This window comes from Asanoa sp. WMMD1127, from assembly GCF_029626225.1.
Classification (GTDB): Bacteria; Actinomycetota; Actinomycetes; order Mycobacteriales; family Micromonosporaceae; genus Asanoa.
Window position 1 is genome coordinate 1,531,348 of the sequence record NZ_JARUBP010000001.1, and the last position, 57,671, is coordinate 1,589,018.

The 57,671-nt window shown below is 70.3% G+C and carries 47 protein-coding genes and 1 pseudogene (2 of these 48 only partly in view); 25 read left to right on the forward strand and 23 right to left on the reverse strand.

The features are described 5' to 3' along the window. The 3 genes from O7635_RS07485 to O7635_RS07495 form a co-directional block, all read right to left on the reverse strand. Positions 1-333, reverse strand: partial view of a fasciclin domain-containing protein gene (locus tag O7635_RS07485; protein WP_278079676.1) — the 5' portion only. 321 nt of this gene lie to the left of the window's left edge; the window shows 333 of its 654 coding nt (coding positions 1-333); the start codon lies at positions 331-333; its stop codon lies beyond the left edge, outside the window. 72 nt (positions 334-405) lie between these two features. Further along, a complete protein-coding gene (locus O7635_RS07490) occupies positions 406-1,107 on the reverse strand; it encodes an anti-sigma factor (RefSeq protein ID WP_278079677.1) in 702 nt (233 codons plus the stop codon). Beyond that, positions 1,061-1,639 (reverse strand): sigma-70 family RNA polymerase sigma factor, encoded by a 579-nt coding sequence (locus tag O7635_RS07495; RefSeq protein ID WP_278079678.1) that lies wholly within the window; start codon positions 1,637-1,639, stop codon positions 1,061-1,063. The genes O7635_RS07490 and O7635_RS07495 overlap by 47 nt, the downstream gene beginning before the upstream one ends. Positions 1,640-1,935: 296 nt before the next feature. Here O7635_RS07495 and O7635_RS07500 point away from each other — a divergent pair, with 296 nt between their 5' ends. Then, positions 1,936-3,465 (forward strand): FAD-dependent oxidoreductase, encoded by a 1,530-nt coding sequence (locus O7635_RS07500; RefSeq protein ID WP_278079679.1) that lies wholly within the window; start codon positions 1,936-1,938, stop codon positions 3,463-3,465. 117 nt (positions 3,466-3,582) lie between these two features. Continuing rightward, on the forward strand, positions 3,583-4,947 hold the full coding sequence (locus O7635_RS07505) for a DEAD/DEAH box helicase (RefSeq protein WP_278079680.1): 1,365 nt from the start codon (positions 3,583-3,585) through the stop codon (positions 4,945-4,947). 211 nt (positions 4,948-5,158) lie between these two features. On the opposite strand, the gene O7635_RS07510 is transcribed toward O7635_RS07505, so the two are convergent. Further along, positions 5,159-5,848, reverse strand: coding sequence for a hypothetical protein (locus O7635_RS07510; RefSeq protein WP_278079681.1), 690 nt, complete (start codon positions 5,846-5,848; stop codon positions 5,159-5,161). Between the two features lie 198 nt (positions 5,849-6,046). Between O7635_RS07510 and O7635_RS07515 the strand changes: the two genes are divergently transcribed. From O7635_RS07515 to O7635_RS07525, 3 genes are all read left to right on the forward strand, one after another. Continuing rightward, positions 6,047-6,913 carry an alpha/beta fold hydrolase gene (locus O7635_RS07515; RefSeq protein ID WP_278079682.1) on the forward strand — a complete coding sequence of 289 codons (867 nt, stop codon included), beginning with the start codon at positions 6,047-6,049 and terminating at the stop codon, positions 6,911-6,913. A gap of 122 nt (positions 6,914-7,035) precedes the next feature. Further along, entirely contained in the window at positions 7,036-7,857 is an 822-nt protein-coding gene (locus O7635_RS07520) for a DUF4397 domain-containing protein (RefSeq protein WP_278079683.1), read from the forward strand. After that, a complete protein-coding gene (locus O7635_RS07525) occupies positions 7,854-8,507 on the forward strand; it encodes a class F sortase (RefSeq protein ID WP_278079684.1) in 654 nt (217 codons plus the stop codon). Before O7635_RS07520 ends, O7635_RS07525 begins: the two co-directional genes overlap by 4 nt. Here the strand turns inward: O7635_RS07525 and O7635_RS07530 are convergent. Beyond that, positions 8,504-9,401, reverse strand: a pseudogene (locus O7635_RS07530) (IS5 family transposase). The gene O7635_RS07525 and the pseudogene O7635_RS07530 overlap by 4 nt on opposite strands. A 74-nt stretch (positions 9,402-9,475) precedes the next feature. Then, complete coding sequence (locus O7635_RS07535) at positions 9,476-10,183, reverse strand: hypothetical protein (protein ID WP_278079685.1); 708 nt, start codon at positions 10,181-10,183, stop codon at positions 9,476-9,478. Between the two features lie 92 nt (positions 10,184-10,275). Here O7635_RS07535 and O7635_RS07540 point away from each other — a divergent pair, with 92 nt between their 5' ends. Continuing rightward, the gene (locus O7635_RS07540) at positions 10,276-10,695 is read left to right on the forward strand and encodes an ester cyclase (RefSeq protein ID WP_278079686.1); all 420 of its coding nucleotides are present in this window, start codon (positions 10,276-10,278) and stop codon (positions 10,693-10,695) included. Between the two features lie 3 nt (positions 10,696-10,698). Here the strand turns inward: O7635_RS07540 and O7635_RS07545 are convergent, their stop codons facing one another. Further along, positions 10,699-11,919 (reverse strand): PQQ-dependent sugar dehydrogenase, encoded by a 1,221-nt coding sequence (locus tag O7635_RS07545; RefSeq protein WP_278079687.1) that lies wholly within the window; start codon positions 11,917-11,919, stop codon positions 10,699-10,701. Positions 11,920-12,048: 129 nt separating this feature from the next. Here O7635_RS07545 and O7635_RS07550 point away from each other — a divergent pair, with 129 nt between their 5' ends. Further along, positions 12,049-12,507, forward strand: a complete 459-nt coding sequence (locus O7635_RS07550) for a DUF3592 domain-containing protein (protein WP_278079688.1) — start codon at positions 12,049-12,051, stop codon at positions 12,505-12,507. Between the two features lie 12 nt (positions 12,508-12,519). Here O7635_RS07550 and O7635_RS07555 read toward each other — a convergent pair whose 3' ends face one another. Further along, positions 12,520-13,176: a GntR family transcriptional regulator gene (locus tag O7635_RS07555; protein ID WP_278079689.1), complete on the reverse strand. Its 657-nt coding sequence runs from the start codon at positions 13,174-13,176 to the stop codon at positions 12,520-12,522. A 125-nt stretch (positions 13,177-13,301) separates the two neighbouring features. Between O7635_RS07555 and O7635_RS07560 the strand changes: the two genes are divergently transcribed. Beyond that, complete coding sequence (locus O7635_RS07560) at positions 13,302-13,997, forward strand: alpha/beta hydrolase (protein ID WP_278079690.1); 696 nt, start codon at positions 13,302-13,304, stop codon at positions 13,995-13,997. 67 nt (positions 13,998-14,064) lie between these two features. After that, the gene (locus O7635_RS07565) at positions 14,065-14,754 is read left to right on the forward strand and encodes a TRIC cation channel family protein (RefSeq protein WP_278079691.1); all 690 of its coding nucleotides are present in this window, start codon (positions 14,065-14,067) and stop codon (positions 14,752-14,754) included. A gap of 40 nt (positions 14,755-14,794) precedes the next feature. Here the strand turns inward: O7635_RS07565 and O7635_RS07570 are convergent, their stop codons facing one another. Together O7635_RS07570 and O7635_RS07575 are read right to left on the reverse strand one after the other, a co-directional pair. Next, positions 14,795-15,295, reverse strand: a complete 501-nt coding sequence (locus tag O7635_RS07570) for a hypothetical protein (RefSeq protein WP_278079692.1) — start codon at positions 15,293-15,295, stop codon at positions 14,795-14,797. A gap of 12 nt (positions 15,296-15,307) precedes the next feature. Continuing rightward, positions 15,308-15,808 (reverse strand): hypothetical protein, encoded by a 501-nt coding sequence (locus O7635_RS07575; RefSeq protein WP_278079693.1) that lies wholly within the window; start codon positions 15,806-15,808, stop codon positions 15,308-15,310. Positions 15,809-15,987: 179 nt separating this feature from the next. Here O7635_RS07575 and O7635_RS07580 point away from each other — a divergent pair, with 179 nt between their 5' ends. Next, on the forward strand, positions 15,988-18,741 hold the full coding sequence (locus O7635_RS07580; protein ID WP_278079694.1) for a tetratricopeptide repeat protein: 2,754 nt from the start codon (positions 15,988-15,990) through the stop codon (positions 18,739-18,741). Positions 18,742-19,006: 265 nt separating this feature from the next. Here O7635_RS07580 and O7635_RS07585 read toward each other — a convergent pair whose 3' ends face one another. Continuing rightward, positions 19,007-20,062 (reverse strand): substrate-binding domain-containing protein, encoded by a 1,056-nt coding sequence (locus O7635_RS07585; RefSeq protein WP_278079695.1) that lies wholly within the window; start codon positions 20,060-20,062, stop codon positions 19,007-19,009. 616 nt (positions 20,063-20,678) lie between these two features. Here O7635_RS07585 and O7635_RS07590 point away from each other — a divergent pair. The 4 genes from O7635_RS07590 (at position 20,679) to O7635_RS07605 (ending at position 27,439) form a co-directional block, all read left to right on the forward strand. Further along, complete coding sequence (locus tag O7635_RS07590; RefSeq protein WP_347405265.1) at positions 20,679-22,121, forward strand: arabinofuranosidase catalytic domain-containing protein; 1,443 nt, start codon at positions 20,679-20,681, stop codon at positions 22,119-22,121. A gap of 30 nt (positions 22,122-22,151) precedes the next feature. Next, positions 22,152-23,483: an RICIN domain-containing protein gene (locus tag O7635_RS07595; protein ID WP_278079697.1), complete on the forward strand. Its 1,332-nt coding sequence runs from the start codon at positions 22,152-22,154 to the stop codon at positions 23,481-23,483. 74 nt (positions 23,484-23,557) lie between these two features. Further along, positions 23,558-26,245, forward strand: coding sequence for a ricin-type beta-trefoil lectin domain protein (locus tag O7635_RS07600; protein ID WP_278079698.1), 2,688 nt, complete (start codon positions 23,558-23,560; stop codon positions 26,243-26,245). Positions 26,246-26,329: 84 nt separating this feature from the next. Next, a complete protein-coding gene (locus O7635_RS07605; protein ID WP_278079699.1) occupies positions 26,330-27,439 on the forward strand; it encodes a Gfo/Idh/MocA family oxidoreductase in 1,110 nt (369 codons plus the stop codon). A 545-nt stretch (positions 27,440-27,984) separates the two neighbouring features. Here O7635_RS07605 and O7635_RS07610 read toward each other — a convergent pair. After that, complete coding sequence (locus O7635_RS07610; RefSeq protein ID WP_278079700.1) at positions 27,985-28,707, reverse strand: hypothetical protein; 723 nt, start codon at positions 28,705-28,707, stop codon at positions 27,985-27,987. Between the two features lie 807 nt (positions 28,708-29,514). On the opposite strand from O7635_RS07610, the gene O7635_RS07615 reads away from it, so the two are divergent. After that, positions 29,515-30,288: a hypothetical protein gene (locus tag O7635_RS07615; protein ID WP_278079701.1), complete on the forward strand. Its 774-nt coding sequence runs from the start codon at positions 29,515-29,517 to the stop codon at positions 30,286-30,288. Positions 30,289-30,456: 168 nt separating this feature from the next. Here the strand turns inward: O7635_RS07615 and O7635_RS07620 are convergent, their stop codons facing one another. Next, entirely contained in the window at positions 30,457-31,491 is a 1,035-nt protein-coding gene (locus O7635_RS07620; RefSeq protein ID WP_278085401.1) for a MerR family transcriptional regulator, read from the reverse strand. An 89-nt stretch (positions 31,492-31,580) separates the two neighbouring features. Between O7635_RS07620 and O7635_RS07625 the strand changes: the two genes are divergently transcribed. Next, on the forward strand, positions 31,581-32,396 hold the full coding sequence (locus O7635_RS07625; protein WP_278079702.1) for an LLM class flavin-dependent oxidoreductase: 816 nt from the start codon (positions 31,581-31,583) through the stop codon (positions 32,394-32,396). Here the strand turns inward: O7635_RS07625 and ligD are convergent. The 3 genes from ligD to O7635_RS07640 all read right to left on the reverse strand — a co-directional run bounded on the left by ligD (position 32,393) and on the right by O7635_RS07640 (position 37,668). After that, positions 32,393-33,388: a non-homologous end-joining DNA ligase gene (gene ligD / locus O7635_RS07630; protein ID WP_278079703.1), complete on the reverse strand. Its 996-nt coding sequence runs from the start codon at positions 33,386-33,388 to the stop codon at positions 32,393-32,395. The two genes, O7635_RS07625 and ligD, sit on opposite strands and share 4 nt — an antisense overlap. Before the next feature lie 220 nt (positions 33,389-33,608). Beyond that, the gene (locus O7635_RS07635; protein ID WP_278079704.1) at positions 33,609-36,041 is read right to left on the reverse strand and encodes an MMPL family transporter; all 2,433 of its coding nucleotides are present in this window, start codon (positions 36,039-36,041) and stop codon (positions 33,609-33,611) included. After that, a complete protein-coding gene (locus O7635_RS07640; RefSeq protein ID WP_278079705.1) occupies positions 35,983-37,668 on the reverse strand; it encodes an AMP-binding protein in 1,686 nt (561 codons plus the stop codon). Before O7635_RS07640 ends, O7635_RS07635 begins: the two co-directional genes overlap by 59 nt. 48 nt (positions 37,669-37,716) lie before the next feature. Between O7635_RS07640 and O7635_RS07645 the strand changes: the two genes are divergently transcribed. From O7635_RS07645 to O7635_RS07660, 4 genes are all read left to right on the forward strand, one after another. Then, positions 37,717-38,088, forward strand: a complete 372-nt coding sequence (locus O7635_RS07645; protein ID WP_278079706.1) for a YciI family protein — start codon at positions 37,717-37,719, stop codon at positions 38,086-38,088. 81 nt (positions 38,089-38,169) lie between these two features. Then, a complete protein-coding gene (locus tag O7635_RS07650) occupies positions 38,170-39,015 on the forward strand; it encodes a hypothetical protein (protein ID WP_278079707.1) in 846 nt (281 codons plus the stop codon). Then, complete coding sequence (locus tag O7635_RS07655; protein ID WP_278079708.1) at positions 39,012-39,932, forward strand: hypothetical protein; 921 nt, start codon at positions 39,012-39,014, stop codon at positions 39,930-39,932. Before O7635_RS07650 ends, O7635_RS07655 begins: the two co-directional genes overlap by 4 nt. Continuing rightward, on the forward strand, positions 39,929-42,151 hold the full coding sequence (locus O7635_RS07660; RefSeq protein ID WP_278079709.1) for a hypothetical protein: 2,223 nt from the start codon (positions 39,929-39,931) through the stop codon (positions 42,149-42,151). Before O7635_RS07655 ends, O7635_RS07660 begins: the two co-directional genes overlap by 4 nt. Here O7635_RS07660 and O7635_RS07665 read toward each other — a convergent pair. Together O7635_RS07665 and fxsT are read right to left on the reverse strand one after the other, a co-directional pair. Then, positions 42,148-43,089 carry a hypothetical protein gene (locus tag O7635_RS07665; RefSeq protein WP_278079710.1) on the reverse strand — a complete coding sequence of 314 codons (942 nt, stop codon included), beginning with the start codon at positions 43,087-43,089 and terminating at the stop codon, positions 42,148-42,150. The two genes, O7635_RS07660 and O7635_RS07665, sit on opposite strands and share 4 nt — an antisense overlap. A 3-nt stretch (positions 43,090-43,092) precedes the next feature. Further along, a complete protein-coding gene (gene fxsT / locus O7635_RS07670; RefSeq protein WP_278079711.1) occupies positions 43,093-46,818 on the reverse strand; it encodes an FxSxx-COOH system tetratricopeptide repeat protein in 3,726 nt (1,241 codons plus the stop codon). 327 nt (positions 46,819-47,145) lie between these two features. Between fxsT and O7635_RS07675 the strand changes: the two genes are divergently transcribed. Both O7635_RS07675 and O7635_RS07680 read left to right on the forward strand, forming a co-directional pair. After that, complete coding sequence (locus O7635_RS07675; RefSeq protein ID WP_278079712.1) at positions 47,146-48,438, forward strand: HEXXH motif-containing putative peptide modification protein; 1,293 nt, start codon at positions 47,146-47,148, stop codon at positions 48,436-48,438. Between the two features lie 52 nt (positions 48,439-48,490). Beyond that, the gene (locus O7635_RS07680) at positions 48,491-49,198 is read left to right on the forward strand and encodes a class I SAM-dependent methyltransferase (RefSeq protein ID WP_278079713.1); all 708 of its coding nucleotides are present in this window, start codon (positions 48,491-48,493) and stop codon (positions 49,196-49,198) included. A 149-nt stretch (positions 49,199-49,347) separates the two neighbouring features. Here the strand turns inward: O7635_RS07680 and O7635_RS07685 are convergent, their stop codons facing one another. Both O7635_RS07685 and O7635_RS07690 read right to left on the reverse strand, forming a co-directional pair. Next, complete coding sequence (locus O7635_RS07685; protein WP_278079714.1) at positions 49,348-49,752, reverse strand: Lsr2 family protein; 405 nt, start codon at positions 49,750-49,752, stop codon at positions 49,348-49,350. Between the two features lie 151 nt (positions 49,753-49,903). Further along, entirely contained in the window at positions 49,904-51,418 is a 1,515-nt protein-coding gene (locus O7635_RS07690; protein WP_278079715.1) for a hypothetical protein, read from the reverse strand. 100 nt (positions 51,419-51,518) lie between these two features. On the opposite strand from O7635_RS07690, the gene O7635_RS07695 reads away from it, so the two are divergent. Continuing rightward, entirely contained in the window at positions 51,519-52,214 is a 696-nt protein-coding gene (locus tag O7635_RS07695; RefSeq protein ID WP_278079716.1) for a hypothetical protein, read from the forward strand. Here the strand turns inward: O7635_RS07695 and O7635_RS07700 are convergent. Beyond that, entirely contained in the window at positions 52,197-53,183 is a 987-nt protein-coding gene (locus O7635_RS07700; protein WP_278079717.1) for a hypothetical protein, read from the reverse strand. The two genes, O7635_RS07695 and O7635_RS07700, sit on opposite strands and share 18 nt — an antisense overlap. Before the next feature lie 67 nt (positions 53,184-53,250). On the opposite strand from O7635_RS07700, the gene O7635_RS07705 reads away from it, so the two are divergent. Continuing rightward, positions 53,251-53,889 (forward strand): alpha-ketoglutarate-dependent dioxygenase AlkB, encoded by a 639-nt coding sequence (locus tag O7635_RS07705; protein ID WP_278079718.1) that lies wholly within the window; start codon positions 53,251-53,253, stop codon positions 53,887-53,889. Here O7635_RS07705 and O7635_RS07710 read toward each other — a convergent pair. Both O7635_RS07710 and O7635_RS07715 read right to left on the reverse strand, forming a co-directional pair. After that, positions 53,886-54,689, reverse strand: a complete 804-nt coding sequence (locus O7635_RS07710) for a SigB/SigF/SigG family RNA polymerase sigma factor (protein WP_278079719.1) — start codon at positions 54,687-54,689, stop codon at positions 53,886-53,888. The genes O7635_RS07705 and O7635_RS07710 overlap by 4 nt on opposite strands. A gap of 152 nt (positions 54,690-54,841) precedes the next feature. Next, the gene (locus tag O7635_RS07715) at positions 54,842-55,327 is read right to left on the reverse strand and encodes a GNAT family N-acetyltransferase (protein WP_278079720.1); all 486 of its coding nucleotides are present in this window, start codon (positions 55,325-55,327) and stop codon (positions 54,842-54,844) included. Between the two features lie 140 nt (positions 55,328-55,467). On the opposite strand from O7635_RS07715, the gene O7635_RS07720 reads away from it, so the two are divergent. Continuing rightward, a protein-coding gene (locus O7635_RS07720; RefSeq protein WP_278079721.1) for a ThuA domain-containing protein crosses the window boundary here: on the forward strand, positions 55,468-57,671 show its start. It continues 2,575 nt past the right edge of the window; only the first 2,204 of its 4,779 coding nucleotides appear in the window; it begins with the start codon at positions 55,468-55,470; its stop codon lies beyond the right edge, outside the window.

A 57,671-nucleotide genomic window follows, 5' to 3' on the forward strand; every position in this document is an offset into this window, starting at 1 on the left:
CCGCTTGGTGTGCTGCAGGTCGGCGACCAGCGTCTGGAAGGCACGGTCGTTCGGGATGAACGCGGTCAGCGCGGTCCCGCCGTCGGCGAGCACGCCGACCGCGCTGGCCGGCTTGGCCGCGAGCACGGCCTGCACCGCGGCGGTCAGGATGTCGTAGTCGCTGCCGTTGCGGTCGAACCCGCTCTGGTCCGCGGTCAGCACCGCGGCGAGCGACCTGGTGCCCAACGGCTTCGTCCTGCCGTGTGCGTCGGCCGGTGCGGCGGCGAGAGCGGAGATGACGATCGCGGCGGACGCCACGGCCGCGGCTCGCCTGCCGAGTCGGATGAACCTCATCGTCGGGGTGTCCCTTCCGAGTACGGGGGTGGTCACCCCTTCCTTCGGGCGGGCCGCCCGCGCCGGATGCACCTAATAGGTCAGTGTTCCGCGCAGCAGGCTGCGGCCGGAGTGCGCGGCGTCGCCGTCGTGCGGCTCGTCGCTGACGTCGACCAGGCGGTAGCGGTTGAGGTCGACGCCGGGCGGGACGGTGAGCAACGCGTCCGGCCTGTCGGACAGGTTGCCGACCGCGACCATGCGGGTGGGTTCGTCGGGGTCGATCAGCCAGACCTCGTGGAAGCCGGTGGTCAGCGGCAGGTGCCGCACCTCGATGCGCATCTCGCCGGCGGACAGGACCTGCACGGTGCCGCCCGCGGTGGCCGGCACGGTCGGCAGCGGGGACAGGGTCGCCCGCGCCGTCACCCGCTCGGCCGGGGCGCGGGACACGAAGCGGTCAACGGCGACCGTGCCGGCGACCGCGAGGACGGCGGCCGCGGCCGCGGCGAGTGCCGGCATCAGCCAGCGCGGCCGCGAACGCCGCGACGGCTCGGCGACGTGGGTGATCGCCGGTGACGCGGGGGTCAGATCGGCCTCGATGCGCTGCCAGATGCGCTCGGGCGGCGGCGGCAGGTCGCGCAGGTCCTGGCTTTCCACGCCCAGTTCGGCGACCGTACGCAAGGACTCGAGCTCGTGCCGGCAGACCGCGCACGTCGTCAGGTGGTCGAGCTCGGACGGCGCCTCGGTCTGCTCAGCGAGCGCGAGTAGAACCAGCCGATCGGGATCCAGATGCTGCACCGTCCACCTCCCAACGGCGTCGCAGGTTGGCCAGGCCACGGCGGATGTGGCTCTTCACCGTACCGAGGGGAAGTCCGGTCACCGCCGCTATCTGCGGGTGGGTGAGGTCGTCGAAGAAGGCCAGCTCCAGCGTGCGCCGCTGCTCGGCGGGCAGCCGGCCCAGCTCGTCGGCCACGAGCAGCCGGTCGACGATGCGCTCCGGGAGCTCGGGCTGCTCCGGCGGGGCGAGCTGCGCGCGTACCGTTTCGGCGACCCGGTCGTCGCGCACCGCCGCCCGGATCCGGTCGATCGCTTTGCGCCGGGCGATCCCCAGCAACCAGCCCAGCAATGTGCCGCGCTGCGGGTCGAACGAGTCCCGCCCCGACCACGCCGCCACGAACGTCAGCTGGGTGACGTCCTCGGCGTCGGCCCGGTTCCGCAGGAGGCGCTGGGCGAGGTAGAGCACCGCGGCGCCATGCCGTTCGTACGCCGTGCGCAGCGCCTTCTCGTCGCCCGCACGCAGCCGCTCGGCGAGCTCGTCGTCGGTGAACATCGACCTCCTCCCGGGCCTGTCGCGGGGGCGTGAGGGGCCGGCGGCGCCTCGGCTCTGGGCCAGGACGCCGCCGGCTGAACAGTGGACCTACCTCGGTTGTGCCCACCGCCGGCCGTGGGGAGCCACGGTGTTCCCTACGACACTGACCGACCCACCGTCGAGAAGCAACGTGTTGCGTCGATTCTGGGACGGTGCCGAAGCGCGAATGGCGCATGATCTCCCAGCCTCGGCGAGGTTTGAAGTGGGAAGCCGCGTGAAGTGAGCGGATTGCGTCGATATCTTATACGGTTACGACGATGACGATGCGGCCGATGTTCCTCAGGCGGGTTACCGGCAACGTGCCCCGCCGGGTCGACGCGGTCCGCAGCGACCAGAAGCACACCCTCGACCCGGGCGCGACGGCGGTGGTCATCGGAGGCGGCATCGCCGGTGTCACCGCGGCGCTGACATTGGCCGAACGCGGCATGGCGGTGACCCTGCTCGAGCGCGGCAACCGACTGGGCGGCCGGCTGACGACGTGGCCGGTGCGGCTGAGCGACGGCACGTCGCAGGTGGTGGAACACGGCTTTCACGGTTTCTTCCGCCAGTACTACAACCTGCGGAACGTACTGCGTCGCATCGATCCGGAGTTGGGTTTCCTGCGGCCCCTCGGTCGCTATCCGGTCAACTCCCGGCAATGGCCCGAGGAGGACTTCGCCGGCCTGTTCGGCATGCCGCCGGCGAACCTGCTGGCGCTGCTGGTGCGGTCGCCCAGCCTGCGGTTGCGCGAGTTGCGGCGGATGGACAGCAAAGCCGCCCTGCCCATGCTGACGTACGCGAGGACGGAGACCTACCGCGACTTCGACGCGATCTCCGCGGCGGCGTACCTGGACGGCCTCGGCCTGCCACCCCGCGCTCGCGCCATGCTGTTCGACGTCTTCGCCCACTCCTTCTTCAACCTCGAGGCGGAGATGTCGGCCGCCGAAATGATCATGCAGTTCCATTTCTTCTTCCTCCGCAACCCCGAGGGCCTGGAAATGGACGCTCCGGACAGCGACTACGAAACCGCGATCTGGTCTCCGCTGTCGGAGCGGCTGGCCGCGTTGGGCGTCGACGTGCTGCTGGGCTCTCCGGTCGACCGGCTCGAGCCGGGCTGGAAGGTCAGCGTCGTCGGCGGCGCACGGATCTCGGCCGAGCACGTCGTGCTGGCCGTCGATCCCGCCGCCGCGCGGGACATCGTCGCCGCCTCGCCAGACGTCACGCGGACCAGCCCGCCGTTCGCCGAGCGCATCGCGGCGCTGCGCACCGCCCCGCCGTACGCCGTCGACCGCATCTGGTTGGACGGCGACGTCGCCGCGCACCGGGCGCCGTTCACGAGCATCTCGGGCGAGGCCACGCTCGACTCCGTCACGCTCTATCACCGGGCCGAGCGGGAAGCGGGGCAGTGGGCGGCCCGCACCGGTGGAAGCGTGCTCGAGCTGCACGCATATGCCGCGCCACGCCACGTCGACGCCGACACCCTGGCCCGGCGCATGCGCGCGGAGCTCAACGCCATCTGGCCGGAGACGCGGGACCTCGTGGTGCTCGACAGTGAGCACCGGGTCGGGCATGACGCTCCGGCGTTCGGGCTCGGAAGCGACGCCACGCGGCCGGCCGTCAGGACGGATCTGGACGGCCTCTACCTGGCCGGCGACTGGGTGCGGATGCCCTTCCCGTGCGCCCTCATGGAGCGGGCGGCCGCGTCGGGCCTGGTCGCCGCCAACGCGATTCTGGAGCAGCACGGCGTACGCCCCGCGCCCGTCCTGTCAGTTCCCCCGCTCGGATTTCTTGCCAAGCGACGCGGGTGATCAGGTAGTTTGTATGCGACGCCCCTCGTTCGGGGCCCTTGACCTTCGTCGGTCAGCGGCGCGCAGGCTTCTCGACCCGCGCTCAACCGACACCCCCTTGACGTTCGGAGATCCTTCATGGCGGTCCGCCGCCCGCACCACCAGACAACCTTCGCCGAGCTCGGCCTGTCGCCGGCACTCATCGCGCCGCTGGCCGACGCTGGCGTCGTCGCGCCGTTCCCCATCCAGGTCGCGACGATGCCGGACGCCCTGGCCGGCCGGGACGTGCTCGGCCGGGGCCGCACCGGTTCCGGCAAGACCTACGCGTTCGTCCTGCCGCTGCTCCACCGGCTGGCCCAAGCGCCGGTCGGGCGCCGCCCCGGACGACCGCGTGCGCTGATCCTGGCGCCGACCCGGGAGCTCGTCACCCAGATCGAAGCGAGCATCGCCCCGCTGGCCCGCGCGCTGTCGTTGCGCGTGATGACCGTTTTCGGCGGCGTCGGCGCCGGCCCGCAGATCGCCGCCCTGCGCAGGGGCGTCGACATCGTCGTCGCCTGCCCCGGGCGCCTCGACGACCACGTCCGCGGCGGACACGCCCACCTGGACGCGGTCGAGATCACCGTGCTGGACGAGGCCGACCACATGGCCGACCTCGGCTTCCTCCCGGTGGTCAAGCGGCTGCTCGACCGGACCCCCCGAGCCGGCCAGCGCCTGCTGTTCTCCGCGACCCTCGACGCGGCCGTGGACGCCCTGGTCCGTCGCTACCTGACCAACCCGGTGACGCACAGCGTCGACTCGCCGCTGTCGCCGGTCCGGAAGATGACCCACCACGTGCTGCACGTACGGACGGAAGATCGGTTGGCCGTGCTCACCGACCTCACCGCCGCGCCGGGCCGCACGCTGGTCTTCACCCGCACCAAGCGCGGCGCCAAGACCCTGACCCGCCGCCTGGTCGCGGGCGGCGTACCGGCCGTCGAACTGCACGGCGACCTGGGTCAGAACGCCCGGACCCGCAACCTGGCCGCGTTCGCGGACGGCAACGCGCGGACGCTGGTCGCCACCGACATCGCGGCCCGCGGCATCCACGTCGACGACGTGACGCTCGTCATCCACGCCGACCCGCCGGTGGAGCACAAGGCCTACCTGCACCGCTCGGGCCGCACCGCGCGAGCGGGTGCGGCGGGCACGGTGGTCACGCTGATGAACGACAGCCAGGTCAACGACGTGCGCAACCTCACCCGCGAGGCAGGCATCAAGCCGCGGACGACGCGGCTGGGGCCTGGGGATCCGTTGCTGAGCGAGTTGGCGCCGGGTGAGCGGACCTTCGTGGCGCCGTCGCAGTCGCCGGCGCCGGCTTCGGCGTCGGCGGCGGTGGAGCGGCCGGTGCCGCGCCAACGACGGGCATCGGGCCGACGCCCGACCGCCCGCCAGTCCGCGGCTCCTTCGGCGAGCACCTCGAGCGCGGCCAGCTTCTCCAGCCGCACCCGCGTCGGCCGCCGCTGACACCTGGCACCGGCCAACAGCGTCGTCCGGCGCGACCGGCGGTCCCTTCCGGATTCGCGGACATCATTCACCTGGACGGTGGCGACGCGGAAGCCTTCGTGAACTCCGTGATCCTCGAAGCGGAAGCCGAGCTCGAGCGAAAGGCGTGCCGCAAGCACGGCCCTCGGCCTGAACGGCAACGCAGCCACGGCGACGTCGAGCGCCGGCCGGGTCACGGCGAGCACAGGCCGGCTTGGGCTGGAGCGCCGCCGGCCAGGAGGTGGCGGCGGAGTCGGTCGTGTTCCGCGGGCGTTCCGATGGCGGCGCGGTGTTCAGGGTGGGCCGCGTAGTGGCGGATCGCGTCGGCGAGGAACCACGGATGGATGTCCAGGAGCTTGAGCGGGACGACGGCCAGGCCTCGGCTCCGCGTCGGCGACGAGGGCATGGTGGTGAGGTGCAGGACACGGTCGCGCGGGCCTGGCTGACGTGGGTGACCCGGTCGCAGCCCGTCCCAAGGCACGGCGAGAAACCCGATATGACAACGTAGCCGCACTTCTTGGGGTGTGAACACGACGGACGGCAGTCCTAGCCAGAGGATGGCCAGGTGAAAGCCCAGCAGCGCTAGCGCCATCAGCCCGATGAAGATCGTGAAGAAGATGTCGATGACCGTGACCTGCCACTCCGGATCGGTGCCGGATTCCCAAGTGACTCGGCCAATCGACCCGATGGCGGCCGTGTACGCCACCGCCACCACGGCAGGCCACCAGGCGGCCCCTGGCTTCAGCCGAGTCTTGAAGGTGCGATCGCTCTCGTTCACCACGAAAGCGACGGAGCTCGACCGACGTCGTTGCAGGACCGCGAGGCCAATCATCGCGGCCAGGAAAGGCAACCAAGGCAGCAGTCCGACAACCAGCCTGCTCAACGACCCTCGTTCGCCGGAGTAGGTGGCCTGGAACAAGCCCGCCGAGACGGCGACGACAGCCAGGCCAACGGCTGACACCCTACGCACTGCTACGCCTGAGAGCACACGACAATCATCGGGCCAGAGCCCGCCGCTTCCCGTCGTCGGATGATCGGATAAACAGCGGCGTTCGGCGGAGGCAACGGCTACCGTGCCGCCATGCAGGAGCGGTTCGTGGCATCCGGGTCACTGCGGATCTGGACCGAGCGGGTCGGCGATCCCGGGCTTCCGGCCGTCCTGATGGTGATGGGGTCGGCGGCCCAGGGTGTCAGTTGCCCTGATGCGCTGGTTGCCCGCCTGGTCGACCGTGGCGTCCAGGTGATCCGGTTCGATCATCGCGACACCGGCCGCTCCAGCGTCGTCGACTTCGACGCCCACCCGTACACGATCTCGGACCTGGCCCGCGACTGCCTGGCCGTGCTGGACGGTTACGGGCTGGATTCCGCTCACGTGGCGGGGACTTCCTTGGGCGGCATGATCGCGCAGTGGCTCGCGGTGCACGCTCCGGACCGGGTCCGCTCCTTGACGGTGATCTCCAGCTCGCCGATGAGTCATGATCCGAGCGCGGCGTGGGCGCGGGCGCGCGCCGGAGAGCCGGCCGACCCGGCTGACCTGCCGCCGCCGTCGCCAGCCTTCCTGGCGCATGTGTCCGCCGGCCACCCACCAGACGTGGAAGCCGACGTGGAGTTGTTCCGGATCTTCAACGGGCCGGTACGGCCGTTCGACGAACCCGCCGCCCGGACGATGCTGGAGCTGGCGTCGGCACGGGCGACCGACCCGGCGGCCGCGGCCAACCATCACCGGGCGGTGTGGATGGACGAACCCGACCTGCTCGCCCCGCTGTCGTCGATCACCGCGCCAACGTCCATCGTGCACGGAGACCAGGACCCGGTCTATCCGCTGGCCCACGGCGAGGCGCTAGCCGCCGCAATCCCAGGCGCCGTGCTGCACGTCGTACCCGGGATGGGCCATGTCATGACCTCACCCGGCCTCCCCGAGGAAGTGGCCGACCTGATCCGGCTCTGAAGGAACGCGATCTCAATCAGCGGGAGAAACCAGCCCGGGAATTCTTCGCGGTCCGTGCATCCGGACGGTCGTTCTCGATCGAAGGCCTTCACGACAGCTCGGCTATCGAGGAGGACCTCAGCATGACCATCATCCTGCCGCGGCGGGTCGCCGCCGGCGCCGCTGCGACCGTGTTGGCGTTCGGTGCCCTTGCCCTGGGCACCGCGACGCCCGCGTTCGCGGCGGACTCGTCGGTTTCCGTCGTGCACGGCATTCCGGGGCAGCCCGTCGACGTCTACGTCAACGGCGAGAAGACGTTGGAGAACTTCGAGCCCGGCAAGGTCGCGGGCCCGCTGAAGCTGCCGGAGGGCAGTTACGACCTCGCTCTGACGAAGCCGGGCGAGCCGGTGGGACAGGCGATCCTGACCGCCGACGACGCGCAGGTGCCCGGTGGGGCCAACATCAGCATCGTCGCGCACCTCAACGCCGAGGGGGAGCCGGCGATCACTCCGTTCGTCAACGACACGTCCAAGACCGCGGCCGGTCAGGCGCGGCTGATCGTCCGGCACACCGCCGCGGCGCCGGCCGTCGACGTGCGGGCCGGTGGCGAGCCGGTCTTCCGGAACCTGACCAACCCCAAGGAAGCCAAGGCCGACATCGCCGCCGGCACCGTCAACGCCGACGTCGTGCTCGCCGGCGAGTCGGACCCGGTGCTCGGTCCCGCCGATCTCGACCTCGCCGAAGGCACGGCGGCCATCGTCTACGCCATCGGATCGGCCGAACAGAACTCCCTGTCGCTGGTCTCGCAGACCATCGAAGGGCTGCACTCCGCGCCGGACGGCGTGCCCAGCGGCAGCGGCGGGCTCGCCGACACCAGCCTGCCTGGCTGGTGGTACCTGACCCTCGTCGCGGGCGTGCTGCTGCTCGGCGCCGGCGGGTTCCGTTACCTCACCGCCCGCCGGTGACCAACCGCTTCTCGTGGGCGCCGGCGGCGGTGGCCGTCGGCGTCGCACTGCTCGTGGTGGCCGCCGTCGTCGCGTGCGGCGCCCAGCCCGAACCCGACGAAGGCGCCGATCGGGCGAGGTCACTGGCCACCAGCGCGCCGGCGACCCGGGCGACGTCCGCGGTGCCTGTCACCGACGGCGGACTGACCCGCCGTGCGGCGCCTGTCGCGCCGGCCACCATCACCATCGACGCCATCGACGTGTCCGCCACCGTCGAGCCGACCGGGGTCGACCCTCGCACCGGCGACTTCGACGTCCCGCCCAGCGTGGACCAGGTCGGCTGGTACCGCTTCGGCCCCGGGCTGGACGCCACCGCCGGTTCGATCGTCATCGCCGGCCATGTCGACAGCGCCGATCAGGGCAAAGGCGCGTTCTTCCGCCTCGGCCGACTCACCGAGGGCGACACCGTCGTGGTCACCGGCAACGATCGAAAGCCCCGCGAATACACGGTGGTCGCGCGGGAGGAATACCGGAAGACCCGCATCCCACTCGACCGGTACTTCGCCCGGGACGGCGCACCCCGCCTGTCCCTCATCACGTGCGGCGGGCCCTTCGACGAGCGGACGAGACACTACCGCGACAACATCGTCGTCACCGCGGTGCCGGCCTAGGCCGTGTTTCGTAGGGCTCGGAGCCATTGGTTGATGGCCGCGATGGTCAGGGTGGCTTCGTAGCGCACGGCGAGTTTGTCGTACCTGGTCGCCATGGCGCGGTGGTGTTTGAGCTGGTTGATGCCGCACTCGACGGCGTGACGCGCCCGGTAGAGGTGGGGGTCGAAGGCGGGCGGACGCCCGCCTCGGGAGCCCTTGGCCTTACGGTGTTCGTCTTGGTCGGTCTTGCTCGGGATGCAGGCTCGGATGCCGCGGCGGCGCAGGTGGGCGCGGTTGGCTGCGGAGGTGTACGCCTTGTCTGCCAGGACCGTGTCCGGGCGGGTCCGGGGCCGGCCGCCATCGGCGCGCGTGACACGCACTTTGGCCAGCACGGGGATGAACTGAGGGCTGTCGCCGCGTTGGCCGGCGGTGACTATCGCGGCCATTAGTTTGCGGCCCTGCTCGCAGGCCAGATGGGTCTTGGTGGTCCAGCCGCCCCGGGACCGGCCGAGCGCGTGATCTGCCGGCTCGCTCTGCGTTCCGCCGGGCGGCTCCTTCTGCCCGTCACCGTCGCGGCGGGCGCCCGCGGCGTGCTGATGGGCGCGGCTGATGGTCGAGTCCACGCTCACCGTCCAGCCGATCAACCCGGCCGCGTCCGCCCGGGCCTGCAACACCGCCAGAATCTGCGCCCAGACCCCGTCGCGCTGCCAACGGCGGAACCATCGATACAGCGTCTGCCACGGCGGATACACCGCCGGAACGTCTCGCCACGGCGAGCCGGTCCGGACCCGCCACCGGATCCCGTCGATGATCATCCTCATGGTCCATCTGCGGGGCTGATCACGACCGGGTTCCCGCCGGCAGCAGCGGTTCGAGCACCGCCCACTGCACGTCGGTCAGGTCATGTCGCCTCACTGCCGCTACGCTCGGCACGAGGTCTCCGGTGTGAAGTTCTAGCTTGGTCGCTGAACCAACTACCGGAGACCTCTTCAGTTATCGATCACCGACACGCCGCAGCATCGACGCCCTACGAAACACGACCTAGAGCGCGAGACCACCACTTCGCTCCGCGGATCGTGAGGCAGGGACGAGGCGGTGCCGACGATGACGTGTGCCCGCTGCCACGGCTGGTCGTCCGCCAGGAACGGCACCTCCTCGGCCTCCCACTCGTCCCAGAGGCGCAGCGCCTCGTCCGGGTCGCGGTGCAGCTCGGCCATGTCGCGGCTCATGCCTCGCTGTTTGGCCTCGGCGAAGTCGGACTGCACCCAGACAGCGGCATCGACGAGGGGCGCGAGGATTCGGCGGCCGACTCCGACCCCTTCAATGAGCACTGTGGACATCTTGGCGGATACCTCGATGTGACCCGGACGCCGCTCCTTGTCCCATCCGGGCGGTCGATAGTGGACGCTGCGGCCGGCGCGGAGCGGCTCCAGGATCCCGGCGATCATCAGGTCGGCCCAGCCGAAGCGGGAGTGGGCCCAGGCGACGTCGTCGGAGTGCACGACGGCGGCCGGGGGCAGCTCTCGGGCGAGGCGCTCGGCCAGCGCGGTCTTGCCGCTTCCGCCCCTGCCATCCACGGCGATGAGCCGCGGGCGGCCGACGGGCGTGCCGGCCAGGTTCACCAACGACTGGGCGAACGCACTCAGCGGTTCGACCCGCCACGGACCGGCTGCCGGCTCACCCGGCCCGAGCTCCATCCAGCCCCAGTACCCCGCGCGGCATCGTCGACGCCCGCCGCCGTGTTACATTACAGTCGTAACGTAAAACTCCGGCGAAGGAGATGACGACGATGGCTGGATCCGTCGAGGCGAACGTGGCACTCATGCGCACCGCCTTCGAAACGCTCGAGCGTGGCGATGTGGACGCCTGCGCCAAAATGCTGACCGAAGACTTTCTCGCCAACCTTCCTGGGCTGCCCGAGCCGCTGCAGGGTCGGGAGATCTGGGAAGCGGGCACCCGGTCCATGCTCGAGGGCTTCCCCGATCTGCGGGTGGGCATCGAGGACATCTTCGGCGCCGGCGACAAGGTCGCGGTGCGCCTGCGGTTCAGTGGCACGCACACGGGACCGTTCCAGGGCGTACCCGCGACGCACCGCCGCGTCAGCTTCACCAGCATCGAGATGTACCGGATCGCGGGTGACAAGATCGCGGAGGAGTGGGTCTCGCCCGACATGATGGGCCTCATGCGGCAGCTGTCCGAACCGGCCTGAACCTCAGCGACCAGCGGCCGGCTGGACGTGCTCGAACCGCACACGATTCAGCCAGCCCGGTAGGTCGCTCAGGACGTACAGCTCGCCGTGCACGTCGGTGCCGATCGCGGTCGGCTGGGTGGGGAAGTTGCCGATGACGGCGGACTCGTAACCACCGGCCGGCTTGGGACGCACGGCGAACACCCGGGTCGAGCAGTAGTCGCTGGCCACGTAGGTGCCCCAGGCCTCGGGGGTCCGGAACCCTCGGTACACGACGCCGCCGGTCACGGAGCAGTTGTCGTTGTAGTGGTCGTACTCGAAGACGGGGTCGGTGTAGCGGCCGCCCGGCCGGCATTGCTGCGGGTCGAACACCGGGGTGCCCTCGCGGCAGGACCAGCCGAGGTTCGCCCCACGCTGCGACGGGCGGATGTGGTTGATCTCCTCGACCAGACCTTGGCCGACGTCACCGATCCACAGCGAGCCGTCGACCGGGTCGACGGAGAACCGCCACGGGTTGCGCAGGCCGTAAAGCCAGATCTCCGGCCGCGCGCCCGGCATGCGGACGAACGGATTGTCGAACGGCACGCAGTACGGCTTCGCCCCGCAGGCCCGGTTGACGTCGATCCGCACGATCTTGCCCAGCAGGGTGCCCAGGTCCTGGCCGGCCTTGAACGGGTCGTTCGCGTGGCCACCGTCCCCAAGGGACCAGTAGAGGTAGCCGTCGCGACCGAACGCCACCTGCCCGCCGTTGTGGTTGCCGTACTCGGCATGCTCCTGGGTCAGCAGCACCTGCAACCGCTCCGGAGCGCCGAGCCGCACCCGCGCGAGGGTCAGCGTGCCGGCCGGCAGGCTCGTGTAGGCAACGTAGAGGATGCCGGTCCGCGCGAAGTTCGGCGCGGGCGTGATGCCGAGCAGACCACGCTCGTTGTCGGAGGTGTCGATCCGCGCGGTCAAGTCGAGCACCGGCTCGACCGCCAGGCCGGTGTCGGGGTGGTAGGCGCGGACCCTGCCGTCCTTCTCCGCGATCAGCATCCGGCCATCCGGCAGCCCGGTGATCGCGATCGGCCGCTGCAGACCGAAGGCCACCTGCTCGGATACGACGGTGAGCTCGGTGAGTGGCACCGGCACGCGGGCCTGTGACGCGCCGGCCGCGGCGCTGCCGACGACGGGCACCGAGGCCAACAGGGACGCGGACAAAGCCAGAACGAGCAGGCGGGCCAGCATGCTGGCCGGACGACGCGACATGGTTCGGCTCCTCCAACAGAGTGGACGACGCGGATGGGAGCGTTCCCACCATACATCGATCCCCAGCGATCTCAAGCCCGCCGGAAATGTTTCGGCTGACGGTCCATAAGGGAATCGCACGGTATGGCTTTGACGGGGCGACGGCGGCCACTGCCGCCTCTGTGGCTGTTCGTCGGCGGCGGTGCGGCGGTCGTGGTTGCCTTCGCCGTCGCGACCTTCGGCGTGTGGCGCAACGACACCGCGTTGGAGGAGCGGGGAGTCGAGACGTCAGGACGGGTCGTGGCGGTGAGCGACGGCAAGATCAAGCGGGTACGCGTGGAGTTCAGCACCCCGGACGGACGCCGCGTCGAGGCGCTGGTCGGTCAGGGCGACGAGGCACGCGATCCGCGGCCGCGGGTGAACGACACCGTGCCGATCGTCTACGACCCGGACAACCCGACCGACGACGTACGCGACTCCCGTGTCGAGCCCAACCACCACATGGCGTACACGTTGCTCGGGGTGACGATCTTCGGTGCTGTCGGGGTGCCTCTGGCAGCTTGGCACCTTGCTCGGGAGCATCGGCGCCGGCGGGCGGCGAGCAGCTAGCCAGGCCGCGGTTCAGCTCTCGGCAGTGTCGTCGGCCGGCAGGGTGTGCCAGATGTCGAAGGCCACGGGCGCCGCTCCCTGCGCGTCGCCGGCCGCCATGAGCTCGATCAGTCGGGCGTGCAGTTCGACGGACGCGTGGCCGTCCGTGGTGAAGCGCAGCCGCTCCGCGCGGCGCACCAGGGGGTCGAACTGGTCGAGCACCGCCGCGAGGGCGTGATTGCCCAGCGCGGCGACCGGGATCCGGTGTATCTCCTCGTCGGCGTCGAGCGCCGCGCCGATGTCGCCCGCGGTCACCGCCTCGGCGAAGCGGCGGTTCGCTGCCCGCATGCGGTCGATGTCGTCGTCGCTGAGCCGGCCGGTGATCTGGCGTACGGCCAGTTCGTGCATGGCGGCGATGACGTCGCGGGCATCCCGCACCGCCTGCGGGTCGATGGTGCTGACCCGGGTCGAACGGCCCGGCAGGGCTACGACCAGTCCGCTGCCCCCGAGGCGCAGCAGGGCCTCGCGCACCGGAGTGCGGCTAACCCCGAGCCAGTCCGCGAGCTCGCCGTCCTTGAGCTGCTCCCCTGGCAGGAAGGTGCCGTCGACGATCGCGTCGCGAAGACGCCGGTAGACGTCGTCGCGAAGCAGTGAGCGGTCCACGGCGGCGGCACCCGAGGGAATCGGCATGCAACATATTGCACACATTGTTCGTCCTTGCACAAACCGGCCCGCGCCCTTGTCGGCGCCTCTGATATGCAATATATTGCGTATCAGAGAGCCGGCCGACGCCGGCAGACGGAAGGACGGTCCTCATGAGCACCACTGGTCACGAGATCAAGAACGTCGTGCTGGTGCACGGCGCGTTCGCCGACGGCTCTGGCTGGCGCGGCGTCTACGACAGGCTGACGGCCCGCGGCTACCGGGTCACGATCGTGCAGAACCCGCTCACCTCGCTGGAGGACGACGTCGCGGCGACCACGCGCGTGCTCGACCAGCAGGACGGCCCGACGATCCTCGTCGGCCACTCCTGGGGTGGCACGGTCATCACCGAAGCGGGCGTGCACCCGAAGGTCGCCGGCCTGGTCTACGTGTCGGCCCTGGCGCCCGACGCCGGTGAGACGACCGCCCAGCAGTACGAGGGATTCGCCTCGACGCCCGACTTCGTCATCGACGTCGAGGACGGGTACGGCTACCTCAACCACGACACGTTCAAGGCCGGCTTCGCCGCCGACGCCAGTGACGCCGATGCCGCCTTCCTCCGCGACGCGCAGGTGCCCATCAACATGGCCGTGTTCGCCACGGCGGTGAAGAACGCCGCCTGGCGCGACAAGCCGAGCTGGGCCGTCATCGCGACCGAGGACAAGGCGTTCGACCAGGCGATGCTGCAGCACATGGCCACGCGCATCGGCGCGCACATCACCAACGTCCCGGCCAGCCACGCCCTCTATGTGACTCAGCCCGGCGCCGTCTCCGACGTGATCGTGACCGCCGCCACCAGCGTCCGCTGAGCCACCGCCGGGCCGGCTCGCCCGCGTCACGTGAGCCGGCCCGAAACCTCCCCGGAGTGTGACCCCCATGTCCCCGTTCCAGGTGGCGCTGTGGATCGAGCTCCTCGCCGCGGGACTCGGCGGCCTGCAGGGTGCCCTGTTCGCGGCCGGAGAACGACATCGCCGCATCGACGTGCTCGGCGTCATCGTGATCGGGCTCGCCGTCTCGCTCGGGGGGAGCCTCCTGCGGGACATCGTGCTCAACCAGCCGCCCGTCGTGATCTGGCAGAACTGGTACCTGCTGGTGGCCGGCGCCAGCGCCATCCTCGGCATGCTGCTGCAGCGGGCGTTCGCCCGCACGGACCGGCTGATCACCGCGCTCGACGCGGTCGTCATGGGACTCTTCGGCGCGATCGGGGCCTCGAAAGCGCTGTCCCTCGGCGTCGGCGAAGCCGGGGCCCTGGTCGTCGGCGTCATCGCCGCCATCGGCGGCGGAATGCTGCGCGACGTCATTCTTAACCTGCCGATCTCCTTCCTCCACGTCGGCACGCTCTACGCCGTCGCCGCCGGAACCGGCGCCGGGACACTCATCCTGCTCGCCGAACTAGGCACACCAACCTCGATCGCGGGCCTGGCCGGGGTGGCCGTGACCACGTCCCTGCGGCTGGCGGCCGTCCACCTCGGCTGGACCTTCCCGGAACAGCGCGCGATACGTCGACCGTCAGCCCCGAACGGCACCGTCGACAAGGGCCGCCGCGCCGGGAACGGCAGACCGTGACGCCGGCCCCACCAGGCCGGCGTCACCCTGGTCCGTTCCCTCAGTCGATCATCGGTGACCCGGTCAGGCTCCAGGTCAGGTCGTTCTTGCCGTCGCCGACGATGTCGTACGAGACGTTGCCGTCAGCGGTCCAGCCACCGGTCACGGTGGTGTTCCGCTTCGTCGTGGGACAGGACAGCATGAAGCCCCACTGGCTCCCGCTGTTGGCGGCGTCCGAGGCGATGCAGGTGTTGGTCGCCAGGTCGCTGTCGTATCGCTCGAGCCGCACGTTGATGTGGAAGTGGTAGAACAGGTCGGCGCTGCCGCGCTTCGCCCCGGTCTCCAGCTCCGCGTACGCCCAGACGGTGTCCGAGTCGATCCGGTGCACGCACAGCCTCACCGTGATGTTCCGCTGCGCGGTGGCGTAGCCGTTGCTGAAGGCCTTGGTGTTGCCGCGGCACTGGGCCGGGGCCGCCTGGGCGGCCGGCGCGAAGACCAACAGGGTCGCCGCGGTCGCCAGCGTGCTGAGCACGACAAGCAGCTTCTTGCGCAAGGTGGGCATCGCAGTCCTCTCTCAGGAGATCGCCGGAGAGCCGGTCAGGCTCCAGTTGAGGTCGTTGAGGCCGTCGCCGACGATGTCGTAGGAGACGTTGCCGTCCGCGGTCCAGCCGCCGCGCACGCTCGAGTAGCGGTCCGGGGTGCGGCACTCGAACCGGTGGCCGCCACCGTCGTCGAAGTTCGCCCACGCCGCCGCGTCGCAGCTTGCGTAGGACATGTCGTCGTCGTTGTGCTCCATCCGGACGTTGACGACCATGTGATAGACGATGTCCGCGGAACCGGACTTCGCCCCCATGGAGACGTCGCCCCAGGCCCGCATCGTGACGCCGTCCTCGGCGCGTTGGATGCAGAGCCGCACGGTGACGCTGCGGGACGCCGCCGTCGAGCCGCCGCGGGCGAACACCTTGGAGTTGCTCCGGCACTGTGGGCCGGCGGCCTGCGCGGGCGACGCGACCACCGCGGTGCTGGCCACCATGGCCAGGGCCAGCGTCGCGACGCTGAGCCAACGTAGCTTCACGGTTCCTCCTCCTGTCGTGACCTCGTGCGCCCAGCGTGGCGGCGACACGCGCAAACGCCGTGCAACAGCTGTGGAAGCAGCGTGGAAACCCGCGGTTGACCAGCGATGTGGGACAACGCTGGACGAGATCGACCGCAGTGACTACACATGAGGGCGGCGGACTAGTCGCGGGGGGACTGTTGGCGGGACGCGTGGAGATCGGCGTGCTCGGGCCGATCCAGGTGCAGCGAGACGGGGTCCCCGTGCGGCTCGGCCCACAGCTGACCACCCTGCTCGCCGCGTTCGTGATCGAGGCCGGCCACGTGGTGCCCGCCGGGCGCCTGGTCGAGTTGCTCTGGCCGGCCGGCGCCCCACGGTCCGCCCGCACGACCCTGCGCAGTCACATCTCCCACCTGCGTCGGGCGCTGGCCGCGGACGGCGAGGTGTGGCTTCACCGGGTGTCGGTCGGCTACCGGCTTGACGTGCCGCCGGACCGCGTCGACAGCCGCCGCTTCGAGCAGGGTTGCCGCACCGCACACCACGACCCTGATGACGTGCGCCAACACGCGCACCAACTCGCCTCAGCACTGGCGCTGTGGCGTGGCCCCGCCTTCGCCGACATCGCGGACACCCCGTTCGTGCGGCCGGAGGCGCAGCGGCTCGCGGCGCTGCGCCGGTCAGCCCGGCGGTCCCACGCGGAGGCCCTCGTCCGGCTCGGCCGCAACGCCCACGCCGTCGGCGTCGTGTCGGCGTTGCTGGCCGAGGAACCGGCCGACGAGGCGGTGCACCGACTGCACGCGCTGGCGCTGCTGGGCGAAGGACGCGCCGAGGAGGCGGTCAGCGCCTGTCGAGCGGGCATCGACGCGCTGCGCGAACGCGGTCTCGACGCGCCCTCCCTGCAGGATCTGCAGGCCGCCCTGCTCCGCAACGAGGTGCCGGCGCGGACGGCGCCAGCCGGAGCGCCGCCGCCGCGGTTCCTTCCGCCGGACCCCGCGTGGTTCGCCGGGCGTCGCGCCGAGCTCAAGGCCGCCGCGGATCTCTTGGTCGACCGGTCCGGGGCGCCGCTTGTCGTCAGCGGCCCGGCCGGCGTCGGGAAGACCACGTTCGCGGTGCGACTCGGGCACCTGCTGGCCGACCAGTTCCCGGATGGGCAGCTCTACCTCAACTTACGTGGGTTCGGCCCCGAGGAGTCGGCCATGCCGACCGACGAGGCCGTCCGCCGGCTGCTCGACGCGCTCGGTGTGCCGGCCGACCAGCTGCCGTCCTCCGTGGATGGTCAGGTCGCCGTCTATCGCCGGCACCTCGCTCCGCGGCGGGTGTTGGTGCTGCTCGACAACGCCCGCGACCCCGACCAGGTGCGCCCGCTGCTGCCCGGGGCGGCCGGCAGCGCGGCCGTGGTGACCAGCCGCAACCAGCTGCCCGGCCTGCTCGTCGGCAGTGGGGCCAGCGCGATCGGCCTGGACCTTCCGGCGGCCGAGGAGTGTGTCGAGCTGCTGACCCGCCGACTCGGCACCGACCGGGTCACGCGGGCCGGTGCGGCGGTGGACCGACTGGTCACGTCGTGCGCCCGCCTGCCGTTGGCGCTGGCAATCGCGGCCGCCCGCGCTACCATCCGACCCGACTTCCCGTTGGCCACCCTGGTCGACGAGATCGGCGACAGCCTGGACGCCCTGGACACCGGCGAGGACGACGCCGACGCGCGTACCGTCTTCTCCTGGTCCTATCGGTTGTTGACCCCACCGGCCGCGCGGCTGTTCCGGCTCCTCGGCTCGCTGCCCGCGCCCGAATTCGGGCCGTCGGTCGCCGCCAGTCTGACCGCCAACGACCGGCGGACAACCCGGCGGCTCCTGACCGAGCTGACCCGGGCGCACCTGGTCGCGGAGCCACAACCGGGCCGGTTCACCACCCATGACCTGCTCCGGGCGTACGCGGCCGAGCTGGCCGAGGAGACCGACGCGCCGGCTGACCGCGCCGCCGCGCTGGAGAGGGTGACCAGCCACTACGCCGTGACGGCGCACCACGCCGCCGGCCACCTCGCCCCCCATCGCGACCCGTCGGCCGCCCCGGCGGTCGTCCCGGACACGGTGGTCGACGCGATCAGCGACCGGGAGTCGGCGCGCGCATGGTTCGCCGACAACCATGCCGGCCTCGTCGCCGCGGTGCACCGGGCGCATCTGGCCGGGCTCGACCAGCCGGCGTGGCAGCTGGCCTGGGCGCTGGAGACCCATCTCGACATCGGTGGGCATTGGGCTGACTGGTCGCGCGTCCAGGAGGTGGCACTGCGGTCGGCGCTGCGCCGCGGCGACGGGGCGGCAGCGGCCGCCGCCCACCGCAGCCTCGGCACCGTGCACACCCAGTCGGGGCGCTATGCCGAAGCCGAAACGCACTACCTAGCCGCCCGGGTGGCGTACGGGCAGGCTGGCGATCAGGTCGGCGAGGGTCACGCGCATCGCGGGCTCGGTTGGGTCCACATCCTCCGCGACAACCTCGACGGGTCGCTCCAACACAACCGGCGGGCACTGGCGCTCTATCGGTCCGCGGGCTACGTCGCGGGTCAGGCGCTCGCCCTCAACAACATCGGGTACGTGTTGACCCAGCTCGGCCGGCACCGGGCCGCGCTCCCGTACTGCCACGAAGCGGTGCGGCTCAACCAGCGGCTCGGCGATCCGCACGCCGAGGCCGGCGCCTGGGACAGCCTGGGCCACGCACACCTGGCGCTGGGTGAGCACGCGCGAGCCCTGACCCACCTGCGCCGCGCCCTGGACCTGTGCCGCGGCTTCGGCGACCGCTATCACGAGATCGACATCCTGGAGCACCTCGGCGAGGCCCAGCTGCGCAGCGACCGGCCGCACGAGGCACGGGACTCGTGGGCGCGAGCAGTCGAAATCGCCACCGACGTGGGCCACCCGGGAGTGCCTGAGCTGCTGGCCCGGCTGCGCTCACTACGCTCCTGAACGTCTCCTGTCATCGTGTTCTGTCGACGTATTGGCTGGTCAGCTCCGGTCCGCACAAGGGCGGTATCCGAGCATGATGGTCGGGCCTACGGGGGCTGGTCAGTTGCGCAGGCTCCATTGCTGGTTCGTGCCGCCGTTGCAGGACCAGAGGATGAGCTTCTGACCTGCGTGCGTTGTTGCGCCTGATCGCGGGCGCGCCGCTCGACGCGCACCCCGTGGAGCTGGCTACCACGCTGGTCATCCGCGAGTCGGCCGCCCCACCGAGCTAGCGGGCCGCGGTCGAGCCGCGGACGATCAGCTCGGTGGCCAGTTCCACGTGGTGCGAGTCCAGTTTCTCGCCGGCCGCCACCCGAAGTGCGGTGCGCAGGGCGACGCCGCCCATCTCGCGCAACGGTTGCCTCACCGTGGTCAACGGCGGCGAGAAGAGGCGGGCGACCTCGGTGTCGTCGAAGCCCACCACGCTCAGGTCGTCGGGCACTCGCAGCCCGCGGGCCCGGGCCGCCTCGATCACGCCCGCCGCCATCTCGTCGCTGCTCGCGAACACGGCGGTTGGCCGCTTGGGTAGGTCGAGCTGCGCGGCGCCGCCCGCGATCCCGTCCTGGTAGCGGAAGTCGCCCGTCTGCCGGTGGTCGTCGGGCACGGGCACGCCGGCCGCCTCGAGCGCCGCCCGATAGCCGTGCATCCGGGCCTGGTTGCACGCCGACCGGCTTGAGTCGCCGACGTAGCCGATCCGACGGTGGCCGAGGGCGAGCAGGTGCTGTGCCGCGGCCATGCCGCCCGCGAAGTTGGTGGAGCCTACGCTGGCCGCTCGCTGCCGCTGCAGGTTGAGCGGGTCGATGACGACCAGCGGCAGGTGCGCGCGGGAGAGCGCGGCCAGGTCGGTGGAGGTGAGGTCGTCGAGAACCGCGATCACCGCGCGGCGACCCGCGGCGGCCAGGTCGCGCGCCCAACCAATGGGATGGCTGGCGTCGGCGCCGGCCGCGGTGCGCGGCCGGGTGCTGATCGCCACCGCGATGCTGGCCGCGCCGCTGGCGTCGAGGACACCCTGGATGATCTCGGTGGAGTACGCGTTGAGGTCGCACGTGAGCACCAGCTCGATCTGGGCCGTGGCTGGGTTGCCCCTGGCCGCGCGCGACCGCCGGCCGATGTAGTCGTGCTGCTCCAGCAGCGACTCCACCAGCGCGCGGGTCTCGGCGCCGACGTCGCAGCGTCCGTTGACCACTTTGGATACGGTGGTCACCGAGACGCCGGCTAACCTGGCGACGGTGGCCAGCGTCGCGCGGCCGATGGCTATCTCCTTCGTGGAGTGTGGATCGGTCACAGGTACAGACGACCGAGTCGGCGATCGTCATCGGTGACCGATGACAAATTGGGGCTTCGCGGTCGTCAGTACGGTTGCGAGGACCACTGCGCCCCGGACGGCTGGCCGGCGGTAGACATCGCCGACTCCTCGGGCGGCATCAGCACCTCATTGCGTGGATACGAGCTCCCGGCAGCCGGCCGGTGGCCCGCCTCCCAGCGTCAAGCGAGCCCGTCGATCTGTTCGATGACTATTAGAAAATCGACGTGAGCAAATTGCTAACGGAAAATGTGTTATGGAAACGATCCCTTAAAGGTCGCATTGACATGCTGCGATTCCCCGCCGCATGCTGACCAAGCAGACCACGGGACGGCTCGCATCTGAAATGACGCTGCGACGCCTCCCGGCGGGACCTGACTGACCGTCACGGCGGACGGCATGACGATCTGACCGGCACGCATGCCTTGGATGCCCAGCCGCGGCTGGAGCGTCGCAGGGCCACCGACGGCGCGCCTCGTCTGCAGTGGAGCTGCCACGGCGGCACCAACCAGCAGTGGTGGTTCAGCCCATATAGGCCCGCAACCCCGTAAGGACTGTCATGGAAACTCCGAAAATCCGCCGTCGATGGTACGGGCGCTTGTCCGGGCTGGGCGCCATCGTCGCGCTGGTCCTCGTCGCCGGCAGCGCGACGGCGGCCCCCATCCAGCCGGGGCAGAGCGCCCCGATAGTGGGCAGTCAGTCCGGGCGCTGCTTGGCGGTCCCAAACTCCAGCACGAGCAACGGGACGCAGGCGCAGCTGTGGGACTGCACCGGTGCCGCGAACCAGACCTGGACCTACACGTCGACCAGACAGCTGACGGTGTACGGCAACAAGTGCCTCGACGCCAACGGGCAGGGCACTGGCAACGGCACCGCCGTCATCATCTGGGACTGCAACGGACAGGCCAACCAACAGTGGACGGTCAACGCCAACGGCACCGTCACCGGTGTGCAGTCCGGCCGGTGCCTCGACGCCAATGGGGCGGGCACAGCCAACGGAACGAACATCATCCTCTGGGACTGCCACGGCCGGAGCAACCAGCAGTGGAACTCCCCAACGACGCCGCCGCCGCCGGGCGCTGGTCCCTGTGACATCTACGCCTCTGGCGGCACGCCGTGCATCGCCGCACACAGCACAGTCCGCGCACTCTACGGCGCCTACAACGGCAACCTCTACCAGGTGCGGCGCTCGTCGGACAACAGCACCCGGAACATCGGCGTACGCAGCGCTGGTGGCACCGCCAACGCGGCGTCGCAGGACTCGTTCTGCGGCGGCACCACCTGCGTCGTCACCGTCGTCTACGACCAGTCCGGACGAGGTAACGACCTGTGGTACCAGGGATCGAGCGTGGTACCCGGTTCGACCCAGAGCCGTCCAGCGATCGCCACCTCCGAATCACTGACGATCGGGGGCAACGCGGCCTACTCGCTCTACATCAACCCCGGGAACAGCTACTGGCGGGACGGTCACCTGACCGGCGTGCCCACCGGCAGCGCGCCCGAAGGCATGTACATGGTGACCAGCGGCACCCATGTCAACAACGGCTGCTGCTTCGACTATGGCAACAGCGAGACAACCCGCTCGGCCGACGCCGCCGGCGCGATGGATGCCATCAACTTCAGCACGCAGTGCTGGTTCGGCGGCTGCTCCGGCACCGGTCCGTGGGTGCAGGCAGACCTCGAATGGGGCCTCTACCCCGGCGGCAGCCAGGCCTGGAACCCGAACCAGCGCGCCTTCACGAGCAAGTTCGTCACGGCGACGCTGAAGAACAACGGGACGTCCCGCTTCGCCATCAAGGGCAGCAACGCGCAGTCCGGCACCCTCTACACGCTGTGGGACGGCGCTCTCCCGCCCGGATACAGCCCGATGAAGAAGCAGGGAGCCATCATCCTCGGCAGCGGCGGGGACTGCTGCAAGCCCGGCGGCGGCGCCAACCTGAGCGCCGGCACCTTCTACGAAGGCGCGATGGTCGCCGGCTACCCGTCTGACGCCACCGAGAACGCCGTGCAGGCCAACGTCGTCGCGGCCGGCTACCGCTGACCACCCATCGCGAGAGAACGGAGCACACCCATGGGCACCAATCGGCATCGATGGCGCACACTGCTCGCGATCGCCGGGACAGTCGTTCTGGCCAGTGCCGGGGTCGCCGGCATCCGACTGGGCTCCGCGGCCGCGGACGCCGTCCCGCTCGCGGCGACGGCCGGATGTGGCAGAGCGCCGGCGTTGAACAGTGGCACGCATACGATCCAGAGCAGCGGACAGAGTCGCAGCTTCATCCTGCGGGTTCCCGCCAACTACAACAGCAGCAACCCGTACCGGTTGATTTTCGCGTTCCACTGGCGCGGTGGCACCATGAACGACGTCGCCTCGGGCGGAACCAGTGGAAGCGCCTGGTCCTACTACGGGATGCAGGAGCAGTCCAACAACAGCGCGATCCTCGTCGCGCCGCAGGGCCTAGGCAACGGCTGGGCCAACTCCGGCGGTCAGGACATCACCTTCGTCGACGACATGGTCCGCGCGATCGACAACGCGCTGTGTGTCGACACGACGCAGCGCTTCGCCCTTGGCTTCAGCTACGGCGGCGGCATGAGCTACGCGATCGCGTGCGCCCGCGCCAACGTCTTCCGAGCGGTCGCGGTCTACTCGGGCGCCCAGCTGAGCGGGTGCGGCGGCGGCACCCAGCCGATCGCCTACTTCGGCCTCCACGGCATCTCGGACAACGTCCTCAACATCTCTTCAGGGCGTTCGCTGCGTGACACGTTCGTCCGCGCCAACGGCTGCGCCGCCCAGAACCCGCGCGAACCCTCGCAGGGCAGCGGGCAACACGTCACCACCCTCTACTCCTGCCGGGCGGGATACCCGGTGCAGTGGGCCGCGTACGACAGCGGCCACGGGCCGGCTCCGGTGGACGGATGCTCCGGATGTGAAGACGGAGTCAGGACCTGGACCAAGGGCGAGGTGTGGAGATTCTTCGCGCAGTTCGGCGGCACCAGCCCGTCGCCGGATCCGACCACTCCGCCGCCGAACGGCAACCGGTTGCGTAACGAGGGCTCCGGACGCTGCCTGGACGTCAGCCAGGCGTCCACCGCCAACGGGGCACAGCTGCAGATCTGGGACTGCCACAACAACGCCAACCAGCAGTTCGCCCAGAACGGGGCGACCCTGCGGGTGACGGGCAAGTGCCTGGACGCCCCACCCAACGCGGCCGCCGGCAGCCGGCTGCAGATCTGGGACTGCAACGGCGGCGCCAACCAACAATGGCTCTTCAACGGCAACGGCACGATCAGCAGTGCCCAGACCGGGCTGTGCCTGGACGTCAACGGCGCCGCCACCGCCAACGGCTCCGCGGTCATCGTCTGGACCTGCCACGGCGCCACCAACCAACGCTGGACGCGGGCGTAGAGACCGCTTGACAAGGCCGGCCCGCGGCAACCGCAGCGGGCGTCTGTTCGGCGGCACGTGAAAGGAGCAAGCACGTGAAGGCAGCCGGTTCCACCATCGGAGGTTCGCTGCTGGCAAGCGTGGTGGTCGTCGCCGCCGCGTTGACGGCCGGTCTCGTAGACCAGACGCCGGCCGTGGCCGCGACCCAGGCGACCTACTACGTCGCCCCCGACGGCAACGACACCAACCCAGGAACGATCGGCTCGCCATTCCGCACCGTGCAGCGTGCGCGGGACGTCGTACGCGGGGTGAACACCAACATGACCGGCGATATCTACGTCTACCTGCGCGGCGGACGGTACCCGGTGTCCAGCACGATCGAGTTCGGGGCGGCCGACTCGGGGACCAACGGTTTCCGGGTCATCTATGCCGCGTACCAGAACGAGATGCCGGTCCTCGACGGCGGTGTCCAGGTAACCGGATGGACGCAGCACAGCGGCAACATCTGGAAGGCCCCGCTCGACCGCGCCAACAAGCTGCGCACGCTCTACGTCAACGACAAGCGCGCCTTCATGGCTTCGAAAACGATCAACTCCGCGGGATGCCACGGGACCTACACCATCACGGCCGGGCAGGCCGCATGGGCGTGGGAATCGGGATCGCAGTGCGACGGTGCCCGATACAGCACTGCTGACTTCCCTGCGATCGCCCGGAACCAGGACGATATCGAGATCGAGACGGCGACGACCTGGACCACGGCCATCGTCGGGGTCCGCCAGGTGACCACCGACGGCACGAGCCGGGTGGCGCTGTTCCAGCAGCCGGGCGCCGCCATCGCGCAGGGCGCGTTCAACGGCAACGCCCAGGTCGGCGGCAGCCACAAGGTCATGAACGCGTACGAGTTCCTCGACGCGCCCGGCGAGTTCCACTTCGACAAGACCAGCCGGACGCTGTACTACTACAAGGCCAGCTCCGAGAACATGGCGACCGCCACGGTCTTCGCGCCGAACAATGTGACGACCCTGCTGCGGGTCGCCGGCACCTCGACGGGCAGCCACGCGCGGAACATCACGTTCTCGGGCCTCACCCTGCAGCACTCCGACTGGAACCTGTTCAACGTGGCCGGCTCCTCCTTCAAGCAGGCGCAACAGGGCAACCTGGGCGCGCAGGCGTACGCGAAGGGCAACTTCCACGTCTACTACTACCGCAACGTCGACGTCACTCCCGGCATCGTCCAGGTCGACAACGCCGACGGGATCCTCTTTCAGCGCAACCGGATCCAGCACACCGGCGCCGACGGGATCAGCATCGTCAACGACGTGCAGAACTCACAGCTGATCGGTAACCACACCAACGACATCGCCGGATCGGCCATCTCCGTGGGTCATCCGCAGCACGTCTACGTCGGCGACCACACGTCGACCAACCGCGAGAAGTATTCCCCGCAGGTGGAAGGCCTTCCCCGGATCATCGACGTCAAGAACAACTACCTTTACGACAGCGCCGTTCTGTTCAACGGCCACAGTCCAATCTCGGCATACTTCGCCGACACCCTGGCGATCCAGCGCAACCGGATCGAGAAGACTCCGTGGTCGGGCATCACGCTCGGCTGGGGGTGGTGGAACTTCGACGGGTCAGCGGGCTCGATCGCGCCCAACCGGCCGACCACCACGGCGAGGAACAACACCATCAGCCACAACCACATCATCGACACGGTGCAGCGCTTAAGCGACACGGCTCCCATATACACCCTGGGAAGCCAGCCGGGAACCACGGTCACCAACAACTACCTGCAGGGCGTTCCGGCCGGACACAAGTACGGGCTCCACCCGGACGAGGGCTCGGCGTTCATCGCGTTCCGCGACAACGTCCTGAGCGTCGACACGAATATCACGTGGCTCGTCAACTCTGACGACTTCGGCCGCAAGCACGACTTGAGCATCACGCAGACCTATGGCCCGATAAACAAGGTCTCCAACAAGAACCTGCCTAACAGCACGATCGAGGACATCCTGGTCTCCTCCGACTACGTGTGGCCCGCGGCCGCCTACGGCATCGCCGTCAACTCCGGCCTTGAGGACGCATTCCGCGGCATCATTCCGCCGAGCACCATGTCCCTGCCGGACTACGTGCTGCCGGCCAGCACGTTCGTCGGCAGCGGAACCTCGTCCATTCCCATCCGCAGCGCCGGCGACGCGACCAGGTCCGTCTGGCTGGCGCCCGCCGGCACGACCACGTTCGCCGCCGGCCCGACGATGACCAGGGCGGACGGCGTCGCCACCTCTATCGCGGTGCCGACGTCCGCGGGCAGCTACCGGCTTTACGTCCTCGATGCGCAGGGAAATCGGTCGGCCGAGTCCAGGTCGCTCGTCAGGCGGCAGGGCAGCGGCGGCCAGGGCGCGCAGATCGTGGGCGGTCAGTCGGGACGCTGCGTCGACGTTCCCAACTCCACGACCAGCAACGGCACCCAGGTGCAACTGTGGGACTGTGGCGCCGCAGCCGGCCAGCGCTGGACCTACACGTCAGGCAAGCAACTAACCGGAAACGGCAACAAATGCCTCGACGCGAACGGTGCGGGCACGACCAACGGCACCACGGTCATCATCTGGGACTGCCACGGCGGCACGAACCAACAGTGGAACGTCAACGCCAACGGCACCATCTCCAACGTCCTATCCGGACTTTGCCTGGACGCCAACGGCGCCGCCACCACCAACGGCACAAAGCTCATCCTCTGGTCCTGCAACGGCGGCACGAACCAGCAATGGAGCCTGCGCAACTGACGGTGACCCTGGCGCCCGCATCCAGGGCTCCGAGAATCCGCGTTCGGCCGATAAGCCGCGAGCCCGCGTCCTTTACTGGACAAGATGCGCACCCTTCTCGGGGGCACTGTGCTGACAGTCGGGATCGGAGACCACATGGCCGGCGAATATGGTGTCGGACTCATCGGCGTGAACGCGAGTCGTGGCTGGGCCCGGGCATCGCACGTGCCGGCCATCCAAGGGTTGCGGGGGCTACGTCTGGCCGCAGTGGCCACCCGGTCGCAGGACAGCGCCGACGCCGCGGCCAGGGCCTTCGGCGTCGAGCGGGCCTATGGTGACGCTGCGGCGCTCATCGCGGATCAGACGGTCGACGTCGTGGCCGTCGCCACGTCGGTGCCGGCCCATCACGACCTGATCACCGCAGCGGTCCACGCCGGCAAGCACGTTCTCACCGAATGGCCCGTCGGCGTCGACTCCGCGCAGGTTGCGCAGATCAAGCAGGTCACGGCCAGCACGTCGGCACACGTGGCAGTGGGATTACAGGCGCGATTGAATCCGGCGGTGTCCCGGTTGCGTCGGCTGATGGAAAGGTCGGCCATCGGCCCTGTCCGGAACGCCACGATCTATTCGTCCACCGCGGCCTTCGGCTCCCGGCTGTCGCCGAGCGAGGTCGCGCTCGAAGACCCCGCAGCAGGGATGAACCTGGTGACCATCCAACTGGCGCACACCGTCGACCTCGTCGAAGTCCTGCTCGGCCAGCTCGGGGACATCACCGCCGAGTTCCGCACGCAGTACCCACGGCCGCACGTCGACGGCACAGACCAGCGGCTGCAACGCAGCCTGCCGGACCACGTCCTCCTACAGGGAAGAGCCGGCGGGACGCCCGTCGCCGTCGAAGTGGTCGGCGGCCGTCCGCCTGACGACTGCCCGTTCCGCCTGGAACTGCACGGCGAAGAAGGCAGGCTCGATCTGCGGGGCGGACATGCGCGAGGATTCCAGGCTGGCTCAATGCGGCTGGCACGCAACGGCCACCCCGTCGACATCGAGGGTGGCGAGACCACCGACCTCCCCGAATCGGCAGTCAACACCGCGGGGGTGTACGCCGCCCTGCGCGACGACATCGACTCCGGCACCGAGACGGCACCGTCGCTCAACGAGGCGGCACGGCTCACCCGCCTGCTCGACGCCGTGCGGGATGCCGCGAACGGTTCCTGACGCTACCCGAACGCGTTGGATCCGAGCCGGCTTCAGCCCGGCGACGCGGCGAGACGGAGACGCGTACGCCAGTGATGAAGGGCGTGTTCAGCGACACCGAGCCCGCCGCGGGCAGCACCCAGAGCTACACCCGCGACCCCAATGGCGACCTCAGCCTGCGCACCCAGAGCAACGCCGTAGGCACCACCCCGCGATCAACGCCGCGGCCCACCACGACAGCGCGGGAATCAGCAACAGCGCGAAGAAGGCGAGGGGGGACAAAGATAAGGAGTCCAGGAGGGCGTGGTCTGCTGACCACCGGCGCACACGCGAAGGCGATAGAGCAACCGCACCGACCAGCAGGCCGTAAACGAGGAAGGCAAACGCGCCCAACACCCGTCCGCGACGGTCGGTGAGGGCGCCGCCCGCTAAGGCGGCCAACAGCACAGCTCGACCGCGCGCGCGGCCCTTCCAAGAACCTGGCGAGGCGTTCGACGTCGTTTCTCGCTCGACGTGCCAACTATAGACGACTCCGTCCGGATCCAGCGGACGGCATGGTTACGGAGCTACCGGGGAGAACTGTCATCGCGAGGAGCCAGCACTTCGCCTTCCGGCGGCTCTACCGGCATGATTTCGACGATAGTTGTGCCTGTTTGGTTGACGGTTCGGCCGACTCGAAAGAACCCATCGAGGGATGCATTGACGTATCTGACCTGGTCGTAGCCGAGGTAACTGGCTGAGCCCTTTAGGAGAACGAGGCGCAGGATAATGCAGTCCCATCCTGGATCTTGCTCTTCACAGTGCGAGTTTAGTTCGATACCAGCCAGACCCGTTTCTCCCTCTGTCAAAGAAACCTTCACGTTTTTACCACCAGAAGCCGGGACGAAGTTTAACTTGAGCTTCACTACCTGAGCCGGATGCTGGTTGAAAAAGCTGCGAATTTCCTCGATCTCCTCCATCCAGGCTTTGTCCACCGGTCCGTCCCTCGCAACTTCGATCTCGCCCAACTGACCTGATGGATCCTCTACCTCGCGCACTAGCGCTGGCGTCGCGGGCTGCGGATTTTCCGTTGTCGGAGCAATTGAGGGACGCATCGAGGTGTCGACGTTATTTCTCTCGTCTGGAATAACAGCGAGCCCGACCGTCAGCACCATTACGATGCCGACTGTGGCGAACAGTCGACGGTTGGTGAGCCACCTTGGGCGCCGGATGAAGTTAGCGAGGACGCTTCCCGCGAAAGCGACGACGAACGCTATCGCGGCGATGATCACCTTCGCCTCAAGCGACACGCAGCAGATTGTGTCATAGCTCGAATGATCATCATCTTTCGAGATCGACTCATCGGCAAATGCGCTTCGGCTTGGCCGAACTAAATGGGCCGCCCGCGGCGACCGCCACGGCGCTACTCGTGGCTGCGGTCGGGTCATGGGCCGTTTCAGGTCCGACCCGGCGCGACCTCACTTAGCGAGAGGCATGCCCGCGGCGATGATCGAAGTCTCAGTGGCGTCGCTACGGTCATCGCGGCGATGAAACGCTGTTTGGGCCCTAGCTTGGCAGCACAGGACCGCCGCCGGCCGGGACGGGCTAGGCAGGTGTGGTGGCTCTCCATAGCCGCTGTGGTTCAAGGACCAAGGGCGGTCTCAAGGGCGGCCGATCCCGGTACCAACGGTCTACCTTGTACAGCAGCTTCACCAGGTCTAGCTCGGCGGATTGCTGAGCCGCCGGGCTTTTGGCCATAGGCCCACGTGCCGAAGGACGCTGAATATGCACCGGCCTGGCCCTGCCGCCTGCGGGGCCGAGCCCGTTCGGTATAACAATTAAGCCGACACCATAAGGACTCTAATGTGCCAACGTCGTGCTTGTTGGTACCAACGATCTGGTAGGTGCGGGACTCGCTGGCCGACGAGCTAAAGTCCGCCTTAACGTGTCGGCAAGACCGGACCGATCCCGTTCGACGAGCGGCGGGCGGCCAGCGCGAACAAGCACGACCTGTGAGCGTCACCAAATCCTCGTACTCGTGGAGAGCTTGACGATGACTGACGGATCGGGACTACGCACGCCTGGCCGAGTGGCTGCGTGACAACCCGGGCGTCACGTTGCGGGTGTACGGGGCAGCTGGCTCGGCTCTCGAGGATCTCGACTTTCTGCGATGGTTCCCGAGCTTAACTCGCCTCTCGATAGACCTTCCGGGCCTTGGCGATCTGGGGTTCCTGGAGAAGTTCAGCGGGAACCTTGAGTACCTGAACATCGATCGCACCGTCACTCGTATCGATCTGGCGCGGATCCCGGCCCGTGGGTTGCGGGGACTTCGCCTGGTCAACCACGAGCGCGGCCTGCAATCGCTGCTTCAGGCAAACCAGTCACTGCGGAGTCTGGCGCTCTGGAAATACCGTGCTGCCCTGGCGCTCACCCTCGGTTCTGTGCGGGACCGGTCGGCGCTGGGTGATTTCGAGCGTCTGAGGCTGCTGGTGCTGCGGGGCGTCCGCGGGTTCGAAGAGCTGGACTTCCTTCCGCGGCTCAAGGTGCTGGAATGGCTGTGGGTGGAGACCGTCAAACTTCACACCCTTCCGAGCCTCCGCAAGCACCGATCCCTTGTCAGGGTCGACCTGGACGGCATCCGGACCCTGCGGCCCGACATGATCGTCGCGGTGAGCGAGGCGCCGAACCTGACCGAGCTTGTGGTCAACGGCGGCAGGCTCACGCCAGCCGATTTTGGGATCCTGACTGGCCATCCCACACTCTTGGCCACCCGGATCTCGCTGGGATCGCTCCGACGAAACGACGAACTCGCGCGGCTACTCCCCAACCAGCAGCAGCCGCGCACCCACTCCGACTTCGCCAGATCGAGCGGGATTGAGCTGGCGATCTAGGACGTTCTCATTACCCACCAGTAGTTCGGAAGGCTTATGTTCAGCACAATTGTCCTTGATCCGACATCGGTTGACTTGCCCGCTTCCGATTCGACGACTGGTGGATCACGTTGGTAGCTCGCGCAGCCGCGGCGTCGCGGCTGGCGGCCGTCCCGGCCACGACGCCGGTCAAGGCTTCACGGGCATGAGCAGAGAGTAGGCGCGGTCGTCGGCGGGGCGGCGGATGGCCAGCGGGCGGATCGGGCCGTCGAGCTCGAGCACCAGCTGGCCGTCGCCGCCGGCCGCCAGCGCCTGGAGGAGGAACTCGCGGTTGACGGCGATGGCGCCGGCTTCCCACTCCTGCTCGCCGCCGACGTCGATCCCGCCCTCGGCGCCGATGGTCAGCACGACGAGCTCGTGGTCGTGACGGATGACGGGCGGCGTGGTGGTCAGGGCCGCGCGGAGTTCTGCCGGGTCGACCCGGGTCCGGCGGGGTTGGCCGCCGGCGGTGCGGGACTCGACGGCGCGGCGCCAGTCGGTGTAGTCGTACGGCAGCGGCTTGTCCTTGATCGTCCAGCCGTTGCCGGTTGCCTCGATGGCCGTGTCGGTCACGGTCAGGGTGATCGGGGCGTCGCCGTGCTGGGTGCTGAGTCGGTCGATCCAGGCGAGCGGCGCGATCGCGCGGACCGGTAGGCCGTCGACGGCGGCCGGCTCGCGGTGGATCGCCATGCGGTAGCGGTCGGTGGCGACGAAGGTGACCGCATCGGAATCGACGTCGAGGAGGACGCCGGCGAGCATCGGGAGCTCGGTGTCGGTGGTCGCGCCGGCGGCGAAGCGGACCGCTCGGACGGCGGAGGCCAGGCCGGTCTGTGCGAGCGTCACGGTGGTCATGGGGGTCTCCTGCGTGTCGAGAAGGGCGTGTACGCGGGAGAGCTCACGGCGGGCGTCGGCGAGACCGGTTTCGAGGCGGTGCAGGTGGCGGTCGAGCAGTCGGTGCGCGTCGTCCCGGTCACCGGCGAGCACCTCCGCGATCTCGGCGACCGGGAGCCCGACCCGGCGCAGGCCGGCCACCAACCGGGCCTGGTGGATCTGGCGGTCGGCGTACCACCTGTAGCCGTTCTCGGGGTCGACCAGCGCGGGCACGAGCACGCCGGCGCCGTCGTAGAAGCGCAGTGCGCTCACGCTCAGGCCACTGGCCCGGGCGGTCTCGCCGATGCTGTGCATGTCGCTCTCCACGGTTGTGCACCCTGGTGCCTCGACCAGGTCGAGGGTCAACGTCTCTTTTTGTCGGAGGCCCCTGATATCCATGACCCATGAGGTACGGGGTGATTCTGCCCGGCGGTCCGGCCGGTGAGCAGGTCGACCAGGCTGTCCTGGCCGAGCGCGCCGGCTGGGACGCGGTGTTCGTCTGGGAGGCGGCCTACGGAGTCGATGCCTGGTCGCTGCTGGCCGCGATGGCGGTGGCGACGACTCGGGTGCGCTTGGGCACGATGCTGACCCCGCTGCCGTGGCGCCGCCCGTGGAAGGTGGCGAGTCAGGTCGCGACCCTCGACCAGCTGTCCGGCGGGCGAGCGGTGCTGACCGTCGGCCTGGGCGCGATCGCCACCGACCTGCCCGACACCGGGGAGGTGATCGACCGGCGCGGCCGGGCCCTACGCCTCGACGACGGCATCGACCTGATCCGTGCGTTGTGGGGTGGCGCCACCAGCTACCACGGTGCGCACTACCACTACGAGTGCGCGCGCTCCGATCTCACCGAGGCCGTGCAGCCGGTGCAGGAACGCATCCCGATCTGGGTCGTGGCGCGCTTCGGGCGTCCGCGCTCGATGCGCCGGGCGTTGCGCTGCGACGGCGTCGTGCCGGAGTTCACCGGTGACGCGGCCGGTCCGGCCGGGGTGCGGGAGCTGCGGGCGTGGCTGGCGGAGCGTGGTGTGGCGGCGGACTACGACGTGATCGCCGAGGGTGAGACGCCGGTCGCTGACCCGGCCGCCGCGGCGGCGGTCGTGGCGCCCTGGGCGGCGGCCGGGGCGACGTGGTGGTTGGAGTCGCGCTGGGAGATGCCACACCACACTCCGGAACGCATGACCCAGATCCGCGACCGGATCGCCGCCGGCCCACCGAGTGCCTAAGGCCGTGGCAGGCGGGCCTCGTGCGGGCGGCGGTCCGGGCGCAGGCCGCGCCAGGCCGGGTGGCGCAGGCGCCCGTCCGGGGTGACCGAGCGGAAGACCACCTCGCCGACCACCTCGGGGCGGACCCAGCGCACCCCGCGCCGGTCGGCCGTCGGGATCTGGTGTGCCAGCGGGGACCGGTCGGTCTCCAACGGGGTCAGCAGGGAAAGCAGCTCGTCGAGCATGTCGTCGGTGAAGCCCGTGCCGACGCCGCCGCAGTAGGTCAGTTCGTCCTGCTCGGAATAGGCGCCCAGGGTCAGCGACCCGATCGTGCCCGCGCGCCGGCCGCCGCCGGGTTTCCAGCCGACGACCACCACCTCGGTGGTCTGGATGAAGGGAGTCTTGAGCCAGACCGGAGACCGCCGGCCCGGGTGATAGGTGCCGTCGACGCGCTTGGAGACCACGCCCTCCAGGCCGCGCTCCCGCGCCGTGGCCATCACGGCGTCCGGGTCGCTGTCGAAGTACGGGGCGACCAGCACGGGCTGCTCGTCGATGCCCAGGTCGTCGAGCACGGCACGCCGCTCGTGCCACGGCCGGCCGGTCAGCGGCTCGTCGAGGAAGAGCACGTCAAACACGCCGTAGACGACGGGTGTGCCGGTGATCAGTGCCCGGCTCGGGTTGACGACGTGCATGCGGCGCTGCAACGACGAGAACGACGAGACGCCGCGCTGGTCGAACGTGACGATCTCGCCGTCGAGCACGATCCGCCGGCGACCGACCAGGTCGGCCACCACGCCGAGCTCCGGATAGCTCGCCGTGACGTCGAGGTCGTTGCGCGACATGAGCCGGATGCCGCCGCGACCGTCGGTGTAGGCGACGGTGCGGACGCCGTCCCACTTGAACTCGTAGACCCAGCCGGCGGCGTGGGGGATCTCGCCCGGCACCGCCAACATCGGCTCGATGACCGCCGGCCACCCGAGCCCCGGCGGCTTCCGCCGCGCGGCCGGGCTCATCGCCGCGCCCATTCCAGCTCAGCGATCAACGGCTCCTCGCGCGCGAGGTTGGGACGCGGAGGCGTGCGAAGCTCGGGCGGGCTCAAGGCCGCGTCTTGCAACTCGCGCTTTGACAGACGCTGACCTCGTGCGGGGCGGCGTTGGTTCGCGGGCTGATCCACGCGCCGTCTCCCAGCTCCGGCCGATCGGAGATGCGGCGGCGTGCGGAGCGCGACCCGGATCATCGCCGCGCCCCCTGCAGCTCGGGCTTCGGTGGTGGCTGGTCGCCCTCGATGTCGAGGCGCGGCAGGATGCGGTCGAGCCACCGCGGGATCCACCACGCGCGGTCGCCGAGGATGGCCAGGATCGCCGGCACGAGAATCATGCGGACGATGCTGGCGTCCAGCAGCACCGAGACCGCCATGCCGACCGCCAGCATCTTGATCGTCGGATCCGGGTCGGCGACGAAGCTGATGAAGACCACGATCATGATCAGGGCAGCCGTGGTGATCACCCGGGCGGTGGCGCCGATGCCGAGCGCCACGCTGCGCCGGGTGTCGCGGGTATGCAGGTACGCCTCGTGCACTCGGGACATCAGGAAGACCTCGTAGTCCATCGAAAGCCCGAACACCACCGCGAACATGATCATTGGTACGTACGCCGGGATCGGTAGGTGCATGTCGACCCCGATCAATGACGATGCCCATCCCCATTGGAACACGGCGACGATCACCCCGTAGGCGGCGCCGACCGAGAGCAGGTTCATCAGCGCGGCCTGGATGCCGATCACCAGCGAGCGGAAGGCGGTGGTCAACAGCAGCAGCGACAGCACCACGACCGCGAAGATCAGCCAGGGCAGCCGCTCGACCGTGCGGGCGGTGAAGTCGTCGTACCCGGCTGTCTGCCCGGTCACGTACGTCGGCGCCGCCACGGTCGGCAGCACGTCGTCGCGGATCCGGTGCAGCAGGTCGGTCGTCGCGTCCTCGCGCGGGCCGGTGGTCGGCACGACGTTGATGATCGCGGCGCTCCCCGACGGGTCGACCAGCGGCTGCGTCACCGACGCGACGCCGGGCTGCTGCTCGAGCGCAAGCTGCGCGCTGGTCAACACCGTCGTGGGATCGCTGCCCGCCGGCAGCTGCACCACCACGGTCAGCGGCCCGTTGGCCCCAGGACCGAAACCTTCGGCGATCAGGTCATACGCGCGGCGGTCGCTGTCACTGGTCGGGTCGGTGCCGGGATCGAGCTGCCCGAAGTCGATCCAGAGCAACGGAATGGTGATCACCAGCAACGCGACCACGGCCGCGACGGCCCAGGGCCACGGCCGCCGACTGACATACCGCCCCCACCGCGCGAACGCCCCATTCTCATGAGCGGGATGGGTGATCGGATCCGCCCGCCCGCCCGGCGGCCGAGGCTCGGGTGGCGCGAAGCCGTCTGGCGCCGCTCCCAGATTCGACTGCCCCGCTGACGTTCCGTTCCGCCGTGGGTGCGGTGGTGCGGGCGGCGCGCCGACGCCCCCCGAAGACCGGCGCCGGAAGCGCATCGCCCGGACAGTCCGCCCGGCCAACCCGAGAAAGGCCGGAATCAACGTCAACGCCGCCAGCATCGTCATCGCCACGCCGAGCGCCGCCGACACGCCGAGGGCGCTGATGAACGGCAGCCCGGCGATGTACAGCCCCAGCATCGCGATGATCACCGTGCTGCCGGCTACCAGGATCGCCATGCCGGAGTGGCTGTTGGCGACCGCCGCGGACGCCGTGTAATCATCACCGTCCGCGAGGTCCTCGCGGTGCCGGGCCACCTGGAACAGCCCGTAGTCGATGGCCACGCCGAGGCCAAGCAGCGTCGCCAGCGTCGGCCCCGTCGTCGGGAACGTCACCACCGCCGCCAGCAGCCCGATGATCGACAGAGCGCCGAGCACCGAGAACACCGCCGACACCAGCGGGATCAGGGCGGCCACGACCGAGAAGAAGATGAAGAACAGCAGCACGAAGGCCACCACGATGCCGACCACTTCGGACGGTAGGTCGCTCGTGCCCTTACCGATCTGACCCGTGGCCGCGCCGTAGTCGACCGTGAGACCGGCCGCCCGCGCGGGCGCCACCGCCGAGTCGAGCTGGTCCAGGTAGGACTGTCCCAACGTGTCGGTGGAGATGTCGTAGTCGACGGTGGCGTACGCGATGGTGCCGTCTGGCGACACCGTCGGCGGGTTCGTCGCGAACGGGCTCGTCGCGCTCACCACATGCGGCAACCGCCCCGTGTTGGCGACCGCCTCGTCGACCGCGCTCTGCCGCTCCGCCACCGTCGAGCCGGCCGGCGACTGGAACACCAGCTGTCCGACGTACGTGCTCTGGCCGGGAAACGAGGAAGCGATGATCTGTGTGCCCTGGTCCGACTGGCTGCCCGGCACCGTGTAGTTGTTGAGGTAGTCGCCGCCCCACCGGTTGTTGCCGACCGCCAAGCCGACGACCAGCACGAGCCAGGCGCCGATGACGACCCAGTGGTGGCGGGCGCAGGTGCGGCCGAGCCGGGCCAGGAACGCGTGCATGCCGAGGTCCCTCCGGGCGGCCCAGGCTCTCGGGCGGTCCAGGGACCGGAAATTCAGCTTAAATCGGTCAGGTCGACCGGGTGTCCTCCTCGCGGAACTCGGCGGCCGGGCGACCGCCGGACGCATAGGCCGAGTGGTCCCCGGTCCGGAGCTCGACCCGGCGGATCTTCCCGGAGAGCGTCTTCGGCAGCGCGCCGAACTCGATCCGGCGCACCCGCTTGAACGGCGCCAGGTGCTCGCGGCAGTGCGCGAAGATCGCGGCCGCGGTGTCCGCGGACGGCGCCCACCCCTCGGCCAGCACCACGAACGCCTTGGGCACGGCCAGCCGCACCGGGTCCGGCGACGGCACCACCGCCGCCTCCGCGACGGCCGGGTGTTCGATCAGGACGCTCTCGAGCTCGAACGGCGAGATCCGGTAGTCGGACGCCTTGAACACGTCGTCCATGCGTCCGACGTAGGTGATGTAGCCGTCCGCGTCGCGGGAACCGACGTCACCGGTGTGGTAGTAGTCGCCGGCCATCGCCGAGGAGTTGCGCTCCGGGTCGCCTTGATAGCCGACCATGAGCCCCAACGGCCGAGCGGTCAGCGGCAGGCAGATCTCGCCGTCGTCGCCCGCGCGGCCGGAGACCGGGTCGACCAGCGCCACCGCATAGCCCGGCAGCGGCCGCCCCATCGAGCCCGGCTTCACCGGCTGGCCGGGCGTGTTGGCGATCATCACAGTCGTCTCGGTCTGCCCGAAGCCGTCGCGGATCGTCAGCCCCCACGCCCGGCGTACCTGCTCGATGATCTCCGGGTTGAGGGGTTCGCCCGCGGCCACCGCCTCCCGCGGCGGCGTGCGCAGCGTGCGCAGGTCGGCCTGCACCAGCATCCGCCAGACGGTCGGCGGCGCGCAGAACGTGGTGACCCCGCACCGGTCCATCTGCGCCATCAGCGCGCCCGCGTCGAACCGCTGGTAGTTGTAGAGGAACACGCACGCCCCCGCGTTCCACGGCGCGAAGACGTTGCTCCAGGCGTGCTTGGCCCACCCCGGCGACGAGATGTTGAGGTGCACGTCGCCGGGCCGCAACCCGATCCAATACATGGTCGACAGATGACCCACGGGGTACGACGCGTGCGTGTGCTCCACCAGCTTCGGCAGCGCGGTCGTGCCGGACGTGAAGTAGAGCAAGAGCGGGTCGTTCGCCGAGGTGGGCCCGTCGGGCGCGAACTCCTCCGAGGAGCCCGCGCTGGCGGCATAGTGACGCCAACCCGGCACGTCGCCGCCGACCACGATCCGGCTGTAGTCACCGGCCACCTCAGCCAGCTTCGGCGTCGCCGCGACAGTGGTGATCACGTGCCGCGCGCCGCCGCGGTCGAGCCGGTCCCGCAGGTCCGCCGGCCCGAGCAACGGCGTCGCGGGGATGATCACCGCGCCGAGCTTGGCGCACGCGAGGATCGTCTCCCAGAGCTCGACCTGGTTGCCCAGCATGACGATCACCCGATCGCCGCGCCGCACCCCCTCGTCGCGCAGCCAGTTGGCCACCTGGTTGGACCGCGCGGACAGCTCCTGGAACGACCGCCTGGTCTCGGCGCCGTCCTCCTCGACGATCCACAGCGCCGGGTCGGCGTTGCCCTCGGCCATCGGGTCGAACCAGTCCAGCGCCCAGTTGAACTGGTCGAGCGCGGGCCAGCGGAACTCGGCGTACGCCCGGTCGTAGTCGTCTCCGACCTCGAGGAGATAGTCCCGGGCCGTCCGAAACGCTTCTCGGCTCACCGCACCAGTCTGCTCCCGATCATCGCGAACCGCGCGAGACTGAGGGGCATGAAATATCTGATCATGGTGTACGGGAACCCCCGGTCCCGCGCCGTCTGGGACAGCTTCACCGACGAGCAGCGCGCGGCCGGCATGGCCGAGCACCTGGCCCTGGGCGAGGCGATGACCGCGGCGGGCGAACTGGTCCTGTCCGAGCGCCTCGCCGACCCGTCGACGGGCACCCGGATACCCGCCCAACCGGCCGCCCTGGCCGCACTGGGCCTGCCCACCGACGGGCCGTTCGCCGAGTCCAAGGAGCACCTCGCCGGCTTCTACCTCGTCGACTGCCCGTCGGAGGAGCGCGCCCGCGAGTGGGCGGCCAAGATCCCCGAGTCCGTGCTGGGCCTGGTCGAGGTCCGCCCTGTGTGGACGGGTGACTAGTCCCGCCGACGGGAGCGACCGCGATTACTACGACCGATTTGGCGATACGCGTCTATGGTCCACGTCGGATAGAGTCCGGTCATGTCCCGCCCAGGTTCGTCCCGGTGTCGGGCCCTTAGCGCAGCCGCCGCATTCGGATTCGCGATCGCTCCCGTTCCGACCCCCACTCCAACCCAGCTCGACGACGGTTCCCTGGTCTTTTGTCTCGATCATCAAGACGACCTCGTACGCGCCGCGATTGCGCTCGACCGCGGCACGCCGGCGGAACAGCCGGAACTGATCCGCGTCGGATCCCGCGACCTCCAGGTCGACGAATGGCGGCGACTTTATCCCGCTGATTTCACGCGCAGTTGTCAGGCACTCCGCATCGCCGGCCCGCGGCCCAGCCCGGCGCCCGCCGTCGCCGAACGCCCCAACAGCACCCCGCATCCGCTGATCGCGCCGATCACCACGCTGACCGCCACCGTCGTCGGAGGCGTGCTCACGTTCCTGCTCACGAGGTCACGCGACCAGGTGGCGCTGCGCCGCCAGGAGGCGCAGGACCTGCAGGGCGCCGCACAAAGCTTCGAATCGGTGGTGCGCCGCTATGTGTACGGTTGGCTGGAGAAGAAAAAGACCAAAGACTCGCCGAGCGAACCACAGGTCATCGAGCGGAGCGTCGAGCTCGCCACCAAGCTGCGCCGCGTCCAGAATGCCCGGCCGACCTGGGACGAGCCCACGGACCTGCTGAACCAGCTGGAGAACGAACCGCTCGGCCGATTTCTCATCGACACCGAGGCATGGGCGCCACTTGATCAAGCGGATCGCCAGCGACGGGCGGACCTAATCTTCAGCTCCCTTGCCAATCTCGCGCGCGATGCCGACCATATTGCTTACCTCCACCAGCGCCCACGGCAACGGAAACCCGCCACCTCGGAGACCGGATGAACCCGTTTCTCGTTCTCGGTTGCGCCGACGCGCGGACTCCGCTCAATCCAGGTGTGCACGGGTCCCACGAGGATTACGCCGACGTCGACCACACGAAGGAACAGTTCGAGGTCTTCAAGAACGAGTTCGGCACCGGTGAGGGCGTGCTGCGCACCGGCCGGCTCGTGGTGGCCAGCGGGCCCGCCGGCAGCGGCAAGACCTCGCTGGTCAACCGCTGTGTGAAGCACTTCCTGGCCAAGGCCCGGGAGTGTGGGCGCCATCCGATGGTCATCGACCTCCGCCGCGACCGGCTCGACCGCGGCGAGACCGCGGAGCGGATGCGGCTGCTGAGCGAACGGCTGGTCGACGAGCTGACCGTCCACGATATGATCAATGCGGACGGCGCGACGGCGCAGCGCTCCACCGACCCCGACCGGATGTTTCCGCTGCTGAGCAAGGAGTTGGGCGAGAACACGATCGTGGCGGTCCTGCTGCCGCCGTCCGGGGACCTGATCGCCGAACTGATCGAGTACGCGCGGTTCGCCCGCGGCAAGCTGATGTTCTTCGCGGAGACTTCGTTCTACCGGCGACTGCGCGACCAGCGGGCCGAGTTCCACTCGGCCGGCGGCACAGCACCGCTCTTCCTGGAGCTGGGTCCCCTCAACGAGACCGACGGCGACCTCTTCCTCGTGCACCGGCTGACCCGGCACCGCGACGAGGGCGGCGGCTGGCCCGACGGCGCCGAGCCACCGAACCCGGCGACCGGCAAGCTGGAGAAGTTGGTCAGCGAACGCCCCATGTCGATCGGCGAGCTCCAACTGCTCCTGCACGAGATCTACGACCTGCTCCTGACCGAGGTGCCGCAGCCGGAGCTGTCCGACGAGCTGTTCCTGCGCGCCGTCCTGCGACTGTCGGCGCCCGGGAGTGGTGAGTCATGACCTTCGCCAACCCGTTTCCCTCGATCACCGCCTCGGGCCAGCCGGTCGACCCTGACCTGGCCGTACGCACGGCCGCCCTGACCACCGCCACCCAGCTCTTCGACGCCTTCCTCCAGGGGGCGCAGCAGGGCGGCGTGCTCGCCGTGATCGGCGGGGCGGGCACCGGCAAGACGTTCCTCTCGGGCGTGCTGCGCGGCATGGCCGACCGGGCCGACCCACCGGTGCAATCGTTCTACGCGCAGGTCAGCGCCACCTCGTTCCGCGAGGTCCTCGGCTCCTTCGTCCGGGCCGTCAAGCGTGACGACGGCGCCGTCCAGTCCGGGGTGCGCCACCTCTACGCCGAGGTGGTCGCCGACGCCCTCGAAGGGTCCGACCTCGGCCGGCAGCTCGGCGTGCGGCTGCGCGACGGCCGTCTCGACGCGGTCACCCTGGTGCAGCGCCTGCGCCTCGACCGCAGCGCCTACCTCGAGACACTGACCCAGCGTCTGGAGGAGCTGACCGACCACCCGGGCATCGCGACCGCCCTGACGCTGTTGCTGCGCCCCGGCTTCGACGACGCCGTCTGGACCTGGCTCGCCGGCGCCGAGCCGGCCGGTGTGCTCCGGGACCGGCGGATCACCGCCGCGCTGGCCAGCGACGCCGACGCGCTGCGGGCCATGGGCGCCCTCGTCCGCGTGGTCTGCGCGCCGGGCCGCAAGCTGCTGCTGACGTTCGACGAGCTGGAGCGCGCGTTCGGCGCCGACCGGCCCGTCACCGAGGAGACGGCGACCGCGCTGCGGCGGTTCCTGGCCGGCTCGGCCAGCGCCGGGGCGTTCGTCGTGCTCTCCGGGTTCGCGTCGTTCCTGGAGAACCTGCCCGAGGACGTACGCGACCGGATCGGTTCGACGATCCAGACCTCGCCGTTCGAGCCGGAGGACATCCAGCAGCTGGTCACCACCAGCCGGGCGGCGGTGGGTGGCCCGGCCGCGCCGCCACCGTTCAGTCCGAGCGTGGTCGAGCACCTGGCCGACCTGACGGCCGGCGTACCCCGATTGATCGTCGATCTGTCGCACCGCCTCGTCCGGGCGACGCCGGCGACGGCGGCGACCATCGACGACACCGCGATCCAGACCGCCGCGCAGGCCTATGTGGTCGAGCGACACGGGGCGTTCTTCGCCGAGGAGATCCGGCGCACCCTGGTCGAGCGGCGGTGGAAGGTCGAGACCAACCGCTACGTCGGTCTCAGTTCGGACTCCCATGTGGACTTCTGGGTCGCCGAGTCCGACGGCGGTGAGGGTTGCGCGATCCTGGTCGCCGACAACGTGATCAGCCCGGCTGAGATCACGCACCAGCGCGACCGCATCTTCACCGTCAAGGAGGGCCTGCCCACGGGCGAGATCCTGCTGGTCGTCAAGGGCTTCCTCGCCCAGGAGGCGGATCGCCAGCTGACCGACCTGACCGGCCGGGCGCCACTGGTCGCGCAGCCGGGCCGGGTCGGTCGCGACCTCACCCGGCTGGTCGAGCGCATCCTCGCGTCGTTCACCGCGCAGGACGCGGTCGAGCGGGTCGGCAACCGGCTCGACCGGCTGGGCCAGCACCAGGCGACGATGCATCAATATGTGGCCCAGCTCGCGCTGTCGATGAACGAGCTGCGGACCGCCAACGAGAAGCAGCTCGCGGAGCTGATGGACCGGCTCGAGGAGCAGCCGCGGGCCGTCGCGGCCGAGGAGACCGCCACGCGGCTCCCGGAGGCCGTCGAGGCGATGCTGGCCGACGCCCTCTACGTGCTCGACGAGCTGCTCAAACGGGTCGACATGCTGTTCACCGACGCGCTGCACGTCGCACCCGACCGGGCCCGTGACACCCGGATGTCGCTGCGCGCCCGACTACGCCAGCGCAACACCGCGCCGGCGGCCGGTGTGGTCGCGCTGCTCCAGCGCCTGATCACCGCGTTCCGCACGGAGCTGCGGCTCTGGTGGGCGCGCGAGGCGGAGAAGCCGCCCTCGACCCGCGACGTCCGCACGCTCGACGCTTTGTGCGTGACCTACGCGGTGGCCTGCGAATATCTGCCGCTGTTCCACCTCGACGAGCTGCGCCACGTCACGACCCGCTTCGTCGGCGACCCCGACGACCCGCAGGCCGACCGCGCCACCGACGTCCGCGCCTCGGACCTCTTCCCCACCCTCGCCGGCCGGGTCCAGACCGAGCTCAACGCCCCCAGCGCGGTCCGCCGCCGTTAGAGATCGGCCAGCCGGGCGCTCAGCTCGGCGAACCGGTCCTCGACGCTGGCCACATAGGACTGGGTCAGGGTCACGCCGAGCAGCTGGCGGCCGCCGCCCAGCCAGCGGTTCATCACCACGCCGTCTTCGACGTCGAGCACGACCGACTTCGCGGACCGGCCCAGCACCGGGTAGACCAGCCGGCGCAGGTCGCGCAGGTCGCCGTCGAGATCGGTGTGGAAGCCCCAGTAGACCCGGCGGAGCCGGGCCGGCGTCGTGTCGCCGTGGGTCTCGAGCTGGGCCAGCCCGCCGAAGCAGTCGACCGCGCAGGCCGTGCCATCGCCGCCCTGGTAGAGCACGTATTGCAGGCGTTCGTCGACCGCCGCCCGGCACACCTCGAGGACCTCCGCCGCACCCGTGCCGGTGATGACCGGCTGACCGGTCGGTGGCCGCAGCTCGACGCCGGCCGGGATGGGCTGGAAGCCGCCCGGGTTCTGGTCTTCTAGCCCGAACAGCTCCCGCGCCTCCGAGACGAGCCCGGCCAGCGCCCGGTCGGCCTCCTGCACCTCGGGCGCCACCGTGACGGTCGGCTCGGCGGGCTGGTCGCGCAGGCAGAACCCGGCGAGATAGCCACGACCGGGGATCGCGTAGGCCAGCACGGCGCCGCGCGGTGTCTCGAGAACCAGCCGGATCAGCGCGCCGGTGCGGGCCACCTGGAGCTTGTCGTGCAGGTCGAGGCAGGAGCCCACGACACCCTGGACGGCGATCCGGGCCTGCCGGCGGCGCACCGGGTCGATCTCGAACTGGTCGATCGAGAACGCCAGGTCACCGTCGGCGACCAGGCTCAGGTGGGTCACGTTGGGGATCCGCCGCGCGAGCTCGGCCGACGAGAACAGCAGGTCGTGAAAGTCGTCCACCGGAGGCGGATCGATGTGGACACCCGCGAAGGCCTGCGTCACGCCTCACACCTCCGGCACGTCGATGTCGATGAACAGCGTCAGCGGCACCCGGCGCGGGCCGCCGCTGACATATTCGGCCGCCGCCCGGGTGTAGGGGTGGCCGTTGCCGAGGAACTCCTCGCACAGCCCGAAGCTGTGCAGCGCGGCATCGTCGCGGCCGCCGGTCATCCCGCCGAGGTTGAGCTGGGCGGCGAGCACCCAGGGATGGACCTCGCCGAGCCGGCCCGCGAGACCCTCGACGGCCTGCTGGGCCTGCGCCCGTGCCTCGTCGCCGCGCTGCGCGCCCCACAGCGTCACGGCCAGGTTGGCCCGGGCGACCTCGATGAACGGGTGCGCCGCGACCAGCGCCTCGGTGTAGCCGTCGAGGCACAGCTCCGCGAGGTCCTTGGCCTCTTCGAACTCGCCCAGCCGGAACAGGTCCATGGCGAGGCTGAGGCGGGCGGCCTGCGTACGCGGATGGTTGGCGCCGAAGGTGTGGCGGTAGCCGTTGACGGCCTCGTTGTCGAGCTGGCGCGCCACCGCGTAACGCCCGAGCCGGCGCTCGGCCACCGCCAGATGTCCCTTGATCCGCAGCACGTCGGGATGGTTGGCGGACTGGAACTTGCGGACCCGGTCGAGGGCGGCGTAGAGCCGGCGACTGGCCTCGCCGTAGCGACCGAGCTCGCGCTGGAACCCGGCCGCCGCGGCCATCGACCACCAGGTCAGCGGATCGTCTGGGCCGAAGAGGGCCTCGCGTCGGGTCAGCGTGTCCTGCTCGAAGAAGAAGGCCCGCTCCGGGTAGCCCGCGAGGAAGCACGAGCTGGCCAGGTTGTGGCTGGCCTGCAGCGTCTGCGGGTGGTCCTCGCCGAAGAGCTCGCGGTAGCGGTGCCAGGTGCCCTGGTCCTGCGCGAGCGCCTCGGCGAACTGGCCGAGGCCGCGCAGGTCGCCACTCATTCCCCGGCGGGCGTTGAGCACCCGCACGGAGCGGGAGCTGCGTCCTTTGAGGACACCGTCGAGCAGCCGCTGGTCCTCGGCGAGCGACTCGTGCGGCCGGCCCATCAGCCGCAGCAGGTCGGCCCGGTAGGTGGCGAGCTGGATGGACAGCGACTCGCGCGGTGACTCGCCGCCCGTCCAGGCGACCAGAGCCGTCTCGGTGAGCGCCAACAGCTGGGCCCGGGCCACCGCGTCGTCGTCGTCGGAGGTCCAGCGCAGCTGGGCCAGCACCCAGCGCCGGACCGGCCACTCGGTGGAGACCAGCGCGCCGGAGGGCTGCAGGTGCGGCCGCAGCTCGGCCAGCACCTCGACGTCGCCCAGGCGCCCGGCGGCATAGCCGGCCAGCCCGCGGCATGCCTGCTCGCGGCGGTGCTCCTGCTCCTCGGGCGACATCGCGCCCCGGACCATCGCCCGGACCAGCCCGTGCATCCGCAGGTCGGACTCGGCGCCCCAGAACACCGCGAACAGCTCGAGCCGCTGGCCGAGCCAGATCACCTGGTCGAGGTCGAACGGCTCGTCGAGCAGGTCGCCGGCGTCGCCGTCGGCGGCCGCCGCCGCGATCTGCTCGACCATCGCCGGCCAGCGCAGCAGCGACAGGCTCACCCGGGCCGGGTCGAGGAAGCAGCACAGCTCGGCCACCCGCCGGGTGAGCCGGCCGAGCGGATGCCGGTCGAGCTCGGCGAGGGTCAGCGCCACGATCGCGCTGAACGACGCGCCGCCGGCCTCGGTCAGGCGCTCGCGGACGTCGTCGGCCGCCGCGGAGGCGGCCTCCGAGGCGGAGCTGCCGACGCGCAGCTCGCGCCCGGCGGCCAGCTGCCGGACCAGCGCGCCGACCAGGTGCAGGCTCAGCGGCGCCCGGCCGGTCGCGCCGATCAGCTTCTCGCCCTCGACACCGGGCAGGGCCGGCGCGTAGCCACGCAGGATGGCCACCGCCTCGGCGACCGTCAGTGGTTTGACGACGACGTGCTTGTTGACCGACGCCCACAGGTTGGGCAACCGGTTGGCGGCCTGTGGCTGCGCGGTGATCACGATGTGGCCGAAGCCCTCGGTGGGCAACAGGGACGCGAGCGTGTCGACGTCGTCGGCGGCGTCGTAGACCAGCAGCGTGCGCCCGGGCGGCGCCGACCGCAGCGCCTCGAAGGTCGCGGCCACCATGTCGGCCGACGGCTCGACCCCCATCACGTAGCCGAGCCTGGTCAGGCTGGCCCGGACCGCCTGCTCGTCGCCGGCCGGAATCCACCAGACCACGTCGTAGTCGTAGGCGAAGTTGTGTGCGTAGGCCTGGGCGATCGCGCTCTTGCCCACGCCGGCCTCACCGGCCAGCACCACCACGCCGACGGTCTCCGACTCGACCAGCGCGGTGCGGATCTCCTCGAGGTAGGCATCGCGGCCGACCATGCGCGTGCTCGCCCGCGGCACGGAGAAGTGCTTGTCACCGGCGGACGCCTCGGCGAGCGGGAAGCGCTGCCGCGACTCGCGACCCGCGACCTCGACCATGCGGTCGCCCATGCCGAACGCGGCCAGCAGCCGTTTGAGGGCGTCGGCCTCGACCGGTGTGGTCAGGTCGACGGTGCGGGCCAGCGGGAACGCGTCGTGCCGGCTCGGCTCGACGTTGAGCAGCACCGTCTCGAGCGCCTCGGCGCCGGGTGACGCGCGCAGGTGGTCACTGACCTCGGCCGCGACCGGCGCGGCGGCGAACGCGGACGAGCCGATCAACACGAGCAGAGCCCGGTCGGGGCCGGCCAGCCACTCGCGCTGCTGTTGCCAGGCGCCGACCTCGAAGCCGAGCAGGCGCAGCTGTTCGCTGACCCAGTCGGCCCAGGGCCGGTCGGCGGGCGCGTAGGCCAGCAGGGCCCGGGTGTTGATATCGCGGGCGTCGCCGGTCAGGCTCCGCCGGTAGCGTTGCCGCACCGGCGCCGGGATCGGCGGCAGGCTGGGGATCTCGCGGTCGGTGACGAACCAGACCAGGTCGGCGAACGCCTCGAACACGCCCGCGGTGCGGGGTGTCGGGGTCGGCTCGTCGAGCAGGATGCTCAGCGCGTCGCCCGCCGCCGCGAGCTCAGGCACCTTGACCACCCGGTCGGCGAAGGCGGGGCCCAGCCGGCTGAACGCCTGACGGATCTCGCCGATCGTCTGGCTGGCCCGCGGGAGGACCCGGGCGTCGAACGGCACGGCCACGGCGGCCGTGCGGCGCGGCCGGCTCGCGGCGTCGCGGATGCTCAACGCGGCCTTGACCGCGTCGCGGATCGGCGCGTATTGCGGCTGGAAGCAGATGACGACCGCGTCGGTCAGGCCCGCGATCAGCGCGGTGTGGGTCTCGGACGCGGCCGGCAGCCCGACGAGGATGACGTCGTAGCGGGTGCGCCGAAGCGCCGCCCGGACCTCGCCGCTGGGCACCGTTTCCAGGCGGTCGCCGCGGAGCACGGAAAAGGGCCGGCTGGAGCCGAGCAGATCGAGACTCCCGCGCCCGACCGGAAGGATGTATCGGGAGAGTGACAACGGATTGTCGATGAATTGGCTCACCAGCCGGGCGGCCTCGGCGTCGAGAAGATCATTTGGATCGCTGACGCTCATCAGGAACGGGTCGAGAAAGCCGCGGACCAGTTCACTGTCGGCGCCCGAGTCGATCACGAGCACTTTCTTGTCGACGTGGCAGAGCGCGACCGCGGTGTTGGCGATCAGCCGCGTGACGCCGACCTCGGGGCTCGAAGCGGCGAACGTGACGATCGTGGGCGCCGCTGGGCTTCGGTCGGTCATCGACTGTCCACCTCGGTCAGGAAGCTTCGGGGGACTCCATTCTCCCGTCGACCATCATGTTCTGGAACCCATAAAAAGCGGGTGATGCTCCGTCGTTCTCGTGCAGTAGTCGCCGCAACGAAGAGAGCAACGCCGTTTCCGGCAAATCGTCTAGACCCTCCAGGCCCCTGCCCTGGAGGTCCAAGAGATCCGAGATAAGATCGGCGTCCTCACGACCCATGCACCGACCACCGCCTTGGCCTCGCGCGCGATAATGAACCGCGCCATCATAGTCCCTGCGATCTTTCGGCAACCGCACCTAGGACGCATCGCGGAGGCGATTCGGACGTGGCGATTCCAGCGACCCATCGCCTGAGCCAGACGACCTTCACCGCACTGTGCGGCGGCGGGGGCGGGCCGGCCACGATCCGCCAACTGCGCGCGGCCCAACGCAGCAAGACCATTCTGGCGATCGGCGCCGTCGTCGCGCTCGCGGAGGAGACCCGACACCCACATCGGACCCTGACCGCCGACGCGTACGCCCTGCTGCGGGAGCTGGAGGCCGACCGGCCGGCGGCGGTCGGCGCGGCGCTCGACTACCCGTCCGTCGGTGCCTGGGCGCTGCGCACCGCGCATGCCCTGCACCGCGGCGACCACACCGGCGCCGAGCCGGCCTGGCTCGGCGCGGTCGCCGCGACGGCCGCGGTGCGGGCGGGCGCCACCGCCCGGTTGTCCGTCCAACCACGACAGCGCGGTCACCTGCCACTGCCCTCACTCGGCGTCTGCACCGCGCTCGACCCCGCGGCGCCGGTCGAGTTCGTGTCCGGGAGCGACGGCGCCGAGCTGCGCACCGGGCACCGCCGGATCAAGGTCGGCGCCGATCCACAGTGGTCCGCCGTGCCGTGGCTGCGGGCGGCCCACGGCGAGCTGGCCGTCGACCTGCGGTTCGACCACCTCGACGCCGACGACGCGCCGGCGCCGGCCGGTGCCGACCCGCGCACCGCCGCCGCCTGGGCCGAGCGGGTCAACCCGGCCTGGCAGGTGCTGGTCGACCGGCACCATCCGGTGGCCGTCGAGTTCGCGGAGGCCATCTCGGTCCTGGCGCCGTTGACGGATCCACCGGCCGGCACGGTCAGCGCCACGGGCCGCCACGCGTTCGGCGCGATCGCCATGTCGACCCCCGCCTCACCCCGCTCCGTGGCGGTCACCTTCGCCCATGAGCTGCAGCACGCCAAGCTGTCCGCGGTGATGGACCTGTTCCCGCTGGTCTCGGGCGACCCGGGCGGTCGGCACTACGCGCCCTGGCGGCCCGACCCACGACCGTTGATCGGCCTGGTCCACGGCGTCTACGCCCACCTCGCGATCGCCGACTTCTGGCGCCGCGAGCTCCGCACGCCCGACGGCGAGCTGTCGCTGGTCGCCTTCGAGTTCGTCCGCTGGCGCGACGCCGTGCGCGACACCGCGGCCCGCCTCGCCGGCAACGACCGCCTGACCGACCTCGGCCGCCGCCTGATCCACGGCGTGCTGGCCGAGGTCGACGGCTGGCAGGCGGAGGTGCCGGCGGGGGCGGCCGCCCGCGCCCGGGCGGCGGCCGCCGACCACCGCGACCGCTGGGTCCGGGCCCACGGCCCGATCAGCTGACACGACGCCGGCGAACAGAACTGGTCAACCGGAACTCGTACACACTGCTTCGATGGGGATGGATGAGCGCACCACGCGAGTTCGAGAGGTACGCCACCGGCTCGGGCGCGACGGTCCGCGGTCGACGCGGCCGCACCAACGGGACTTCGAGACCGTCACGTTGCCCGAGCGGGACTGCGATCTGCTTCGAGACCTGCTGATCTCCGAGCGAGCCGAGACGGTCATCGAAATCGGGCTCGCATACGCCAGCTCCGCCCTCGCGATCGGGGAGGCGCTCGTCGCGATCGACCCACCACGGCCCCGCCACGTCATCATCGATCCCTTCCAAGATCGCGCCTATTCCGACGTTGGTTGGGATCTACTGCAAGCTGCGGGACTCGACTCGATCGCCAGCCTCATCCGGGCCGGGTCCTCCACCGCACTTCCCGAACTTCTCACCGAAGGCTTCGTCGCCGACGCGGCGTTCGTGGACGGTAGCCACCGCTTCCACGAGGTCTTCGTGGACCTCTACTTCCTGCGAAAGATCGTCCGACCGGGCGGGCTGATCGTGCTGGACGACGACTGGACGCTCTCCGTGCGCACTGCGGTGCGGTACTTCGAGCGGAACCTGGGCTGGACGGCGATCTCCGACCCCTTCACCGGCGGAACCCTGCGCCACATCAACGACGACCCAACCGCCGAGGCGGTGCCTCGCTGCCGCGCCCTCCGGCTTCCCGACACGTCGGCCGAGCCGCCCTTCGAGCAGTTTCATCCCTTCTAGCGCACTCCGCAGCTCCCCGCCGCCGCGGCTCATAGGAGGTGAGCCCGCAACTCAAGGAGGTCGTCCGAGAAGCTTGCCGCGAGGATCGGCAACGCCATCTCCGTCGAGGCGGTCAACCCGCCGATCTTCGCCGCGCTCCGTTGTGCCGGCTACTGCGGTGGCGCGAGGAACGGGGATGGCAGCGCGGTCCGCGGCGCACGACCTTCGTGCTCCTCGTACGCGTCGCGGACCGGCTTGGGGATGGCGCCGCGATCACCGACCGCGTCGAGTCCGAGCTGGGCGCCGTACCGCTTGGCCCACGCCCGGATCGCGCGGGTCTGCTCCCGCTGGCTCGCCCCTTGCGGCGAGATCACCGTCCGGGCCTGGCGGGCGCCGCCGGGCGTGAGGCGGGTGCCGGCGTCGACGAACGGCTGGAGCGCGCGCCGCAGCTTCCCGGCGTTGGCGCTCGACAGATCGATCTCGAAGGCCGTCCCGTCGAGCGCGAAGCTCACAGTCTCGTTGGCGGTGCTGCCGTCGAGGTCGTCGACGAGCGTCACGATGGTCGACTTTGCCACTTGGACGAACCCCTACCTGGACGAACGATCGTTCATGCTCCCTGCACCGTATCCGATCATCGACCACACGCTGGTCAGCGGACCCATCCACACTCCGACACAAGCCCATCCAGCCCAGCGCTGGCATGTTGAGCTCTACCGGCCGGCCGGCCTAGGGTGCGGCCGGCGGGGTCAGCCGGACGAGGGCGGCCTTGACCAGGGCCTCGGCCTCGGCGACCAGCAGCGGCGGCGACTTCTTGCGGCGCCGGACCGCCCAGGTGTGGTTGAGGTCGTCGACGAAGCGTTGCCGTTCGGTGAGAAAGGCCAGCTCCGGATCGGCGCGCGCCTGGTCCCAGAGCAGCTCCTCGGTGGCGGCCAGCAGCGAGCGGCCCAGGTAGTTCCAGGCGAGCGGCAGGTAGGCCGCCTTCTCGACCCGCTCCGCGGCGCACGAGTAGAGGCAGGCGATCGCGTAGAGCGTCCGGGCGTCGGCTGCGGCCTTCGGTGGCTGCTCGCGCAGCTCCTCGGCGGCGATCGCGGTGGCGGCCAGGTCGCCGGAGAGGAGACCGCACTTCAACCGGCGCACGCGGTGCCGCTCGCGCTCGTCGGCCAGCGCCGTCTCGGTCGTCGAGCCGGCGTTGTCACCAGGGTTGGTGACCAGGCGCTGCTCGGCCTCGCCCCAGCTCTCGGCCGCATCTAGGAACGCCCGGCGCGCCTTGGTCTCGACCGTCTCCGCGCGGTAGGCGAAGCCCAGCCGCTCCTGCACGGCGCCCCGGATCGCGGCCGGGCGGTGGTAGGCCCGCAGCGCCGAGCCCACCTGGTCGAGGTCGTCGAGCGCCTCGGCGCCGAAGGCCAGCGAGTGGTCGGCGTACTCCTTCATCGCGTCGAGCGTCAGGGCCGCGGCCAGCATGCGCTGGAGCTCGAGCCGGGTGGCTCGGGACCGCCGTTGGGTGAGCCAGGGCGCGCCCAGCGACCGGGCCGGGGTGGCCCGCAACCGACGGGCGACCAGGCGCAGGGCGACCCAGTGCGCGGCCGGCTCGATCAGCGTCACGAGCCGCTCCTGCCACGACTGCCCGGTCGGGTCGGCGCCGGGCGGCTCCCACAGCGTGGTGGCCGCGATCGGCGAGCCGTCGAGGTCGTGCAGCTCGATCGCCAGGCCGAGGCGCTGGTTGCCGGCCTCGCCGCGGAGCAGCGGCGCGGTCTGCACCAGGCAGCCGCGCGGGTTGGGCAGCGCCGAGCTGAGCGCGCCGAGGATGCCGTCGGCCTGGCCGGGCGCGACCGCCCGCAGGCCGTTGGCCACCGTGGCCATCGTGTCCTTGGCGGCCGACGTGATCGGCTCGGTGTCGTCGGTGATCGCGATCTCGGTGGGCAGCCGGTGCAGCGCGACGTCGCGCTGGAACACGTCGTCGACGATGCCCCGGGCGGCGGCCGCCTCGTCGGCCAACGCCGCCTGGACCCGTTGCCGCAGCCAGGGTGAGAGCGTCAACGCCTCGCCCTCGCTGCCGGCGATCGCGGCGGGCAGGGGAGCGGTGTCGTTGATGACCAGCTGTTGCCGCAGCCGGTCGCGGATCGCCCGCGACAAACCGACGAGGATCACCACGACGGCGACCACCGCGGCGGCGGCCAGCGTCGCCTTGCTGATCGTGTCGGCCAGCGCGCCGACGTCGTCGATGCCGAACGAGACGTTCATCGGACCGCCCGCGCCATTGCGTCTCCAATCGTCCCGGCTCAATCTAGAGAAGAGCACCGCCGTCGGGCGACCCCTGTGGACGATCGTCGAGGGAGGGAAGGTGTCGGATAGCTTCCTACCGTCGCGCCACGGGTTCACGTTCGACAACGTGTGGCCCGCACAGCCGGCCGTCGTCGTGCCGACGCCGTTCGGTGACGTCCCGTTCGGCAAGGCCAACGGTGGCCTCTGCGGTGGCATGGTGTTCGCCGCGCTCGACTACTGGCACGCGGGCAAGCCACCACCGGGCAGTCGGCCGCCGCTGGGCACGCCCCTCTACGCGTTCATCGTGCGCCGGCTCCTGGAGTCGTGGCGCCTGCCCGGCGGCGTGGCCAAGTACTACGAGTGGATGGGCATGCCCGACAACGACTCCCCGACGTTCCAGCTCTTCGGCCGCCCGCTGCTGACCCGGCGCGGCATCGCGTTCCGCACCGTCAGCGGCGAATGGCCGAGCATCCGCGCCGAGCTCGACCGGAGCGCACCCGTGCCGATCGGCGTGATCACGGTGGCGTCGCGCCAGCCGAAGGACCTCGCGCTCAACCACCAGGTGCTCGCCTACGGCTACACCACCAGCGGGGACACGGTGAGTGTGCGTGTCTACGACCCCAACCGCGGCCGCCGGGACGACATCGCGATCACCTTCCGCACGACCCCGGCGGGTCCGACCACCTTCACCCACAACCTCGGCATCGGCGGCCGGCAGGTGCGCGGGTTCTTCCGCACCGGCTATCGCGCCCAGCGGCTACCGTCCGGCGGCTGACACGGCCTTGGCCAGCAGGGGCGCGGTCTCCTCGGGCCGGCTCGGGTTGACCAGGAGGCCGGTGGCCAGCTCCAAACCGGCGTACGCCGTGGTCCGTGGCTGGATCTCCACGTGCCACTGCCACCAGCGCGCGGCCTCGCGACCGTCCACATCGGTCGGAGCGGCGTGCACCATGAGGTTGTAGGCCGGATCGTCGAGCACCTCGGCCAGGCCGCGCAGCAGCACCGGCAGTGCCCGGGCGACCGCCGCCAGGCCCTCGTCGGTCGCGTCCGCGAGGGTGCCCGCACCGTCGCCCGGCACGAGGACGGTCTGGTGGGGCACCGATGCCGCGTACGGCTGATAGATCAGCACGCCGTTGTCGGCGACCACCCGCTCACCGGCTTCCCGCTCGGCGGCGGCCAGGTCATCGATCAGCCGGCGGCCCGTGTCGGCGTAGTGGCCCCGGGCCAGCCGCCAGCGCGCCACCAGCCCCGGCGGTGCCTGGTCGAGGGCCACGAGCTGGCTGTGCGGGTGCCGCAACGAGGCGCCCGCGGCGACCCCGTAGTTGCGGAAGACCACCACCGCGGCCGGCCGCCGCTCCCGCAGGGCCCGGCACCGCTCGCGCAGCGCCGTCAGCACCTCGAGCGCCTGGTCCGGCGTGGCCAGCCGCAGGTCCCAGTCGTGGTCCGGCGACTCGACCAGCACCTCGTGATCGCCGGTGGCCGGGAACCGGGGGAGCAGGCCGGTCGCGGTGCTGCCGTCGGCACCGGCCGGGCTCACGATCGGATATTTGTTGGCGAAGCCCCGGACCCGCCACGGCCCGTCGCCGGCGGGCACCCGGAGGCGCTCCGGCGGGGTCTGGTCCTCGTGGCCGGGACAGAACGGGCAGCCGGTCGACGCCGGGCGGGCGTCGATGGGTCGCTCCGCCCGCTTAGGTGCGCTCAGCCGCCACTCACCGGTCTCCGCGTCGACCCGCGTCTGCGTGATCATGCCTATCAAACTAAGGGATCATGCAACCTGTTAGCACTCGTGTGCTAACTGGCGCTACGCTGCGGTTATGCACGGCATCGCACACCAGCCCTCGATGTTCGACCTGGTCGAGGAGCCGACCCTCGGCCCGCTCGACGGGCGCGTCCAGCGCACCACGCTCACCCGGGGCGCCTGGGTCGACCACCTGCCCGGGTGGATCGACGGCTCCGAGGTCATCCTGGAGCGGCTGCTCGAAGACGACATCGGGTGGCGGGCCGAACGCCGCGAGATGTACGAGCGCGAGGTCGACGTGCCCCGCCTGCTCCGGTGGTACGACGGCGACGAGGAGCTGCCCCATCCATTGCTCACGGAGGCCCGCGAGCGGCTGACCGCCTACTACGCCGACGAGCTTCGGGAGCGGTTCGTCACCGCCGGCATGTGCCTCTACCGCGACGGGCGCGACAGCGTCGCCTGGCACGGCGACACGACCGGCCGCTCGTCGAGCCAGGACACCCTGGTCGCGATCGTCTCGTTCGGCTCGCCCCGGCCGCTGATGCTGCGCCCCCGCGGCGGTGGCGGCGACAGCCTCAAGTTTCCGCTCGGCCACGGCGACCTGGTCGTCATGGGCGGCTCGTGCCAACGCACCTGGGAACACGCGATCCCGAAGACCGCCAAGAAGGTCGGTCCCCGGGTCAGCGTGCAGTTCCGGCCGATCGGCGTCAGTTAGCTGAAGCTGCTCTCCGTCAGCTGACCGCGCAGCTTGGTCAGCGCGCGGGCCAGCAGCCGCGAGACGTGCATCTGCGAGACGCCGATCTGGTCGGCGATCTGCGACTGCGTGAGGTTGCCGTAGAACCGCAGGGTGAGGATCTTCTGCTCGCGCTCGTCGAGCGTCGCCAGCGCCGGACCCAACGCCACCCGCAGCTCCGCCAGCTCGAAGGAGGTGTCCTCGGAGCCGAGCAGGTCGCCGAGCTCGGTCCCGCGCTCGCTGTCGCCCGTCGGGGTCGACAGCGACACCGCGTTGTAGGCCCGCGCCCCTTCGAGACCCTCGAGGACCTCTTCCTCGGTGAGCTTGAGGTGGGCGGCGATGTCGGCGACCGTCGGGGAGCGGCCGAGCGACTGGAGCAGGGAGCTGTTGGCCTCGGAGATGGCCAGGCGCAGCTCCTGCAGCCGCCGAGGCACCCGGATGTCCCAGGTGCGGTCCCGGAAGTGCCGCTTGAGCTCGCCGATGATCGTGGGAATCGCGTAGCCGGCGAAGTCGACGCCGCGCGTGGGGTCGAACTTGTCGACGGCCTTGATGAGGCCGACGGCGGCGGTCTGGAGCAGGTCGTCGGTGGGTTCGCCGCGGCCGCTGTAGCGGTGGGCGAGGTGGTTGGCCAGGGGGAGCCAGGCCTCGATGGTGCGGTCCCGCAACGCGGCCCGGGACGGATGACCCGCTGGCAGCGCAGCCAGGGCGGTGAGCAGCTCCGTCGCGGTCTCCGTCGGCAGAGCCGTGTCTGGAGTGGACTCGAAGACTGTCTGCGTCGACATGGTAGGCCTCCCAGGACGTACCCGATAGCGATCTTTGCTATGGAGCACGGGTTAACCGAACGACGCTGACTCTAAGCCGTATGACAACTAAAAGCTAGCCGAAAGTACGAGTCATCTTTTGCCTAAAAAGGACAGATGCCAATAAGAGCCGCCTAGAACTTTTGGTACATCACGTGCAGGCCGACCAAACCGTGCACGCGATGGTCGAACGCTTCGGGGATCGTCGTCATGATCGTGAAGCCAAGCTGCTGCCACAGCCGCACCGCGACCACGTTGGTCTCGACCACGGCGTTGAACTGCATCCCGACGAAACCCGCGGCGCGCGCCCACTCGACCGCATAGGTGCCGAGCGCCTTGCCGACGCCGCGTCCCTGATGCGCCGGATCGACCATGAAGCTGGCGGTGGCGATGTGCGATCCCCGCCCGGGCCGGTTGGGCCCCATCTTCGCCGAACCCAGGAGCTGACCGTCGGACTCGGCGACGACCGTCAATCCCGGCGGCGCCTCCATCCACCACGACCGCGCCGACTCCAAGGAGTGATCCGGCGGATAGGCATAGGTGGTGCCCGCATCGGTGATGGCGGCGAAGAACGGATAGATGCGCGGCCAGTCGGCCGGGGTCGCCTCGCGAATCTCCACGCCCAGAGGCTAGCAACGCACGAACTTTCATTGATCCGTAGACTTCTTGCAGACATCAGCGCTAGTCTATGACCCCCAGCGGCATCGGCGAGTCGCAGGGCCCATCCAGCCCGGCCCCAGGCCCGCAGAGGAGCGCGCCCATGCCTCGCCGTACCCCCATTGCTCTGTTCGTCGCCGTCCTGATGGCCGCGGCGACCGTCCTTGCCGCCACACCCGCCCAGGCCGCGACGTACGCGGTGCTGGTCTTCTCCAAGACGGCCGGCTTCCGACACGACTCGATCCCTGCCGGCATCACCGCCATCCAGCAGCTCGGCGCCGCCAACGACTTCTCGGTGACCGCCACCGAGGACGCGGGCGCGTTCACCGACGCCAACCTCGCGCAGTACGACGCCGTGGTCTGGCTCTCCACCACCGGCGACGTGCTCGACGGCAACCAGCAGGCGGCCTTCGAACGCTTCATCCGGGCGGGCGGCGGCTACGCCGGCGTGCATGCCGCGGCCGACACCGAGTACGACTGGGCGTGGTACGGCAACCTCGTCGGCGCCTACTTCTCCTCGCACCCCGCCAACCAGACCGCGACCGTCAAGGTCGAGGACCCGGCGCACCCGTCGACCGCCGGCCTGCCGGCCCGCTGGAGCCGCCTCGACGAGCTCTACAACTACCGCACCAACCCCCGCGGCAGCGCGCACGTGCTGGCCAGCCTCGACGAGACCACCTACCAGCCGGGCGCCGGCGCGATGGGCGCCGACCACCCGATCGCCTGGTGCAAGACCTACGACGGCGGCCGTTCCTGGTACACGGGCCTCGGCCACACCATCGAGTCCTACAGCGACGCCACCTTCCGCACCCATCTGCTGGGCGGGATCCAGACCGCGACCGGCGCGAAGCCCGCCGACTGCGGCGCCAGCCTGACGGCCAACTTCGAGAAGGTGGCACTCGACACCAACACGCAGAACCCGATGGAGCTGGCGGTCGCGCCGGACGGCCGCGTGTTCTACATCGAGCGCGACGGTCGCGTGCAAATCGTCAAGCCTGACACCCGGACCACGGTGACGGCCGGCACGATCCCGGTGTTCACCGGCAACGAGGACGGCCTGCTGGGCATCACGCTCGACCCAGGCTTCGCGACCAACCGCTGGCTTTACGTCTACTACGCGCCCAACAGCGGCGCCGCCCGCAACCAGCTCTCCCGCTTCACGGTCAACGGCGACAGCCTCGACCTGGCCAGCGAGCGGGTGGTGCTGCAGGTGCCGACGCAGCGCAACACGTGCTGCCACATGGGCGGCTCGATGACCTTCGACGCGGCCGGCAACCTCTACCTGGCGACGGGCGACAACACCAATCCGTTCGAGTCGAGCGGCTACACCCCGATCGACGAGCGGGCCGGTCGCGCCGACTTCGACGCCCAGCGCACCTCGGGCAACACCAACGATCTGCGCGGCAAGGTGCTGCGGATCAAGCCGACCACCGACGGCGGCTACACGGTGCCGAGCGGCAACCTGTTCGCGCCGAGCACCGCGCAGACCCGTCCGGAGATCTTCGCGATGGGCTTCCGCAACCCGTTCCGCATCGGGGTCGACAGCAAGACCAACACGTTGTACGTGGCCGACTACGGCCCCGACGCCGGCCAGGCGAGCGCCGAGCGGGGCCCGGGCAACACGGTCGAGTGGAACATCGTCGGGCAGGCCGGCAACTACGGCTGGCCGTACTGCGTGGGCAACAACTACGCCTACCGGGACTACACGTTCCCGAGCGGCCCGAGCGGCGCCGCGTTCAACTGCGCCGCCCCGGTCAACAACTCGCCCAACAACACCGGCCTGACCAACCTGCCACCGGCGGTCCCGGCGACGGTCGACTTCGACTACGACGGCAACCCGCGCTTCCCCGAGATCGGCGGCGGTGGAGCACCGATGGGCGGCCCGGTCTACCGCTACAACGCCGCGAGCACCTCGACCCGCAAGTGGCCGGCCTACTACGACGGCAAGGCGCTGCTGGGCGAGTGGAACCAGTCGAAGATGTACACGATGCAGGTGACGCCGGACGGGCGTTCCCTGGTCGACATCAACCAGCTGCTCACCGGCATGTCGGTGGTCCGGCCCATGGACATGGAGTTCGGCGCCGACGGCGCGCTCTACCTGATCGAGTGGGGCAGCGGTTTCGGCGGCAACAACGACAACTCGGGCGTCTACCGGGTCGACTACCGCTCCACCGACGTCGACCTCGCCCCGATCGCGGTCGCCGCGGGCCAGCCGACCAGCGGGGCGGCCCCGCTCACGGTGCAGTTCAGCAGCGCCGGCTCGCGGGACCCGGCCGGACAGCCGATCACCTACGCGTGGGCCTTCGG

Bases quoted from the DNA above. Each gene is read 5' to 3' on its own strand.
- O7635_RS07495 (WP_278079678.1), bottom strand. From the start codon at position 1,639: ATGTTCACCGACGACGAGCTCGCCGAGCGGCTGCGTGCGGGCGACGAG.
- O7635_RS07500 (WP_278079679.1), top strand. From the start codon at position 1,936: ATGACGATGCGGCCGATGTTCCTCAGGCGGGTTACCGGCAACGTGCCC.
- O7635_RS07505 (WP_278079680.1), top strand. From the start codon at position 3,583: ATGGCGGTCCGCCGCCCGCACCACCAGACAACCTTCGCCGAGCTCGGC.
- O7635_RS07515 (WP_278079682.1), top strand. From the start codon at position 6,047: ATGCAGGAGCGGTTCGTGGCATCCGGGTCACTGCGGATCTGGACCGAG.
- O7635_RS07520 (WP_278079683.1), top strand. From the start codon at position 7,036: ATGACCATCATCCTGCCGCGGCGGGTCGCCGCCGGCGCCGCTGCGACC.
- O7635_RS07535 (WP_278079685.1), bottom strand. From the start codon at position 10,183: ATGGAGCTCGGGCCGGGTGAGCCGGCAGCCGGTCCGTGGCGGGTCGAA.
- O7635_RS07540 (WP_278079686.1), top strand. From the start codon at position 10,276: ATGGCTGGATCCGTCGAGGCGAACGTGGCACTCATGCGCACCGCCTTC.
- O7635_RS07545 (WP_278079687.1), bottom strand. From the start codon at position 11,919: ATGTCGCGTCGTCCGGCCAGCATGCTGGCCCGCCTGCTCGTTCTGGCT.
- O7635_RS07555 (WP_278079689.1), bottom strand. From the start codon at position 13,176: ATGCCGATTCCCTCGGGTGCCGCCGCCGTGGACCGCTCACTGCTTCGC.
- O7635_RS07560 (WP_278079690.1), top strand. From the start codon at position 13,302: ATGAGCACCACTGGTCACGAGATCAAGAACGTCGTGCTGGTGCACGGC.
- O7635_RS07565 (WP_278079691.1), top strand. From the start codon at position 14,065: ATGTCCCCGTTCCAGGTGGCGCTGTGGATCGAGCTCCTCGCCGCGGGA.
- O7635_RS07570 (WP_278079692.1), bottom strand. From the start codon at position 15,295: ATGCCCACCTTGCGCAAGAAGCTGCTTGTCGTGCTCAGCACGCTGGCG.
- O7635_RS07595 (WP_278079697.1), top strand. From the start codon at position 22,152: ATGGGCACCAATCGGCATCGATGGCGCACACTGCTCGCGATCGCCGGG.
- O7635_RS07605 (WP_278079699.1), top strand. From the start codon at position 26,330: ATGCGCACCCTTCTCGGGGGCACTGTGCTGACAGTCGGGATCGGAGAC.
- O7635_RS07620 (WP_278085401.1), bottom strand. From the start codon at position 31,491: ATGCACAGCATCGGCGAGACCGCCCGGGCCAGTGGCCTGAGCGTGAGC.
- O7635_RS07625 (WP_278079702.1), top strand. From the start codon at position 31,581: ATGAGGTACGGGGTGATTCTGCCCGGCGGTCCGGCCGGTGAGCAGGTC.
- ligD (WP_278079703.1), bottom strand. From the start codon at position 33,388: ATGAGCCCGGCCGCGCGGCGGAAGCCGCCGGGGCTCGGGTGGCCGGCG.
- O7635_RS07635 (WP_278079704.1), bottom strand. From the start codon at position 36,041: ATGCGTCCGGCGGTCGCCCGGCCGCCGAGTTCCGCGAGGAGGACACCC.
- O7635_RS07645 (WP_278079706.1), top strand. From the start codon at position 37,717: ATGAAATATCTGATCATGGTGTACGGGAACCCCCGGTCCCGCGCCGTC.
- O7635_RS07650 (WP_278079707.1), top strand. From the start codon at position 38,170: ATGTCCCGCCCAGGTTCGTCCCGGTGTCGGGCCCTTAGCGCAGCCGCC.
- O7635_RS07655 (WP_278079708.1), top strand. From the start codon at position 39,012: ATGAACCCGTTTCTCGTTCTCGGTTGCGCCGACGCGCGGACTCCGCTC.
- O7635_RS07660 (WP_278079709.1), top strand. From the start codon at position 39,929: ATGACCTTCGCCAACCCGTTTCCCTCGATCACCGCCTCGGGCCAGCCG.
- fxsT (WP_278079711.1), bottom strand. From the start codon at position 46,818: ATGACCGACCGAAGCCCAGCGGCGCCCACGATCGTCACGTTCGCCGCT.
- O7635_RS07680 (WP_278079713.1), top strand. From the start codon at position 48,491: ATGGGGATGGATGAGCGCACCACGCGAGTTCGAGAGGTACGCCACCGG.
- O7635_RS07690 (WP_278079715.1), bottom strand. From the start codon at position 51,418: ATGAACGTCTCGTTCGGCATCGACGACGTCGGCGCGCTGGCCGACACG.
- O7635_RS07700 (WP_278079717.1), bottom strand. From the start codon at position 53,183: ATGATCACGCAGACGCGGGTCGACGCGGAGACCGGTGAGTGGCGGCTG.
- O7635_RS07705 (WP_278079718.1), top strand. From the start codon at position 53,251: ATGCACGGCATCGCACACCAGCCCTCGATGTTCGACCTGGTCGAGGAG.
- O7635_RS07710 (WP_278079719.1), bottom strand. From the start codon at position 54,689: ATGTCGACGCAGACAGTCTTCGAGTCCACTCCAGACACGGCTCTGCCG.